This is a genomic window from Pseudomonas furukawaii, assembly GCF_002355475.1.
Classification (GTDB): domain Bacteria; phylum Pseudomonadota; class Gammaproteobacteria; order Pseudomonadales; family Pseudomonadaceae; genus Metapseudomonas; species Metapseudomonas furukawaii.
The window spans coordinates 2,378,154-2,435,824 of record NZ_AP014862.1 but is presented as its reverse complement, the minus strand read 5'-3'; the positions used below and the strand labels follow the sequence as shown (position 1 = coordinate 2,435,824).

Here is a 57,671-nt window from a genome sequence, read left to right as displayed (position 1 = left end):
GGACTCCGGCGACTTGTCCATCAGCGGCTGCATACGCACCCCACCGACGACGTTGACCACCACCTCGACGCCGTCGAAGGTAAGCGTACGGGGAATACGTCTTGCGCAGGTCAGCCCGGCAAGAGCCATCGCGAGCATGCCGAGTGGACGCCGCAGCGGCTGATCCGCCGGGCCGTGCAGACCGGCCCGAACACCGTCAGCCTTCTCGCCTAGCACCACAACAGCCGCCGTTTCGCGCACCGATGCCCGCGAAGCCAGCTCTACGCCATTTAAACAGGCCAGGAAGGAAGGTTCTGAGCTAACGGAGTGCATGGGGTCAGCGTCCTGCCTGTTTGCACTTCGTTAGCGCAGCGACCGGAGCATATTTCGGTAGTGGACACTTGCCTACCCTACAAGGGTGGGTCATTGGTCACATAGCGAGAATCTGTCTCCTGCCTCCCGCAGTGCGTGGTGCACGCCATGGCTGCAATTCTGCTGCTTGCCCACAACGCCTCCGGGCGTTTGTCGCCGGGTCAATAGAGCCTGCGCGCTGCGCTTGCTGGTGGCGCCTGTGAGATCGGTGGAATAACGGTCTTGCTGTTTCCTCTCACCCTATCACGGCGTTCTCGCCGTCAAGGGCTGCATGCGCTTCGCGCATTTGCAGCAAAGCCGGCTATCGCCCCCTGACTGCTGTGCTGCGCCGTGCTGAACCGGTTCCGGGCAATTCCGCCCGAGCAACTGGAGCACGATCATGTCGCAGTTTTCTCTCGCCTTTGACGCTTCCCTGATGATTCGCGACGAGCAAGGTCGCTACCTGCCGGCCACTGCCGAACAGATACTGGCCGCGGCGCGCAAAGTCATCGAGCAAAAGGTTCAACGAGGCGAAGCCTTCACGTCACCAGAGCTGGTCAAGGAGTACCTGATCGCCAAGCTGGCTGGATTCGAGCACGAGGTTTTCGCGACACTGTTTCTGGATGCCAAGCACCACCTGATCCAGTACGTCGAGATGTTCCGCGGCACCATCGACAGCGCCTCGGTCTACCCGCGCGAAGTGGTCAAGGAAGCACTGCGCATGAATGCCGCTGCAGTGATTTTCTCGCACAACCATCCGAGTGGGCCCCCGGAGCCGAGCCAGGCGGACAAGGTGATTACGCAGCGCCTGAAAGAAGCCTTGGCGCTCGTCGACGTGCGCTCGCTGGATCACATCATAGTGGCAGGCCAACGCACGGTGTCTTTTGCCGAGGGTGGGTTGCTCTGAACCGCGGGGGCTTCGACCCCCTTTTTGCTGCGCCCGAGAGCGCCCCTAGCTCTCCTGCCAGCTCATGCCAGGGCGACTGGAGCCACACCGCTTCACGCCCGCCGCAGCCCTTATACTGTGACATCATCCCGGATCGAGCGCAGCTGAGCGGCATCCAGGTTCATGCGGCAAATCACGTTGAACAGTTGCTTGAGCAGTTCATCGCCGATTCGCTCGGCAGCACGCATAACGGCTACAGCGGCGGCCTCGTTGTGAATTGCATCTAGATATCTATAGAGGCATCAAAGTACCAAGAGAAATAGCTATCCAGATCCCCTTCGCTCTGCTCCAGGCTGTACAGGGTGTCGGCGGCGAGCAGATCCAGCAGGACCAGGCCGTTGAGGCTGGAGTCCTCGTTGCAGGCCGCCTGCAGGCGCTTGGCCATGCCCTGATTGACCTTGCGCAGGTTGCGGTAGCCCTCGCGCAGGCCGTCCAGTTGCCAGTCCGCGACCAGGCCTTTCTGCGCCTTCAGGTGCTGCCCGAGCAGGTAGGTGCCAAGCACCCGGAACAGCGTCTCGTCGCTGCTGCTGAAGGGGAGATGGAACCAGGCCATGGCCTCCAGAAAACGGGTATGTGGACAGCCGCTGGTGGCGCCGAGCAGGCCGAGCAGCGAGCCCGCCGCGCGTTGCAAGGTGGTGCGCTGGCGCACCTCGCGCCCGCGGTGTTGCACCTGTACTTCGACCGCCTCGAACGACGCGTGCCCGGCCAGCAGGCGCACCGGTTGCTGCAGTGCCAGGGCGAAGGGACAGGCACGCTCTGCCTCGGCCTCGGCCTTAAGCGGGCAATGCGGACATTGCTGGAAGGCCAGACGCGCCCAATCGGGGACGTTCTGCGCCGGGGCGCACGCCTCTCCCAAGCGAACCCGCAGCTCCAGCGCCGCCTGCCCGGCGAAAGCCAGCCGATAGTCAATGATCTGTCGCTCAGAATCTAATGTCATGACCAGCCTCCGGTTGTATTCCAAGTTCGCTCAGGCTATTAAATCACCACGCGCTCTAGACAAAGGGCTTGCCACACGGCCGCCGTAACCATCTGGTCTCAACACCATAAAGAGCCGTTTCAAAGAGCAGGTTTTCGGTAGTCAATTATCGATAATCATTGAAAAAACAGGTAGCAACAGAGAGCTTTACGTGAACAAACACAAAGAAAAAATCATTATTCATATCGTCGACGATGACCACGGCGTACGCGCCGCCCTGAATCGTTTGCTTGTAAACGCAGGCTACGATGTAAAGCTTTACTCAAGCGGGGCAGATTTTATCGAAAAATATGATAACAGCCCCGGCTGCGTGATTCTCGATCTTGCAATGCCTGGCCTCAGCGGCGAGCAAGTTCTCCACAAAATAACCAAGACCCGACTTAACTTGGTCGTATTGATACTCACCGGCCATGCAACCATCGAAACCGCAATCAAACTGATCAAAGCCGGCGCGATAGACATTATAGAAAAGCCATTTTATAACGATCAGCTACTTGAAAAATTGAGAAACCTGCTGGAACCAGCTCAAGCTTTTTTCGCCAAAAACATGCTAATTTCCGACTACCAAAAGCGCGTATCATCCTTAACGCCAAGCGAACGATCCGTAATGGATCTTTTGCTAACGGGAATGACCAGCCGAGAGATTGCCAGTCACCTTCACAACAGTAAAAAAACCATTGACATACATCGCGCCCGCATAATGAAGAAGATGGATGCCACCTCTCTTCGCGACCTGCTGGAGGGCTGGATCAGACTAGGCGCATCAGCACCAGCGGATCACCACCAAAATCAAAAAACGTTTTAACACCGGAACTCTGGGCTCTACATAGGTACCTGTACCTATACCCAAGCCACGCGGACCATCAGTAGCCTTGCAGCAACTCGGCATGCAGTTGAAAATTGCTCCCAGACACAACGGCAACCTGACATCCAACTACCACCGTCAGAGACATGAACTCAAACATCCATCAACCAGACCCAATAGAGCCCATGCCTTACATAGATATTCTAGTTATCTGGGTGGAAACTCAGCATTCCTGAAAGATGCCGGACTCGAAGATTCCGAAAAGATAATCTGGCTGTCCGATTACGACCTGCCATGGAAGGGGCATGCCAACAGCATCATTCGAAAAGATCAAGACATCATTACGGAAAAATCAGCCAGATTAAGTCAACGATACTATTACCGAGGGCCGACAATGCCCTGCACCTCATCCATATACAGAAATACCCAATTACAACGAGTTGCGGGAGGATCACCGGCATTATCTGCGTTTACTACGGACCAAGCACAGCCTCTACTCAATAGCGGCGTCCTCGTCAAAACCTGATTTCCTCTCCTAGGCAATTGAACTGCTCGCTCACTTATGAATAACCTCAAAATATAACGAGGAACCTTCTATCCGCTGCATGGCTGCTCCTCTTATGAAAAGCGCTTCCAGTAACTCAAAGCCACAGCCGTAGCGCTTTTGCAAGCCCCTGCAGATAAGCGCCACTGAACGGTACGCCAGCCGTACCCCTCGGTGGCCGACGATAGTTGGACTGCTAGCGCCTCTATCTCATTGGGCTAGCCTTACGGCAGTGTCGACAGCGAGGCATGCCAAATCGCCATCACCCCAATGAATCCCGGCAATCGACGCCCCGATAATCTCAGCCAGGCTGGAGTCAACATGGACAACAATCCAAGAAGCCTTTTCCATGAGCTGGTCGAGCAGATCGAAATAGGCGTCATCATTCTGGACGATGAACTCCGCGTGATGACTTGGAATCGTTTTATCAGCGAGCGTAGTGGCAGGCCGCTGGAGCAAGCACGGGGAAAACCCTTCGTTGATGTCTTCCCCGAAGCCAACGGCGAGCACTTCGTGAAGGTCGTTAAACTAGCTCGCGAGCGCGCCAAGCACGTCTACAGTCACTGGCTGGACAATCTGCCGCTGGTCAAGCTCAGCAGCGACAGCGACGAACACGAGCGGCAGCTGCAGAGCACCTTGTTCTTTCCCTTCGAGGCGGCGAACGGCGAACGCTGCTTCGGTCTGCTGATGTACGACACCAACGCAGTCGCCAAGACGAGCGAGCACCTGGAGACGGCGCTGAAGGCGCTCAACCATAAACAGAGCGAGCAGGAACAACTGCTACGCAAGCTGGAAACCGCCAACAGCCAGCTGCTGCAGTCGGAGAAGCTGGCGGCCATTGGCCAGTTGGCCGCCGGGGTGGCGCACGAGATCAACAACCCCATCGGCTACGTATTTTCCAACCTCAAGTCCCTCGACGGCTACGTCCGCGCCCTGCTGAAGATCACCGATGCGGTGGATAGCGCCACCGATCTGGACGAGCTGCGCCAACTCAAGCGCGACCTGGAGTACGACTACATCCGCGGCGACGTGGAAGCACTGATCAACGAGTCGGAAGATGGCATCGACCGGGTCAAGCGCATCATCAGCGCGCTCAAGGACTTCTCCCATATCGAGGAGGAGGAATTCCGCCCCGCCGACCTGCACCGCGGCCTCGACACCACGCTCAACGTCGTCAACAACGAGCTCAAGTACAAGGCCGAAGTGGTCAAGGAATACGGCGTGCTGGCGGAGGTGGAGTGCATCCCCTCGCAGATCAACCAGGTGGTGATGAACCTGCTGGTCAATGCCGCCCACGCCATCGAGCAGTTCGGCCGCATCACCCTGCGCACTGGCAGCGACGGCGTCTGGGCCTGGATCGAAGTGGAGGACACCGGCAAGGGCATCGACGCCAAGACCCTGAACCGCATCTTCGAGCCCTTCTTTACCACCAAGCCGGTGGGCAAGGGCACCGGACTGGGTCTGGCGCTGTCTTACAGCATCGTGCAGAAACACAACGGCCGTATCGAGGTCGACAGCGCACCAGGACTCGGCACGCGCTTCCGGGTCTGGCTGCCCGTGCGGCAGCCAGACTCCGTGGCGCAACAGGACGCAACGACGGCATGACCAGCGCCACGCCCGCCTCGCTCGCCACCCTGCTGTTGGTGGACGACGAGGACAATATCCTCAACAGTCTGCGCCGCGTGCTGCGCAACGAGCCCTATCGACTGCTCACCGCCGGCAGCGGCGAGGCCGCGCTGGCCCTGCTCGAGCAGCAGTCGGCGGACCTGGTGATCTCCGACGCGCGCATGCCCGGCATGGACGGCGCCACGCTGCTGGCCGAGGTGCAACAACGGTGGCCGCAGTGCCTGCGCATCCTCCTCACCGGCTACGCGGACATCACCACCACGGTCAAGGCGATCAACGAGGGGCAAATCTACCGCTACATCAGCAAGCCCTGGGACGACGGCGAGCTGCGCCTGATCATCCGCCAGGCCCTGGCCTTCCAGCATTCCGAACGCGAGCGCCTGCGCCTGGAAGCCCTTACCCGCGAGCAGAACGAGCGCCTGCAGGAACTCAACGCCACCCTCGAACAACGCGTGCGCGACCGCACCGCCGAGCTGGAACAGACCGCCGACATGCTTGACCTGGCCTATGCCGAGATGCGCCGCAGCTACGTCACCGCCACCGAGGTGTTCGCCAACCTGGTGGGCCAGCGCCTGAGCAAGGAGCGCCAGACCAACACCCAGGTGATCGCCCTGGTCAAGGCCTTTGCCGAGCATCACCGGCTCGATGAGCGCAGCAGCAACGACCTGGCCATGGCCGCCGCACTGTACAACATCGGCAAGCTGACCTGGGACGACCACCTGCTCAGCCGCCCCTCCGACACCCTGTACAAGGAAGAACGCACGCGCTACCGCCAGTATCCGGCGCTCGGCGAGAGCTTGCTGATGACCCTGGAACCCGTGCAGGACGCCGGCCGTCTGATCCGCCACCACCAGGAGCGCTGGGACGGCAACGGCTTTCCCGACCGCCTGGAAGGCGTCGCCATTCCCTTCGGCTCGCGACTGCTCAAGCTGGCGGTGGACTTTATCGAGCTGCAACGCGGCCTGGTGCTGGAACGCCGACTCAACCGCGACGAAGCGCTGCTGCTGATCAAGAAGTACGCCGGGCGCCTCTACGATCCCGAGTTGTGCGACACCTTCATCGAACTGTGCACCAGCCTGGCGCCGGATCTGGTGCTGGCCGACGCCAGCATCCTCGCAGTGGACACCCGGCGGCTGGAGCCGGGCATGCTGCTCGCGCGCAACCTGCACGCCGAAAACGGCATGCTGCTGCTCAACGAGGGCAAGCCGCTGACTCGGGCGCTGATTGATAAGTTGATCGCCTTCGAGGCCTCCGAAGGGGGACGCTACACCCTGTTCGTGCGCAAGCCCGATGGGGCTCAACCGGGAGACGCATGATGATCAAGATCCAACTGGTGGACGACGAACAGCACATCCTCAGCGCGCTGCAGCGGGTGCTGCGTCCGCAACACTGGGAAGTGCATGCCTTCAGCGACGGCCAGCAGGCCCTGCAGGCTCTCACCGAGCACGAGTACGCGGTGATCGTGTCCGACTACAAGATGCCCAACCTGGACGGTATCACCTACCTGCAGTTCGCCAAGCAGCGCCAACCCAACGCCATGCGCATGCTGCTCAGCGCCCATGGCGACCGTCAGTCGATGATGCAGGCGATCAACCGAGCGGAAATCTACCGCTTCCTGTCCAAGCCCTGGGAAGACTACGAGATCGAGACGGCGCTGAAGGCGGCCATCGACCTCTACCTGCTGCGCGACGAGAACCAGCGTCTGCTGGCCCAGGTGCGCAGCCAGAAGAGCACCCTGCAGCGCCAGGAACAGGAGCTGCGTCGCCTCGAAGCCGAACACCCGGGCATCACCCGCGTGCGCCGCGACGAACAGGGCGCTGTGCTGCTCGACGGCGACGAGTCGGACCATGGCTGACTACCAGCCCCACGAGCGCAAGCTCAGCCTCAAGGTGGTCTATTACGGGCCGGCGCTGAGCGGCAAGACCACCAACCTGATGCAGCTGCACACCCTGCTGCGGCCGCAGCGCAAGGGCGAGCTGATGGTGCTGGAGACCCGCGACGACCGCACTCTGTTCTTCGACGTGCTGCCCATCGGCCTGCGCGGCGCCGCCGGCCTCGACCTGCGCCTGAAGCTCTACACCGTGCCCGGCCAGGTGCAGCACGACAGCACGCGCAAGGCCGTACTGTCGCGCGCCGACGGGGTGATCTTCGTCGCCGACTCGCAGCCGGCGCAGCAGGACAACAACGCCAACGCCTTCGACAACCTGGCCGACAACCTGCAGAAGCTGGGCATGGACATCGAACGGTTGCCGCTGGTGGTGCAGTTCAACAAACGCGACGTGGCCGACGCGGTGGCCGAGGCCGACCTGCAGGCGCGCTGGGCGCAGACGCCCTGGGCGCCGCTGAGCATGGCCTCGGCGCTCAACGGCCAGGGCGTGGTCGAAAGCTTCCGCCAACTGCTCGCCCGCCTCTACCCGCAGCTCGACCGCGAATACCGCCTGGCCGAGACCCAGGGCATCGACGCGGCCAGCTTCGTGCGCCTGCTCAGCGCGGCGCAGAGGGACAACGATGCGTAGCTTTGACGACGATCCGCGCCTGGCCGAACTGCTGCCGAGCGAGCGCCAGCAGCAGTTGCTGCAACTGCTGCAAGAGCTGAGCGGCCACGCCCTGCAACTGGACGAACAGCCCAGGTCGGGCGCCAAGGCGGTGGAGTTCAACCTGGAAACCCTCGGCTGGCTCAGCTGCCCGACACAGCCGCAACTGCAAGCGGCCGTCGCGCGTCTGCTGGAGTTCGTACTGTTCTACGTCGGCAAGTACCGCCTGGCCGCTAACCTGCACCACGACGCCAGCGAAGCCAGCTTCGCCGAACTGCAGCGCCAGCATGCCGCCCTGCAGGCTTCCGAGGCGCGCTACAAGGCGCTCTCCGCACAGCTGCAACGGCGCGTCGAGGAGCAGGTCAAGGTCATCGAACAGACCCAGCAACAGCTCTACGAAAGCGCCCGCCTGCGCGCCGTCGGCCAGCTCGCCGCCGGCGTCGCCCACGAGATCAACAACCCCATCGGCTTCATCGCCAGCAACCTGAGGGTGGCCGGCGACTACCTCGACGAACTCGGCGAAAAGCTCCCGGGCGACCACGCCACTGGGCTGATCCTCGAGGATTTCCGCGCCCTGCTGCAGGAGTCGGAAGTCGGCACCCAGCGCATCGCCGCCATCGTCGCCGACCTCAAGACCTTCGCCAATATCGATCAGGACGATTTCGTCCCCTGCGACCTCAACGCCCTGATCGCCAGCACCTGTCACCTGCTGCAAGCCGAGAGCAACCAGGTGCTCGACATCGAGCTGAAGCTTGCCGAGCTTCCAGAGCTGGCCGGCTACCCGGCGAAGATTTCCCAGGCGCTGTATAACGTGCTGGACAACGCCGCCAAGGCCATTGCCGAGCAGGGGCGCATCCGCGTCACCAGCCGCCTGGGCGAACAGGGCACGGCGGAGGTACTGGTGGAAGACAACGGCTGCGGTATTGCCGTTGACGACCAGGCGCGCCTGTTCGACCCCTTCTTCACCACGCGCCCGGTCGGCTCGGGCACCGGCCTGGGCCTTACCGTGGCGCGCGACATCATGGCCGCGCACCAGGGCGAGATTCTGGTACGTAGCAAGCCTGGCACCGGCACCCGGGTCACCTTGCGTTTTCTGAGTCGCTGAGGAGTCGCCGTGGGCAAACGCTATTCATCGCTGTTCGTCGGCCAGGAGCCGAGCGCTGCGCCGCTGGATCAGGCGCCGGCAGCGCCCTATCGGCTGCTGCTGGTGGACGACGAACCGGGCATCCTCGCCGCGTTGCGCCGCGTGTTCCAGCGCGAGAACTACGTGCTGCACTTCGCCCGCAACGGCGTCGAAGCCTTGAAAATCCTCGCCAATCAGCCGGTGCACCTGGTCATCAGCGACTTCATGATGCCGCGGATGAACGGCAGCGAGCTACTCGCCCAGGTGCGCGAGCGCTGGCCCGAGACCATCCGCATCATGCTCACCGGGCATGCCAACACCGAGGCGGTGATGGGCTCGATCAAAGGCGGCGCGGTGTACCGTTTCATCCTCAAGCCGTGGAACGACGACGACTTGCGCCTGAGCATCGCTCTGGCCCTGGAGCAGTACACCCTGCAGCAGCGCAACCGCAGCCTGGAGCAGGAGAACCAGAAGCAGCACCGCGACCTGGAGACCCTGGCCAAGCTCAGCGTCACCAACCGCAGCCAGCTGGCCATCCTCCTGCACAAGAAGGGCCTGCTCAACGCCCAGCAGATCCAGCAGCTGCACAAGGAGATGCAGACCCACAAGACCCCGGTGCTGCGCCAGCTCATGCAGCACGAGTGGCTGGACGGCGAGAAGGTCTACGAGCTGCTGCGCAAGGACCTGATGTTCGACGAAATCGACCTGCGCGAATTCCAGGTCGACGCCTCTCTGCTGGCCCTGGTGCCGCAGGCCATCTGCACCCGCCAGCTGGTACTCCCGCTGCGCGTGGCGGACAAGCGTCTGCGCCTGGCCATGGCCGACCCGCTGGACCAGGGGTTGATCGACGAACTGGGCTTCATGACCGGGCTGAGCATCCACCCGCTGCTGTGCCGCCTGGGCCAACTGCAGGACAAGCTGCACGAACTGTTCGGCGAACCCGGCAACCAGCTGGAAGACCTGACCACCGTGGTGGGCAGCAGCGACCCCTACGAAGGCATCGAGATCGTCCTCGACGACGACAGCGGCAGCGAGAGCCTCGAACAGTTGCTCGGCAGCTCGGAGGACCCGCCGGCCATTCGCCTGGTCAACGCGGTGATACTCGAAGCGCTGCGCCTGGGCGCCAGCGACATCCACATCCACCCGCGCACCAAGCACGTGGTGGTGCGCTACCGCATCGATGGCGTGCTGCAGGACAAGATCCAGATCCCCAGCGCGCTGCTGATGTCGCTAGTATCGCGGATCAAGGTCATGGCCGAGCTGGACATCACCGAACGGCGCCGCCCGCAGGACGGTCGCATCACGGTGAAGACGCCGATGCGCATCGTCGACCTGCGCATCTCCACCCTGCCAACCATCAACGGCGAGAAGGTGGTGATGCGCGTGCTCGAACGCCAGTCAGCGGCGCAGTCCCTGGAAGACCTCGGCTTGTCGCCGCACAATCTGCGGCGCCTGCTGCACGTGGTCAACAAGCCGCAGGGCATTATCCTCGCCACAGGCCCCACCGGCAGCGGCAAGACCACCACCCTGTTCGCCCTGCTGCAGCACGAGGCCTCGCCGGAGAAGAACTACGTCACCATCGAGGACCCGGTGGAATTCCACGTCGACCTGGCCGGCCAGGTGCCGGTGCGCGAGCGCATCGGCCTGAACTTCTCCAATGTGCTGCGCGCCATCCTGCGCCAGGACCCGGACGTGATCCTGCTCGGCGAAATCCGCGACAGCGACACCGCCGAGGTGGCCTTCCACGCCGCGCTGACCGGCCACTTGGTGTTCTCCACCCTGCACACCAACTCGGCGGCGGCGACCATCGCCCGCCTCTTCGATCTGGGCCTCAAACCCTATGTGCTGGCCTCGGCGCTGGAGGCGATCATCGCCCAGCGCCTAGTGCGGCGTATCTGCAGCCTGTGCCGCGAGCAGGTGCAGCCGCCGCACGAGCGCCTGCAGAGCCTCGGTCCGGAGTTTCTCGAAGGCGGCATGCGCTTCTTCCAGGGCAAGGGCTGCAACCAGTGCCACCAGGGCTACAAGGGCCGCGTCGGCATCCACGAGGTACTAACCATGAGCGACCGCCTGCGCGACGCCATCGCCCAGGGCGCCAGTGCTATGCAGCTGCAGGCGATGGCCCGCGAACAGGGCATGACCACCCTGCTCGACGACGCCCGCGAGAAGATCGCCCAGGGCCTGACTACCGTGGAAGAAGTATTACGCCTGCTCGGCCCCCAGACCCTACAGGAATAGGCATGAAGACCCGCTACCTGATCGCCGAAGCCTACCTGCACGTGCTGGCCTTCGCCCTGATAGGCATTGGCGTGGCTGGCTTGTTGGGGTTCAGCACTATCGAACAACCCACCCCACATAAGGTAGTGCTACTGCCAGATAGCGCCCTGATGGCAGTGCTGATGGGTGGCCTGTTGCTGGCAGCCACACATCAGGCCACACGACTATTGGGTCTGTTCGCCACACTCCTGGGAGGTGTCGTCCTTTACACCCTCGCACACAACCAATTGGCCGGCGGTGCCGACAACGGCCAATCCTGGCTCAGCGGCTTCCTGCGTATGCGCAGCGGCCTGGCTCTTATCTTGCTCGTAGCCATCCCGGCAATCTGCCTGTGCTTAGGTTCGACTCTGTCCAGAGGTGCCGCTCGGCTGAGCGGTATAGCGGGGATAATGTTTGCAGTCTGGCTGCAAAGCTCGGAAAGCCTAGATACCTGGCCGGCCCTCAGGCTTGGCTTCAAATACTCCTCCTCTCATCTCGCCAACCTCTTCATCCTGACATTGAGCATCGCCATATTGCTGCTGAGCAGGCTGCCAGCAGAGGAGCGTGGGCAGCTCGATCGGATCACCCTAGCTGCTGGTATGCTCGGTGCGCTGCTGACCAGTAGCGCCTGGTACCTCCTGAGTGTGCAGGCTATCGATAGCCTGGGTCGCGAAGCCGACCTGCTGCTCGCCAAAGCACAGGACGCGACTACCGGCGAACTTGAACATCACCTAGCCCTGATGCAGCGTCTGGCGGAACGCTGGCAGGTTCTCGGTCAGCTGCCATCGCCGCGCTTCTGGCAGCAGGAAACCAACAGCTATCTACGAGACTTCCCACAATTAGGGGTGGTGGCCGTACTTGACGAGCGTTTCCAGCCACGTTGGGTACATGCCCGCAAGGTAGAGCACTCCACATGGCTGGGACGATTCCTCCACAACCCTGAGCATCAAGGCTGGCTGCAACACGTGCTGGAGGATAATAGTCCCCACATGAGCAAGGCGGTGCGGTACGAACACGGGATTTTTGGCACACTGATCGCCAGCCCGTTGCACCTCCCCGGACAGCAGCCCTGGCTGGTAGTCGCCAGCGTCAATGTTACCGGCAGCCTGAAAACACTGATTGATAGCAAGCCAGGAGGACTGGCAGTCAGGTTATTCGAGGAACGATCACTGCTCTTCGACTCGAACCAAGGTCGAGCGACCTTATTCGACACCCCCATCAGCGAACGCCTGGTACAGCTGCACCACGGCCAGACCTGGGTACTGCACAGCTATGTTCCCAGTGCGGAAGCTCTGGGTGGCTCGCGCTTCCTGGCAACCGTGGTATTGCTGTTCGGCCTTACTCTGAGCTTCCTGCTGATGCTCAGTCAGCGCCTGGCCTAGCTGGCCAACGAGCGCTCGCAGCGCCTGGCGCGGCTCAACGACCAGTTGCAGTTCAGCCTGGCCGGGCAGATGCGCGCGCAGAAGCTCAACCAGCGCATCATGCAGTTCACCCTCGACGTGCTCTGCTCGGTCGACGGCCAAGGCCGCTTCCGCGAGATCAGCCCGTCCTGCGAGAAGCTGTTCGGCTACAAGCCCGAAGAGCTGATCGGCCGCCGCTACCTGGAACTGGTGCTGCCCGGGGATCAGCCGGCGACCGAGGCGGAGACCGCCGCCATCATGGCCGGGAACCCGACCCGCACCTTCCGCAACCGCTACCGCCACCGCGACGGCCACGTGCTACATGTGCTCTGGTCGGCCGACTGGTCGCCAGAGGAGCAGACCCTGTTCGCCGTGGCCCACGACATCACCGCGCTGGTGCAGAACGAGGCCTACGCGGAAAGCCAGCGCGACATCCTCAGCATGATTTCCACCGACCGCCCGTTGCGCGAAGTACTCGAGGCGATCTGCCAGATGGTCGAAATCCAGCAGCCCGAGGCGTTGTGCTCGGTGCTGCTGCTCGACGAGGACGGCCAGCACCTGCACACCGGTGCCGCCCCCAGCCTGCCGGAGGCTTACAATCGCGCCATCGACGGCGTCGCCATCGGACCAAACGCCGGCAGTTGCGGCACCGCCGCCTTCCGCCGGCAACTGGTGGTGGTCGAGGACATCGAGCGCGACCCGCTGTGGCGCGACTACCGCGAACTGGCCCGCACGCACGGGCTAAGGTCCTGCTGGTCATTCCCGCTCATTTCCCACCAGGGTCAGGTGCTCGGCACCTTCGCCATCTACCAGCGCCGCCCCAGCACTCCGAATGATGAGCAGATCCAGCAATTGGCCCATGCCGCGCAGCTGGCGGCCATCGCCATCACCCGCAGCCGCGACCGCCAGCGCCTGCAGGAGAGCGAGCAACGCTTTCGCTCGCTGTTCACCTTCAACCCGGACCCGGTGTTCTCCTTCGACCTGCAAGGCCGCTTCCTCAGCCTCAACGGCGCTGGCGTGCAACTGACCGGCATCGGCGAGGCGCTGATCGTCGGCGAGCACTTCGCCGGGATGATTGCCAAGGCCGATCGCGCGCGCACCGAGCAGCACTTCGCCGCCGCCTGCACCGGCATCCCGCAACGCTTCGAAACCCATATTCTCGGCCCGGACGGGCAACAGCTGGCACTGGACGTAACTAACCTGCCGATCATGGTCGACGGGCAGATCGTCGGCATCTTCGGCATCGCCAAGGACATCAGTGAACGCGAGCGCATGACCGCAGCCCTGCAGCAGGCCCTGGAGCGCGCCGAACGCAAGGCCGAGCAACTGCGCGGCCTGAGTGCGGCGGCCATCGCCACCGCCAAGCTCCTCGACCACCAGGCGCTGATCGACTACCTGGTGGAACAGGCGCGCCTGGTTGTCGGCGCGCACCAGGCGGTGATCAGCCTGACCCGCGGCGACGACTGGGCCCAGTCGATCAACGGCGTGTCGCTGTCGGACAAGTACGCCGCCTGGCGCAGCTACACGACGCGCCCGGACGGCAGCGGCATCTACACCCTGATCTGCCAGCACAACCAGCCGCTGTGCATGACCCAAGCTGAGCTGGAAGCTCATCCGCGCTGGCGCGGTTTCGGCGAGCATGCCGGGAAGCACCCGCCGATGCGCGGCTGGCTGGCCGTACCGCTGATCGACAAGGACGGGCGCAACCTCGGCCTGTTGCAGCTGTCGGACAGATACGAAGGGGAGTTCGAAGAGGACGACCAGGTGATTGCCCAGCAGTTCGCCCAGATGGCCGTGTCGGTGCTGGAAAACAGCCGCCTGTTCAATGAAGTGCTGGCCGGCGACCAGCGCTTGCAGCAGCAACTGGAGTTCACCTCGGCGATCACCGACAGCATGGCCGAGGGCCTGTTGGCGGTAGATGCACGGGGCTGCCTGAGCTTCCTCAACCCGGCGGCCCAGGCGCTGTTGCAGCAGGGCGAGCAGGACCTCAGCGGCCAGTCGCTGGCCCAGGTGCTACCGCTGCAGCCGAGCCAATGGCCACTGCCGACGGCGGACGACGAGGCCGTGCAGGGCGAACTCGTCCTGCATGGCGAACGCCCGCGCACCCTGCTCTACGACGCCCGGCCGCTGGCCGGTGGCGTGGACGAGGGCGGCTGGGTCATAGTGCTGCGCGACATAACCGCATTGCGCCAGGCCGGCCAGGCCCTGCGCGAGCGCGATCAGTTCTTCAACCTGTCCCTGGAAATGTTCTGCATGATCGGCCAGCAGGGCCAGTTCATCCAGGTCAACCCGGCCTTCGCCAACACCCTGCGGCATGAGGCAAACGCGCTGATCGGCCAGCCCTACCTGGAGCTGATCCACCCCGAGGATCGCCGCCTGGTGGAGAACGCCATCGAACAGCTGCAACGCGGAGCCGTGGTCAAGGACCTGGAGATCCGTGTGCACGATGCCAGGGGCCAGCAGCTCTGGCTGCAACTCAGCGCGGCGCTGGCCGATGACCAGGTGATCTACTGCGCCGCCCGCGACATCAGCCTGCAGCGTGCGGTGGCCGAGCAGGTGCGCCAGAGCAATCTGCTGCTGAGCTTGGCCGGCCACATCGCCAGGCTCGGAGGCTGGTCGATCGAGCTGCCCAGCCGCCAGATGGTCTGGTCGGAGGAGATGCACAGCCTGCTCGGCTTCCCGCCCGGCACCCTGCCCGACCTGAACGAAAGCCTGCAGCTCTACCTGCCGGCCTATCGCGAGCGGGTGACCGAGGCGGTCGAGGCCTGCATCGAGCAGGGTATCGGCTTCGACCTCGACGTGGAGATGCTCGACGCCCACGGCAAGCATCTGTACGTGCAGGTGGCCGGCCAGGCGGTGCGCGACGAGCACGGGCAGATCGTGCGCATCTCCGGCGCCCTGCAGGACATCAGCGAGCGCAAGCTGGCGCTGAAGCAGGCGCAACGCCTGGCCGAACGCCTGGCGACCACCCTGGAAAGCATCAACGACGCCTTCTACACCCTCGACAGCGACTGGCGTTTCACCTACATCAACGCCGAGGCCGAACGGCAGTTAAATATCAAGGCAACGGAAATCCTAGGCCAGAGAATTTGGACTGCCTTTCCCGGCGCCTACGACAGCGAGATAGGTCAGCGCTACCACCAGGCCCGACACGACAACCAGGCCTGCCACTTCGAGAGTTTCTACGAACCCTTGCAGAGCTGGTTCGAGGTGCATGCCTACCCCTCCGAGGAGGGCCTGGCGGTGTATTTTCAGGATGTCAGTGAACGCCGAGCTAACCAGGAACAATTGAAACGCACCCTGCTCGAACTGGCGCGCAGCAACCGCGAGCTGGAGGAGTTCGCCTTCGTCGCCTCGCACGACTTGCAGGAACCGTTGCGCAAGATCCAGGCCTTCTCCGAACGCCTGGTCAAGCGCAGCGACAACCTCGACGACGAAGGCCGCGACTACCTGCAGCGCATGACCTCGGCGGCGGCGCGCATGCAGGCGCTGATCATCGACCTGCTCGACTACTCGCGGGTCAACACCCGCGGCCAGCCGCTGCAGAAGCTCGAACTCGACGAGCTGCTCGACGAGGTGCTGCAGGACCTGGAGACCGCCCTGGAGCAGAGCGGCGCGCAGGTTAAGCGCGAGCCGCTGCCGCCGGTGCGCGGCGACGCCAGCCAGTTGCGCCGGGTGCTGCAGAACCTGTTGAGCAATGCCCTGAAGTTCCAGAAGGCCGGCGAGAAACCGCTGATCCGCATCCATGCCGAGCACCCTGCAGGCCAACACTGGGTGCTGTGCATCACCGACAACGGCATCGGCTTCGACGAAAAGTACCTGAACCGCATCTTCAAACCCTTCCAGCGCCTGCACGGCCGCGAAGCCTATGCCGGCACCGGCATCGGCCTGGCCATCGTCAAGAAGATCGTCGAGCGCCATGGCGCCAGCATCACAGCCAGCAGCGCCCCCGGCGTCGGCAGTACCTTTCGCATCACCTTCCCGCCAATGGACGGACCCACGCCATGAAAGCACAGCCCCCCGTACATATCCTGATCGCCGACGATGACCTGGACGACTGCCTGATGACGCGGGAGGCGTTCGAGGAGTGCCGCATCAGCAATCCACTGCACTTCGTGCATGACGGCGAAGCACTGCTCGACTACTTGTGGCGGCGCGCGCCCTACGACGACGAGGAACGCTACCCGCTGCCTGGCCTGATCCTGCTCGACCTCAACATGCCGCGCATGGACGGCCGCGAGGCGCTGCACGCGATCAAATCCGACGCGCTGCTGCGCGGCATCCCGGTGGTGGTGCTGACCACCTCGTCGGCCGAGGAAGACATCCTGCGCAGCTACGACATGGGGAGCAATTCGTTCATCACCAAACCCGTGACCTACACCGGCCTGATCGAGGTGGTGAAGACTCTCGGCCGCTACTGGCTGGAAATCGTCGAACTCCCCGTGGATGGCAAGCCCGTATGACCCGACCCGAAGACCACTGGCGCCTGCTGCTGATCGACGACGACGAAGACGACTTCGTCATCACCCGCGACTTGCTGCGCCAGGCGACGGATGCACCGCTGCAACTGGACTGGTGCGCCGATTACCAGCAGGGCCTGGCCCGCATCCTTGCCCAGGAGCACGACCTCTACCTGGTGGACTACCGACTCGGCGCCGAATCGGGCCTGGAGCTGATCGAGCAGGCGCACCAGGCCGGCGCCAGCCGACCGATCATCCTGCTCACCGGCCAGGGCGACGCGCGCCTGGACGCCAGCGCTATTGCCCTGGGGGCGGCGGACTACCTGGTCAAGGGCGACTTCGACAGCACTCAACTGCTGCGCAGCATTCGCTACGCCATTGACCGCGGCCAGGCCACCGCACGCCTGGCGGAAAGCGAGCAACGCTACCGCCTGTTGTTCGAGTCCAACCCCGAACCCATGTGGGTGTTCAACAAGCAAAACCTGCGCTTTCTCGCCGTCAACCTGGCCGCGACGCGCTTCTTCGGCTACTCGCAGGAGGAATTCCTGGCCATGAGCGTGCTGGATATCCGCAGCCGCGAAGAGCAGCAGCGCTTCCTCGCCTACTTCAACTCCAACCTGCGCAATGTGTCGATCGCCAACCCGCAGGCCGGGTTGTGGCGCTACCGGCACAAGGCCGGCCACGAGGTCATGGCCGAGGTGCTGGTGCATGATTTCGAGTTCGACGAGCAACCCTGCTGCCTGGTGCTGGGCATCGACGTCACCGAGAAACAGCGGGCGCGCGAGGAGGCCACGCGGCGCGAACAGTCGTTTCGCAAGTTGCTCGACGACACCCGCGACGCCCTGCTGGTGGTCGACGACGCAGGCGCCCTGCGCTACGCCAACCCAGCCGCCGAGCAGCTGTTCGACGCCAGCCACGCGCAACTGCTGCAACTGCGCTTCGACCTGCCGCACATCAGCGAAGACCTCTTCGAGTGGAGCCTGCAGACACCGGCCGGCGACGAGCTGGAGGTGGAAATCCAGCTCTCCGAGACCGACTGGGAAGGCCAGCAGGTGCGCCTGCTGTCGCTACGCGACATCGGCGAACGCAAGGAGTCGGAGAAGCAGCTGCGCCTGCTCAAGCGCAGCCTGGAAGCCAGCTACAACGGCGTGGTGATCGTCGACGCGCAGGAGTTCGACCAACCGATCATCTACGTCAATCCGGCCTTCGAGCGCATCACCGGCTACAGCGCGCACGAGATTATCGGCCACAACTGCCGCATTCTCCAGCGCGGCGAGCGCGACCAGACCGCGCTGGACGTCATCCGCCACGGCCTGGCGCAATCCAGCGAAGCCCATGTGGTACTGCGCAACTATCGCAAGGACGGCAGCCCGTTCTGGAACGACCTGTACATCTCACCGGTGCTCAACGAGCGCGGCGAGCTGACTCACTTCGTCGGCGTGCAGAACGACATCAGCGAGGAGATTCGCTACCAGGATGAGCTGAGCTTCAACGCCAGCCACGACGTGCTCACCGGCCTGCCCAACCGCACCCTGCTGGAAGACCGCCTGCGCCAGGGCTGCCAGATTTCCCAGCGCTACCAGCGCAGCCTGGCGGTGATGTTCATCGACCTGGACGGTTTCAAGCCGATCAACGACTCCATGGGCCACCATTTCGGTGACCAGATTCTTCTCGAGGTAGCACGGCGTATGAGCGCCCAGGTGCGCCCCGGCGACACCGTGGCACGCATGGGCGGCGACGAGTTCATCGTGCTGCTGCCGGACCTGGCGCGTGAGGAAGACGTGCTGCAGGTGGCCGAACGCCTGCTGGCCGACATCGCCCGGCCCTACCGCGTCGAGGGCATCGACCTGCACGTCACCGCGAGCATCGGCATCACCCTCAGCGACGGCCTGCTGGAACAGCCCATGCAATTGATCCAGCAGGCCGACCTGGCCATGTACAAGGCCAAGCAGGAGGGGCGCAACAACTACCAGTGGTTCACCAACGATCTCAACCAGCGCGTTGGCGAGCGCGTGGTACTGCGCAACGAATTGCAAAAAGCCATCGAGAACCAGGATTTCACCCTCTACTACCAACCCCAGGTCGACGGCCGCAGCGGCCGCGTGGTCGGTCTAGAGGCCCTGCTGCGCTGGGAACACCCGAGCAGGGGCTTCATCTCGCCGGCGCTGTTCGTGCCCATCGCCGAAGACACCGGGCAGATCATACCCCTCAGCCAGTGGGTGCTGGACACCGCCTGCCGGCAGATCAAGGAACTGTGCGAACAGGGCATGACCGGGCCGAGCGTGGCGGTGAACATCTCGCCGGTGCACTTCCAGCGCAGCAACTTCGTCGCCGGCATCAGCGCCATGCTCAGCAAACATGGCCTGGATGCCGAACTGCTGGAGCTGGAAATCACCGAAACCGTGCTGCTGAACAATGCCGAGCGGGCCATCGACACCCTGCACCAGCTCAAGCGCCTGGGCGTTAAAATCGCCATCGACGATTTCGGCACCGGCTTCTCCAGCCTCAACTACCTCAAGCGCCTGCCCATCGACAAGGTCAAGATCGACCGCACCTTCGTCCAGGAAATCATCAGCGACCTCCACGACGCGGCGATCACCCAGGGCATCATATCCATGGCCCACCACCTGCGCCTGAAGGTGATCGCTGAAGGGGTGGAAACCGAGCCACAGTTCGCCTTCCTGAAGAAGAGCCACTGCGACGAGTTCCAGGGCTACTACTTCGCCAAGCCGATGCCCTTCGCCGAGCTGCAGGACTTCCTGCGCGCACGCATGCTGACCCTGGAGCCGGGCCAGCCGGCCGGCAAGGAACAGGAGCAGGCACAGACCCTGCTGCTGCTCGACGATGAGGAGAACATCCTGCGAGCCCTCGCCCGCCTGCTGCGCCGCGACGGCTACAAAATCCTCATGGCCACCCGCGCCCAGGACGCCTTCGAGCTGCTGGCCAAGCACGATGTGCAGGTGATCCTCTCCGACCAGCGCATGCCGGAGATGAGCGGCACCGAGTTCCTCAGTCGGGTCAAGGATCTATACCCGAACACCATCCGCATCGTGCTGTCGGGCTACACCGACCTCAAATCGGTTACCGATGCGATCAACCAGGGCGCTATCTACAAGTTCCTCACCAAGCCCTGGGACGACGAACAGCTGCGCCAGAACATCCACCAGGCCTTTCGCGAATACCATGCGGCTCATAAAAGTAACTGAAGATTATCTGGCGTAGCTCGAGACGGCCCAAGCACCTGATAATGGAGATCGCTCACTATGGAGGCTTTGTCTGCATATTCAGACGTACATGAGGTGAGTTCACGATACTCTGTAACTGAACGCAGAAAGGCACTAATCAAGCACGCTCGCCAAGGAGAGAAGCTGGAACGGATGTCCCGGGCGACATACTCAATCCTGGTCTGAATATTCAGGCGGCCAAAGGCCGAGAGCCACTCCGCCAGCCCAGCAGACTATGGCCGCACAACGCCAGAAGAATGATGGTGCCGCCCAGCAGAACCTGACCGCTTGGGGCCTCGTCGAGCAGCCACCAAACCCACAAGGGTCCCAGTACTACTTCCAGAAGCAGTAACAGGCCCACTTCAGTGGCACTGATCCAACGCGGCCCCAGCTGTATCAGCATAAACGCCAGCGGCAGCAGCACGCCGGCCATCACTACCAGCACCAACCACTGCTGCACGGCAAAGTCCGGAGTACCGCCAAAAACGAAACCGAGTAGCGACACCAGCAGCGCTCCGGGGATCAATGCAGGGCTCATGTCCACCGCCGGCTGGCTGCGTGCCAGAGTGAAATTGCCAGCCAGCAAAGTGGCTGCCACCAAGGCCAGAAGATTTCCGCTCAGGCTGCTGCCCGGTGACTCATCCACGACGATCAACAGCACGCCACCCAGGCACACCATAATAGCCATCAGAGTGCGCAAGGCCAGGCGCTCGCCCAGCCAAACCCAGGCCAAGGCGGCAGCAATCAGAGGCGACAGACTGAAGATCAGCAACGTACTGGCCGCCCCGGCCAATCCCATAGCATGCACAAAACACAGGGTACTGAAGCAGTAACAGAGCGCACAGCCAAGGCCGGTCCAGCCACACCGGTGAAACGCCACAGGCAGCTCAGTACGATAGCGCCAGGTCAACAGCAAGCTGAGCCCGAGCGCCATCAGCAGACCGCGCCAGGCCAGGATCTGCATGGCATCACCGGCCAACCAGCGCAGCACCAAGGCATCTGGAGAGATTACCAACATGCCCAGGGTAGTGAGCAGCAACCCCTTCTGTCTATCACGCATCCCGATATTCCTTCAAGGCCATCGAATGAGCGGCTACAAACTCCCCTCTCAGCGCGGCCCCCAGCTGTCTACCAGCAAGCTGCCAAAGCCCGGCGGTCGGTGTACGCAGCCCGCCAGTTGCAGGGTGTGCCAGAACAGCGCTTGGTTACTTGAGATGACCGGCAAACCGAGACGCTTTTCCAGTGCATCAAGCAGGCTCAAGGTACGTAGGTTGGTGCAGGCGAGAAACAGCGCATCGACTCGTTGACCGGCGAGCAGCTCCAGTGCCGCCGCCTCGATTGCAGCAGCCGGGATTCGCGGAATCTCGGCGTCATCCAGCACGGAGAAGGTGCCGAAGGCCACCACCTCGTGACCGGCCTGCTGCAAGCCCTGGTGAAGTGGGTAGTTCACTTCACCGATATAGGGTGTCAGCACGGCAATGCGCCGTGCATCGAGGCCGCGTAAGGCGGCTTTGACCGCGCTCCAGGGATTGCTTACTGGTACCCCGGGATGAGCCTGACTGAGCAGGCGAGTCACCTGCTGCTCGCCGATCAGCATACTGCCGGAGGTACAGCCGAACGCCAGCACATCCAGCGCCAGCCCTGGAACCAACAGGGAGCTGGACTGGGCAAGATTCTGCGCCAAACCGCGCAGCCCTTCGGTGGTCACGGTAGGGCTGCAGGGAGTGCGCGTACTGTACAACTCGACCCGCTCGCCGAGCAGTTGACGCCATTCGTTCTCCAGGGTGAAGTCGCTGGCCAGTTGCACCAGGCCGATGCGCACATGTCCATCATCCGTTGTGCGCTGGAAGGGGAAGATCCGTTGCAGACTCTGGAAGTCGGCGAAAGAGGGGCTCATTTCAGACTCCCTCGAGTAGACGCGCAGCATAGTTGGCGATGGCGGTATCCTGCACACCCGTACCTGTCAGGTCGCACACACTGATCTGTTCGGCACTGCTGCGCAGGGAGCGGCCCGCGGCAATCAGGCTGCCCAGTTCGAACACCTCACGCTGCAGTGCCGGGACGTGACGCAGCTCGCCAAGGGCCTGCGACTGGCTGAGGCGGTCGACCACCACTAGGTCGGCACTGGCCAGGATGGTGGGATCCAGCTCGTTCTTGTGCGGGTTGTCCGACCCCATGGCGGTGACGTGGATACCCCTTGGCAGGTCGCTCCAGCGCAGCACCGGTTCGCGTGCCGGGGTAGTGGTGACCACGATGTCGGCCTCGGCGCAGGCGCTGGCGGCACTGGTGTGCACGGTCACCGGCAGGCCGTGATGGGCACGCATATGAGTGGCATAGGCCTCGGCCTTGGTGTGGTCGCGGGCGTATACATGTACCTCGTGAATATCCCGAACCAAGCGCAGGGCCGCGACCTGCAGCTCGGCCTGCAAACCGGCGCCAATCACCGCGACGCTGTGCGCATCGGCGCGGGCCAGGTGCTTGGCGGCGATGGCGCCGGCCAAGGCGGTGCGGATGTCGGTCAGGTAGCCCTCGTCGAACAACACCGCCTCGACCAGCCCGGTCTTGGCCGAGAACAGCAGCATCAGGCCATTGAGGCTGGGCAAGCCCAGCTTGGGGTTGTCGAAGAATCCAGGGCTGATCTTGATGGCGAAACGCGGCCAGCCACGGATATGTGCGGTCTTTACATCGACCTCACCGTTGCTCTCGGCGATGTTCATGCTGAGGATCGGCGGCATCTCCACCTCGCCACGACCAAGGGCAGCGAAGCCGGCCTCGACCGCCTCCAGGGCAGTCGCATCGAGCTTGACCCGCTCTGCGATCTGCTTGCGCTTATAGATATGCATAGGGACGCTCTCCAGCCAGGCGGCAGGCCTCGGCAAAGGTTTCATTCGACAGGTTCCGGCCGCTGACCACAAAAGCCACACGCCGCCCCGACAGCTCCAGGCGATGCTGTTCGACGGCGGCGACACCTACGGCAGCTGCCCCCTCCACCAGCATCTTTTCTTCATGTAGGAAATGCAGCATGGCGCGGGCAATCTGTACCTCGTCGACCTTGTAACCGCGATCCATGTAGCGCTGGGTCATCGCGAAGGTCCAGGCGTTGTCCAATCCGATACCGCCTCCCAGGCTATCGGCCAGCGAGTGCACCTCCGGCACCTGCAGAGGATGGCCGGCGGCGAGACTGGCGAGCATCGCCGCCCCCTCGCGCATGCTCACGCCAACCACCTCGGCGGCAGGATTGACGCTTTTGACCGCCAGGCCGAGGCCGGCGATCAGGCCGCCGCCTGAGAGACCAGCGAACAGCAGGTCGATGTCCGGCTGCTCTTCCATGATTTCCAGGCCACAGGTGCCCTGACCTGCGATCACCAGCGGATCGTCGAAAGGCGGAACATAGGCCAGCCCCTGTTCATCACGCAGGCGGCGTGCCTCGCGATCGGCGTCATCCTGGCAGTCGCCATGGATTACCAGTTCGGCGCCGCTTTGTCGCAGCGCCTCGACCTTGTTGTTTGGCACCAGGCGCGAAATGCATACCGTGACCGGGATGCCCAGGTGCTGCCCAGCATAGGCCAGGGCGCGGCCGAAATTGCCGGTGGACATGGTCACCACGCCACGTTCCCGCTGCATGGGCTCAAGACCGAGCAGTGCATTGAGCGCGCCACGCAGCTTGAAAGAGCCGGTAGGCTGCAGGCTGTCCAGCTTTAGCCAGACTTCGCAGTCCCAGCGCCGCGACAAGGCTTCGGAGCGCACCAAGGGTGTACGCAGGGCCAGCCCGGCGATACGCCGGCGGGCCCGGTAGATATCCTGCAGGGTCAGTTGTTGTTGCATGCCAATCCCCAGAGAAGCGCTTTGAACCAAAGCGGCGGGAGACTCCCGTGAATCCCCGCCACGTTAACTGGTTGCCTTATTTGGCCTGCCAGGCGCCGCTACTGATCAGCTTGTCGGTGACCTTGTTCACCGCACGCTCGGCACGGGCAACGATGTCGTCCACCTCGCCACGGGTGACCACCAGCGGCGGAGCGAAGCCGAGGATGTCACCGTGCGGCATGGCACGAGCGATCAGTCCCTCTTCCAGGCAGGCTGCGGAAACCATCGGACCGACCTTGAGGTTGGGATCGAAATGTTGGCGCTTGCTACGATCGCTGGAGAACTCCAGAGCGGCAAGCAAGCCGATGCCACGAACCTCGCCGACCAGCGGGTGCTCGGCGAAAGTCTGCTGCATGCGCTGCTGCAGGTAGGCACCGGTATCCCGGGCATTGCCAGTGAGGTTCTCGCGCTCGATGATATCCAGGTTGGCGATGGCCGCGGCAATGCCCATGGGGTGCCCGGAATAGGTGTAGCCGTGGCCAATGGCACCGTAGGTATCGGTGCCCTGCTCCAGTACTTGCCAGACGCGCTCACCGACTATCACCCCGGACAGCGGCTGGTAGGCCGAGGTCAGCCCCTTGGCAACGGTGATCAGGTCCGGCTTCATCTCGTAGTATTGCGAACCGAAGTCGACACCCAGGCGGCCAAAGCCACAGACCACCTCGTCGGCGATCAGTAGGATGTCGTACTTGTCCAGCACCTTGCGGATCTCTGCCCAGTAACCCTGCGGAGGCGGCACGATGCCGCCAGTACCGAGCACCGGTTCGCCGATCATCGCCGCGACCGTATCCGGGCCTTCGGCGAGGATCATCTCCTCGAGTTTCTGCGCACAGTAGCGGGAGAATTCCAGTTCGCTCATGGCGTCGTCGGGACGACGATAGTAGACCGGCGCCACGGTGTGCTTGATGCGCTCGAGCGGCAGGTCGAAGTGAGCGTGGAACACCGGCAGGCCGGTCATGGAACCGGAGGCGATACTCGAACCGTGATAGCCACGGTCGCGGGAGATGACCTTCTTCTTTTCCTTACGGCCTAGGATGTTGTTGTAGTACCAGACCAGCTTGAGCTGGGTTTCGTTGGCGTCCGAACCGGACATGCCGTAGTAGACCTTGCTCATGCCCTGGCCGGCGAGCGTGACGATGCGCTCGGACAGGGTGGCCATGCCCTCGGTGGTGTGGCCGACGTAGGTGTGGTAGTAGGCCAGCTGCTTGGCCTGCTCATAGATCGCCTCGGCCATCTCGTTGCGGCCATAGCCGATGTTCACGCAGTACAGGCCAGCGAAGCCGTCGATGAACTGGTTGCCCAACGAATCCTGGATACGGATGCCCTGGGCGCCGGTGATGATCCGCGCCGGGCTCTCTCCATGGGCATGTTGCTTGAGATGGGTGGAGGCGTGAAACACGTTCTGGCGGTCGATCTCGATGATCTTCTGGGTGTCGATGGTCATGGCAGTGCCCTCATGGAATTCGTTTGTGGTTGGTGCCGTTGCGGTTTTCCGGCGAAGACCGCGTATTCAGTAGTTTTCAGTTATTGGAAACGTAGCGAGTGCTGGCCAGGTGGTGCATCGCGCATGACGCCCGCCGCAGATCTCAACTGCCGCTTGCACTGGGCAGACCACCCAGGCAGTAGTACTTGATCTGGCTGTACTCATCGAGGCCATGGCGTGAGCCCTCACGGCCGAGGCCGGACTGCTTGACGCCACCAAACGGCACGGGCGGGCCGGTCATCTTCACCGAGTTGACGCTGACCATGCCGAACTCGAGACCGCGCAACAGCCGCCAGACCGGTCGCATGTCGTGACCGTAGACATAAGCAGCCAGACCGTATTCGGTGTCGTTGGCCTGGGCGATCAGTTGCTCCAGGTCATCCCAGGCCATCACGCCGGCTACAGGGGCGAAGTTTTCTTCCCGATACACACGCATATCCGCGGTCACATCGGCCAGCAGGGTCGGCATGAAAAAGTTGCGGCCAGGCGCCTGGCTCTGGTCGCCGACTAGCAGGCGCGCGCCCTTGGTCACTGCGTCGTCTACTAGTTCCTGGGCCTTGGCCACCGCCTTGGCGTTGATCAGCGGCCCCTGATTGACCCCGCGGACCAGACCGTTGCCCACTGTCAGCTCGCCCATGCGCCGGGCGAAGGCCGCCAGAAACGGCTCATACAGTGAGCGATGAACGAAGATGCGATTGGCCGCAAGGCAGTCCTGGCCAGTGGTCTGGAACTTGGCGTCGATCGCCGCCTGGGCAGCCTGCTCCACATCCATGTCTGGAAGGACGATGAAGGGCGCGTTGCCGCCCAGCTCCATCGAGCACTTCTTCACCGTGGCCGCAGCCTGCTGCAGCAACAGGCGACCGACCCGGGTCGAGCCGGTAAAGGACAGTGCCTTGACCTTGTCGCTGGCACAGAGCACCTGGGAGACCATCTCCGGCTCGCCAGTAATGACGTTGAAAACTCCGGCGGGGAAGCCGGCACGCTCCGCGAGCTCGGCCAGGGCCAAAGCGGAGAACGGCGTCTCGCCAGCCGGTTTGACCAGCACAGTGCAGCCCACAGCAAGGGCCGCGGCGGCCTTGCGGGTAATCATCGCGCAGGGAAAGTTCCACGGCGTGATCAGCGCGGCAACACCGATCGGCTCGCGTACGCTGCCCAGTTGGGCGTCGCGAATGTGGCTGGGGATGGTCTCGCCGTAAGCACGCCGCGCCTCCTCGGCGAACCAGCGAATGAAGGACGCGGCGTAGTCGATCTCGCCACGGGCCTCATCCAGCGGCTTGCCCTGCTCGAGGGTCATCAGCCTGGCCAGGTCTTCTTTGTTCTCCAACAGCAGATCGTGCCATCTACCGAGTATCACGCCACGTGCGTCCACCGACAGCACGCGCCAGGCCGGCAAGGCGGCTTGCGCCGAATCGATGGCGTGCTCTATCTGGCTCGCGTCCAGCTGGGTGCAGCGCCCGATTGTTTCTTCGCTGGCTGGATCGATGACCGCTTCATCGCGCCCCTCATGACCGGCAATCCATTTACCGTTGACGTAGGCCAACTGGCGAACCAGGCGTGGATCTTTAAGCATGTGCATGAACGGTATCCCCTCTACTTGCTTTGCGCAGCGGGTTCGCGGCGCAAGGCGTGGTGCGTGTTTACGGCTTCCACTTTAGGGTTTGCCAGTCAGCGATTTTTTCTCTTCAAAGGGTGCGGGTGGGCTGTTTTTTTTCTTTGCCGGTGGCGTGCTGATGTTTTTTTCTGCACCACCGGCTAGGGACAAAACGGCAGCATCAAGGAGGACAGGTTGGCTTACAGAAATTCCGGCTAGGCTTCTTCACCGTCTAGCATCAGCGGAGGTTCACTGTGTTTGATGGTCTTGGTCACGATGTAAGTGAAGTAACGCTCGATGCCCAAATCGGTCATCAGCCAGCGGTCGATAAGGCGCTGGTACTGGTCGATGTCGCGCGCCATGACCTTGACGATATAGTCGATGCCACCACCAGTGGCGTAGCACTCGGTGACTTCAGGACATTCCTGCATGGCATTTTCAAAACGCTGGAAGGCTTCACGGTTGTGCTGTTTAAGGCTGATCTCGACCATCACCGAGGCACATTTGAGCAGAATCTCGGTATTCAGCTGGGCACCGTAGCCGCGAATGATTCCGGCCTCCTCCAGACGTTTGACCCGCTCCCAGCAGGGGCTGATAGATAGGTTGATGGCTTCGGCCAAGCTGGACTTGGTGATCCGCCCATTGCACTGCAGGATGCGCAGAATCTTCAGGTCATAGCTGTCCAGACGCATAAACGGCTCCACGGCGAAAAAGGCCGCACCCCGCCACAGGGGCGAGGTTGCTCGGCATAAGTGTTGCTGGGATCGATCTGCAGCATGACTCTCGTTGCGCCTAACCCATCCTGCATGCCTGCCCAGAACGTTGGCCCGCCCCGAACAGAGCAACACTGCAAAAATCCGGCGGAGTGGCCCGCCGGCAACAGGGGTTACTGCTTTTCCAGCTCCATGATTTCCTGCTCCAAGGCCTTGAGCACAGAGCCAGCTTCGGGGCCGGCCAGTTGCACCAGCTTCTCGCGCATAGGTTGACTGGCTTTGCGGAAAGCCGCCTGCTCGTCTTCGGTCAAACGCACCAGTTGGATACCCGGTTTGGCCTGTTTGATCTTTTCCAGGCGCTCATCGTTGTACTTGGCCTGGGTCTCGAAGATGTAAGGCGCCAACTCCTCCACAGTCTCGTCGATAAGTGCACGCTGCTCCGCAGGCAGCCCCTGGTACCAGGACTCGCTGGACAGGACGGCAACCGTGAACTGTTGGTGTCCCGACCAGGTCATGACATCGTTGACCTCATAGAACTTCATTTCCTCGATGGCGAAAACCGGGTTCTCCTGGCCATCGATCATCTTCAGCTGCAGAGCACCATAAACCTCGGAATAAGGCAGCGGAGTGGGGACAGCACCGAACGACTTATAGGTCTCCACCAGCATCGGTGAGGCCATAACCCGCATCTTCACGTTGGCGAAATCGGCCGGTTTGCGCACCACCTTGTTGGTGGTCCAGACCATATCGCCTTCCGGGTACATGCTCAGCAAACGCAGGTTGCGGGTCTTCAGCTTGTCGGCAACAGGCCCGTAGATTGTTGGGCTCTCGGTCAGCAGCTTGAGGTTCACCGCATTGTCCTGGGATAACAGGTAGGGCACCGAGAACACCTGCATACCTGGAGCGGTGGAGCCAAGAATGCCGGTCGAGCCATGGGTGAACTGCAGGACACCGTTAGCCACAAGTTCGGTGAGATCTTCCGACTCGCCCAGCGCACCGTATGGATAGACAGTAACGCTGATCTTGCCACCGCTCTTTTCCTCGATCAGTTGCTTGAATTTCTGGGCGTACGCGTCCTGCACGCTGCCGCTGACTTCCTCAAGGGCAAATTTCCATTCCTCTGCAGCCGCCAGGCTCGCGTGGCCAATCAGGGTCAGCCCCATCGCTGCGGTCAGGACCATTTTCTTCAGTGTGCTTAGGGTGCTCATGGTGAGGTCTCCGCTTGCTGTTATTGTCATTTGGTTGCGACCGGACCTGCCGGCTTCTAGCTTTCGACGATGTCGGCGATTACTGCCAGGGTGTCGCCGATGTCCACCAGTGCAGGAAAACGCCGGGCAACCAGGAGCCCATCCCGTTCCGCACGATATTCCACAGCCGGCGTGCCGGTGCGCTCGAACGCATGTACCCGCGCAACGAGGTCGCCTCGCTTGAGGCGATCGCCCAGGCTACGGGTGAGTTCGAGAATGCCGCGATGGGTGCTCTGCACGTAGCAACTGGCATCGGGCATATCCAGTTGCAGCCGCGGCTCGTCGGCAAGCTCCAACTCGCCAGCGAGAATCCCGGCAAACTTTAGGAAGTTGCGCACACCACGATCGGCCAGGGCCATGGTTTCGGGGGTACTGGTGCCGCCGCCACGCAGTTCGGTGGTGACGAACACCTTGCCCTGGGACTCCACCGCCGTGTCGTACAACGAAGCTGCATCCAGCTCGAAGAGGATCATGCTGGCGGCGGTACCGAACAGGCGTGCACCCTCGATGCACTTGGCCTCCTGCTGTGCGTCCGGTAGTCGGTGGGCTGCGGCGAACGGCAGGATGTCCAGGGTCTTGCCACCGGAATGTATATCCAAGGCATAGTCACACAACGGAATCAGGTGCCGCTGAAAGTAATCGGCGATACGCTCGGTCATGCTCCCTGTAGGGTTGCCGGGGAAAGAGCGGTTCATGTTGCCTTTGTCGATCGGCGAAGTACGGCTGCCGTTCTGCACGGCGGGGTAGTTCATCGCCGGGACGATGATCACCCGCCCCTGGACGTCCTCTGCCCGCAGCTCTCCAGCCAGCTTGAGCAACGCGGTGATGCCCTCGTATTCGTCGCCGTGGTTGCCGCCGGTGAGCAGCGCGGTAGGACCCACGCCGTTCTTCACCACGCTGATAGGGATCATGATGCAGCCCCAGGCCGACTGGTCATGGGAGTACGGCAGCTTGAGGAAGCCGTGCTGCACACCGTCTCGCTCGAAATCGACCGTGGCACTGAGGGTGGTGGCATGACCCTCGGCAACACTCGACCGCGTGTCTGCCTGCAGTTCCGCTTCGGATGAAATATTCATGGTTGCGCTACTCATCTCAGGCCTTCACGAATAACTGTCGCGGGAAGTCGCAAAGGGTTTCCACCCCGCTCTCGGTAATCAGGATGCTCTCGGTGGTCTCCAGGCCCCAATCATCCAGCCAAAGGCCCGGCATAAAGTGGAAGGTCATGCCAGGTTGCAGCACCGTGGTGTCGCTCTCACGCAGGCTCATGGTGCGCTCGCCCCAATCCGGCGGATAACTGAGACCGATTGGATATCCGCAACGGTTATCTCCGCGATCGTAACCGTAACGACGCAGGGTGCTGTTCAGCTCTCTGGCGATGTCACCGCAGGTATTGCCCGGTTTGGCGACCGCCAGACCCGCCTCCAGGCCAGCGTTGATCGCCTCCTCGGCCTTGCGAAAAGCGGCTGACGGTTCGCCCAAGTAAAGAGTGCGCGACAGCGGGCAGTGGTAGCGTTTGTGGCAGCCGGCAATCTCGAAGAAGGTACCTTCCCCCTTCTTGAACGGGCGATCATCCCAGGTCAGGTGCGGCGCCGAAGCGTCCTTGCCCGAGGGCAACATGGGCACGATAGCTGGGTAGTCGCCGAACTTACCCTCGTGACCGACACAGGCAACCCGATAGATTTCACCTACCAGCACGTTCTTCGGCAGACCCGGTTCGACCATTTCGATGATCGCCCGATGCATGTTCTCGACGATGCGCGCGGCCACACGCATGTACTCGATTTCCAGCGGCGACTTGACCGCTCGACACCAGTTGACCAAGCCAGTGGCATCGACCAACTGTGCCTGCGGCAGACCACGCTGCAGCGCCTGGTGCGAAGTAGCGCTGTAGTAGTAGTTGTCCATCTCCACGCCAATCGTGCCGCTGGTCCAGCCTCGTGCCGACAGTATTTCCTGGCACAGGTAGTCGAGGGCGTGATGCGGTGGGTTCATCACGTAGCGGTCGCTGTAGGAGGCGATATCCTCCTCCGGCATGTAGACGGTGCGACGCGCGCCATTGGCATCGATGCCACGGCCGTACCATAACGGGTTGCCGTGCTGGCCAATCACCACGCATTGCGGAGTGTAGAAAGACCAGCCGTCATAACCGGTAAGCCAGGCCATGTTGGATGGATCATGCACGATCAGTGTCGTGACCCCCCGCTCAGCCATGGCGGCACGCACCTTGGTCAAACGCTGGGCATACTCTTCACGGCTGAAATTCAAAGCGATTTCACTCATGACAGCATCTCGAAAATGAACGCGATGGCGTTCAGGTCTCTATCCAACCGCCCGCACCAGCCGGGCGGTTATGCAATGTACTGAAACCTGCTAGAGTGACCACATCAAATGCAGGTCAATCTGCATGGATCACATATTTATTATCAGTACACTTTTCGTCAAGGACTTTATTGAACTATGACAATAGACCTGAAGCCCTTCATCCGCTCTGGCCAGCCCAAATACCTGGCTATCGGCAACGCCCTCAGTGAAGCGATAAATGCTGGCGCATTGCAGCCCGGCAGCAAGCTGCCGACCCACCGAGAGCTGGCCGAGGTCCTGGGGGTTAGCGTGCAGACGGTAAGCAATGCCTACGCACATGCCGAAAAGCAGGGCGTCGTCTACGCCCAGGTGGGCAGCGGCACCTTCGTGCGCAGCCGCCACGTCAGCCACGAATCGGACTACCTGTCCACCGACGAACACGATGACCCCAGCCGGGGCATCGACCTGTCCACCGCCCATCCGGTATGCACGGCCCGCCATGTCAAGCTCTACCGCGAGGGCCTCGAACGCCTGTCCCGCGAGGGCCGCGATGATTTCATAACGTCCTTCCACCCGACCCAAGGCCTGACCCTGCACCGTGACGTGGTCTGCACCTGGCTGGCCCAGCAGAGAATGCCGGCCAACCCCGATCACATGTTGTTCTGCAATGGCACCGCGCACGCCCTGACTATTGCCATGACGACGATACTCAAGCCAGGTGACACGGTACTCTGCGAACACGAGACGGGCATGCTGCTACTGGCCTTGGCGCAAACCCTGCACTTCAATCTCAAAGGCCTGGCCACAGACGACCAAGGCATTCTGCCCGAAGCGCTGGAAACCGCCTGCCGACAGGGGAGCGCGCGGGTGCTGTTCTGCACCCCGACCATGAACAACCCCAACAACAACACCATGAGCCTGGAACGACGTCAGGCGATCGCCGAGCTGGCCCGGCGCTACGACTTGACGGTGGTGGAGGACGACGTTTACGGCGCACTGCAACCGGACCGCAGCCCGCCACTGTCGGCGCTTATTCCGGAGCGCAGCTTCTACGCCACCAGCCTGACCAAGGTGACCTTGCCTGGCATGCGCGCCGGCTATCTGATCACCCCGCCACACCTAGTGCAGCAAGCCATAGGCCGACTTCGCAGTACTACTTGGATGGCCACCCTGATGCCCTTCGAGATCGCCGGCTGGTGGATGCAGGATGGCACCCTCGACCGCATGATTACCTTTCAGCAGCAGGAGTTTGCGGCACGCCAGCAGATGGCCTGCGGACTGCTCACCGCCTGTCGCTACAAGGCCCATCCTAACGGCATGCATATATGGGCCGAACTGCCGGCGCATTGGCAACCGGAAAAGTTCGTCCGCCGGGCACGCCAGGAAGGCGTGATGATCTTTCCGGCGGAGCCGTTCCTGGCCACCGCCGATCGCAACAACCCATTCGTGCGCATCAGCCTGGGGGCCGAACAGAGCCGCTCGCGCGTGCAGGCTGGACTGGCCACGCTGAATGGTCTGATGGAGGAGATACCCCCCCCCATGCACTTCGTGTTCTGAAATGACGCACAAAGCAGTTCACGCCACATGAAATAGCACATATGTACTGATTCAAATATTGAATTGACATGGTTTTTTCACAGATGTACTGTCTGGCCTCCACAACAAAAAAAATGCCTGTCGCCATGGCAGCAGGCTGGAGGTGGCAATGGCTTGGCTACATAAACTGGACTGGCTGCTGGAAAAGCTCGAGGCGTTTATCCTCGCCAGCGCGATCTTGCTGATGGCGCTGAACTCGGTCGGCAATGTATTTGGCCGTTACTTGTTCAACCAGAGCCTGTACTTCTCCGAGGAACTCAATCAGTTCCTGATCATCTTCGTCACCTTCACCGGTTGCAGCTATGCCGCGCGGCACAACCGCCACATCAGCATGAGCGCCTTCGTCGAGCAGTTGACTGGCAAGCCAGCCGCCGCCAGCCTCCTGCTGATCAATCTGCTTACCGCCGCCCTGCTGATGTGGCTGACCTGGGCATCCATTGGCTACGTGCAATCAGCCGCGCGCGTTGGCCGCGCCTCATCGGCGTTACAGTTGCCACTGCATTACATCTACCTGGTCATTCCACTGGGCTTGGGTATGAGTGGCCTGCAGTTCCTGCGCCACGCCTTCATTCAGTTGCTGGTACTGCTCGGCTGCCGCGAAGCACCGCCGCGGCATGTCGACGCCCCCCTCCCCCCGCAAGCCTGAGTACGCACAGCATGGATATGACTACTGCTCTTCTGCTGATCATGCTGGTCCTGCTGCTGGCGGGCTTCCCCATGATGACAACCCTGTTGGCGGCCGCAGCGGCCGGCTTCCTGTTTTTCTTCAACATGGGGCCGGAGTTCCTAATCCAGCAGATGATCGCCGGCATCCGTCCGTCAGCCCTGGTGGCAGTACCGATGTTCATCCTTGCCGCCGACATCATTACTCGCGGGGCCACGGCCAATAGACTGCTGGATGTCGCCATGGCTTTCGTCGGCCACGTGCGGGGCGGCATGGCAGTCACTACCGCTCTGAGCTGCGCGATGTTCGGTGCCTTGTCCGGCTCGACCCAGGCGACCGTGGTCGGGGTGGGCAGCATCATGCGGCCGAAGATGCTGCAACAGGGGTACAAGGACAGCTTCGCCATGGCACTAATCATCAACGCCTCGGATATCGCCCTGCTGATTCCGCCGAGCATCGGCATGATCATCTACGGCGTGGTCTCGGGCACATCGGTGGCCGAACTGTTCATCGCCGGTATTGGCCCTGGCTTACTGCTGATGGTGCTGCTGGCTGGTTACTGCTACTTCTACGCGCGGCTGGCAGGCATTCCCCGCAGCGAGAAATTTAGCTGGCATGAGCGGCTGCGCACATGCCGTCGTGCCTTCCTGCCACTGCTGCTGCCAGTGATGACCATCGGTGGCATCTACACCGGGGTCTTCAGCCCTACCGAGGCAGCTGCGGTGTCAGTGCTCTACGCGCTGATTCTGGAGGTGTTGATTTTTCGCCGGGTCAAGCTCAGTGATCTGTCGAGCATTGCAATGTCCACCGGGCTGATCACCGCCGTGGTGTTTATCCTGGTGGCCGCCGGCTCGGCCTTCTCTTGGGTGATATCCTTCGCTCAGATCCCCCAGCAGATCCTCAGCGGTATTGGTTTGATGCAGGCTTCGCCGACCGAACTGCTGATCATCATTTCGATCGCCTTCTTTATCGGTTGCATGTTCGTCGACCCGATTGTGGTAATGCTGATCCTCGTGCCGATCTTCGCCCCGGCGGTGCGCATGTCCGGCCTTGATCCGGTGCTGGTTGGCACCATCATCACCTTGCAGGCGGCCATCGGCTCGGCCACACCGCCTTTCGGCTGCGACATCTTCACCGCTATAGCGATATTTCGACGGCCCTACTTCGACGTAATCCGTGGCAGCTTGCCGTTCTTCCTCATCTTGCTGCTGATGTCGGTACTACTCATCATGTTCCCTCCAATCACCTTGTTCCTGCGCGATCTGGCCTTTCGTTAGCAGCCTGTTGAAATTGGCCCGCGCCCTGTCTGGTTCTGCTGCGTGAGGTTTACGATACCGGCTCCAATCTGTCTGGACCCTCGATTTCCATGCGTGGAGCCGATATCACTCAGGAATCCCTGTTCACCATCGCCAAGCTCGATGACTTCGTGCCGGCGAACCATCCCCTGCGCGCCATCCGCAAGCTGGCAGACACCGCTCTGCTGCGGATGAGCGCCCTGTTCGACACCGTGTATGCCGACACCGGTCGCGCCTCGATTGCCCCGGAGAAGTTGATGCGGGCGCAGTTGCTGCAGCTGTTCTGCTCGCTGCGCAGTGAACGGATGCTCATGGAGCAACTGGGTTACAACCTGCTGTTCCGCTGGTTCGTTGGCCTGGCCATCGACGACCCGGTGTGGGATCACTCGGTGTTCTCGAAGAACCGTGACCGCCTCAATGCCCAGGCCGTGACCGCCGAGTTTCTGAGCGAAGTGGTGCGCCTGGCCGAGAAGCAGGGACTGATGTCGGATGAGCGCTTCTCGGTCGATGGCACCCTGCTGCAGGCTTGGGCCTAACAGAAGAGTTTCCGCCCCAAGGACGGCCCTCCGGATGACCAGGGGCCCGGACCGCGCAATGCCCAGCCTGACTTCAAAGGGCAGAAGCGCAGCAACGACACCCACGCCTCAACCAGCGATCCGGATGCCCGGCTATATCGCAAGAGCCACAACACCGGCGCGCAGCTGAGCTACATGGGTCATGTGCTGATGGAGCACCGCAGCGGACTGGTACGCAGTGCCCATGTCAGCCTGGCCGGTGGTCGCGGCGAGCGCGAAGCCGCACTGCTGATGCTGGGTAAACTCGCTGGCCGCCGTCGGCGCACCTTAGCGGCGGACAAGGCCTACGACACGGCGGACTTCGTCGCCGCCAGTCGCGCCCTCGGCGTCCCACCCCATGTGGCGCAGAACACCAGCGACCGACGTAGCGCCATCGACGGCCGCACCACGCGTCATGCTAGCTACGGCCTGAGCCTGAAGATCCGCGCCTGGATCGAAACCCACTTCGGCTGGCTCAAGATGGCGGCAGGCCTACGTCAGATGAAGCAACGAGGGCTTGAGCGTGTCGACGCGCTGTTCCAGCAGGCCATGGCGGCAAGCAACCTGGTGCGCCTGCCGAAGTTGATGGCTGCAGGCTCAGTCGCATGAACATATTGACGGGGAAGGTGCGCCCGGCGTCTGCCAAATCTGGCTATTTAATCTGTCCGGCGCTCGGAATAGGGCTTACCCGCCCCACGACCACTGCTACCAAGAGCAGTGATCGCAGTGGTGGCGGCGAATTTCAACAGCCTGCTAGCGTCGCCCCGACCCTATTGGCACTGCTTTGCCCATTGATGATGCTGGTGTGCATGCGTGGTATGCATAAGAAGGCCACTGGCACCGCCCCGCAGACGGTGAAGTCGATCAAGCAGTTGCCGGTGGATGCCCGATGAGCGCTGAGATCGGTCCGGTGTCCGCTGCCCCTTACGAAATTTCATGCCCCTCTGTAATTGTGCCTGCCAGTACCCACCGCTAGACTCCAGCGCATGACAGCCTACCTGCGACTCTGCCTCATCCTGCTGATTAGCCTGGCGCTTCCCTTGAACGGGATGGCGGGGGGCGGGGCGTTGGTGGAGCCCTGCCCGATGCAGACCGCTGGCATGGCCATGATGGCAGACATGGACCAGGACTGCTGCCATGACATCGAGAAGGCCGCTGAGCATGGCAAGCCCTGCAAGCCTGGCCAGGAATGCAAGAGCAGCAGCATCCTGCAGGTCCCGATCCTCAAGTCTGCCACTCACCTGTCCAGCCCGCTGGTGGTTTCCCTCACCAGCGACTTCCTGCCGCCCAAAACCCCAGCTGGGGTGTGGCGACCTCCCTGCGTCTGATTCCTGATTGACACTGATGCCCTTTCCGCTTCGGCAGAGAGGCATATCTGCATGCGCGCTCGCGCGGCGCACAGCAACTGATCACAGGAACCCAGAACATGATCCCCGACCGCTATTGCACCGGGTGGCCGACCGTGGTTGCCCTGGTGGCAACCGTGCTGGCCTCCCCCGGTCACGCCGAGCCATTGAGCTTCGAGGCTGCCCTGCGGCTGGCCGAAGACAACGCCCCCTCCCTGGCCGCTGAGAACGCCAAGCTGCAAGCGGCCAGCAGCGCCGCGATTCCCGCCGGCGAGTTGCCGGACCCGAAACTGCTGCTCGGCGTGCAGAACTATCCCGTCGGCGGCCCGGACCGTTGGACCATCGACCAGGACTTCATGACCATGCAGATGGTCGGCGTCATGCAGGAAGTACCGAATCGCGAAAAGCGCCGCGCCCGTGTCGAAGTGGCCCAGGCCAGCGTCGAGCGCGCCGAGGCCGAGCGGCGTGTCCAACGCCTGAAAGTTCGACAATTCGCCGCGCAGGCCTGGATCAGCTGCTACTCAGTCGAGCGCAAGCAGGCGCTGTTCCGGGATTTTTTCAGCGAGAACCGCGTATTGGCCGAAGCCGTGCGTGCGCAGATTGCCGGAGGCCGCGCCGAGGCGGCTGATGCCGTGACCGTCAAGCAGGAAGCCGCCGATCTGGCTGAGCGCCAGGATGAGTTGGCCAGCCAGCAAAGCCAGTCCCGCGCCCAGCTCAGGCGCTGGATCGGTCTCGCGGCTGATGAGCCGCTCGCAGGAGAACTGCCGGTTTGGCCGATCACCGCCGCGAACTACTTCCAGAAGCTGCCGGAGCATCCTGAACTGGCGGCCTATGTGCCGATTACCCGCGAGGCCGAGGCCAAGGTGCGCGAGGCCGAGGCGGAGAAGAGGTCCGACTGGAGCTGGGAGGTCGACTACCAGCGCCGTGGCCGCGAGTTCGGCGACATGGTGAGTGTGCAGTTCACCTTCGACCTGCCGCTGTTCCCCGACTCCCGGCAGAACCCGAAGATTGCCGCCCGGCACGCCGAACTGAATCAGTTGGAGGCCGAGCGCGAGGCCCTGACCCGTGAACAGGCCGAGCAGTTGGAAAGCGATCTGGCGGAGTACCAGCGCCTGGATCGCGCCGTCCGCCGCAGCCAGGACAGCCTGCTGCCTCTGGCCCGCGAAAAGGTCGACCTGACCCTGGCCAGCTACCGCGCCGGCACCGGCGAGCTGGCGGCGGTCATCGCGGCCCGCCGCGAACTGATCGAGGCGCGCCTCAGGCAAGTCGACGTCGAAGGCAGGCGCGCCCTGACCAGCGCCAGGCTTTATTTCACCTACGGGGAGAATCTCCCATGACCGCACCACTCTGGAAAGGAGCCCTGCTGAGCGGTCTGTCGATCGCCCTGGGCCTGGCGGGCGGCTACTGGTACGCGCAGCAGCGAATGGATGGAATGCCCCGGGCCTCCGTCGAACCTGGCCCCACGCCGGCGGAGCGCGAGGCGCTGTATTGGTACGACCCGATGTACCCACAGCAAAAGTTCGACAAGCCGGGCAGGTCACCCTTCATGGACATGGAGTTGGTGCCCCGCTACGCGGACGAGGGCTCGGATACCGACACGGCCACCATCAGCATCGACTCCGGGCTGAGCCAGAACCTCGGCCTGCGTCTGGCGCCGGTTACGCGCGGGCGGCTGGACAGCAGCCTGGAGGTAACCGGTGTGCTCGCCTTCAACGAGCGGGATGTGGCCGTGGTGCAAGCGCGTAGCGCCGGCTTCGTCGAGCGGGTTTACGCACGTGCGCCGGGGGATGTGCTGCCCGCTGATGCGGCGCTGGCCGACCTGCTGATACCGGAGTGGGCGGCGGCCCAGGAGGAGTTCCTTGCCCTCAAGCGCACGGGCGACGAAGTGCTGCTGGCAGCGGCGCGCCAACGCCTGCGCCTGGCCGGAATGCCACAGGCGCTGATCCGCCGGGTGGAGCGAAGTGGCAAGCCACAGGCGGTGCTGACCCTGACCAGCCCCATCGGCGGGGTGCTGCAGGAACTGGACGTACGCACCGGCATGACGGTCGCGGCTGGCGACACCCTGGCCCGTATCAATGGCCTGGGCAGCGTCTGGCTGACGTTGGCGGTGCCCGAGGCGGAGGCCGGGGCCACTGCCCCGGGCCAGGCGGTCGAAGCACGGCTGCCCGCCCTCCCTGCCGAGGTGCTGACCGGGAGCGTCGACACCATCCTGCCCGAGGTTGATCGGGAAAGCCGCACGCTGCGGGTCCGGGTCGAACTCCCCAATCCCGACGGACGCCTGCGGCCCGGCATGACCGCCCATGTCCGCCTCAGCGGCGCGACGCAGGAGAGCGCCTTGTGGGTGCCCAGCGAAGCGATCATCCGCACCGGTCGGCGAGCCTTGGTCATGCTGGCCGAGAACGGTGGTCGCTATCGCCCGGTGGAGGTACGCCTGGGCGCAGAGAACGCCGGCCGCACCGTAATTCGACAGGGGCTGGAGGAAGGTCAACAGGTGGTTGCATCCGGACAGTTCCTGCTCGACTCCGAAGCCAGCCTCAAGGGCATCGGCACGGCGGCTGCGGAAGCGCTGGTGAAGCAGGCACCGGTTGAGCTGCACGAGGCCGAAGGCCAGGTCATGGCCATCAACAACGCCGGCGTGAGCCTGGCCCACGGCCCCTTCAAGACCCTGGGCATGCCGGGCATGACCATGACCTTCCCCTTGGCCGATCCGGCGCTGATGGTCGGCGTCAAGGTCGGTGACAGGGTGCGCGTCGCGGTGCGCCAGTCCGATGCCGGGCTGGTCATCGAGCGCTTGGAAAAACTGGGAGGTCAGCCATGATCGCCGGTCTGATTCGCTGGTCGGTGGCCAACCGCTTCCTGGTCCTGCTGGTCACCCTGTTCCTCACCGCCTGGGGTACCTGGTCGGTACAGAGCACGCCAGTCGACGCCTTGCCGGACCTCTCCGACGTACAGGTGATCATCCGCACGCCCTATCCGGGGCAGGCACCGCAGATCGTCGAGAACCAGGTCACCTATCCCTTGGCCACCACCATGCTGTCCGTGCCGGGAGCGAAGACCGTGCGCGGCTTCTCCTTCTTCGGCGACAGCTTCGTCTACGTCATCTTCGAGGACGGTACCGACCTGTATTGGGCGCGTTCGCGGGTGCTGGAGTACCTCAGCCAGCTCCAGGGGCGGCTACCGACTACCGCCAGACCTGCCCTCGGACCGGATGCCACCGGGGTGGGCTGGATCTTTCAGTACGCCCTGGTGGACCGCAGCGGCGGGCATGACCTGGCGCAACTGCGCGCCCTGCAGGACTGGTTCCTCAAGTTCGAGCTGAAGACGCTGCCGAACGTCGCCGAGGTAGCCACTGTGGGCGGCATGGTCAAGCAGTACCAGGTGGTGCTGGACCCGATTCGACTGGCCAGCCTGGGCATTACCCAGGAGGAAGTGATCGCGGCCATCGGCCGGGCCAATCAGGAAACCGGCGGCGCCGTGCTGACCCTGGCCGAGGCCGAGTTCATGGTGCGCGCCTCCGGTTATCTGAAGACCCTCGACGATTTCCGTGACATCCCGCTCAAGCTCGGCGCCGGCGGGATACCCGTGACCCTCGGCGACGTGGCGACCATCCAGTTGGGACCGGAGATGCGGCGCGGCATCAGCGAGCTCGACGGCGAGGGCGAAGCCGTCGGCGGCGTGGTGATCCTTCGCAGTGGCAAGAACGCTCGCGAGACCATCGCCGCGGTAAAAACCAGGCTCGACGAACTGCGCCGGAGCCTGCCGGCAGGCGTCGAGATCGTCACCACCTACGACCGCAGCCAACTGATCGACCGCGCCGTGGAGAACCTCAGCCACAAGCTGCTGGAAGAATTCCTCGTGGTGGCGCTGGTCTGTGCCGTGTTCCTCTGGCACCTGCGCTCCTCGCTGGTGGCGATCATTTCCTTGCCGATTGGCGTGCTGATCGCCTTCATCGTCATGCGCCACCAGGGGATCAACGCCAACATCATGTCCCTCGGCGGGATCGCCATCGCCGTCGGCGCCATGGTGGACGCGGCGGTGGTGATGATCGAGAACGCCCACAAGAAGATCGAGGCCTGGCACCGGGCGCACCCCGGCGAAGCGCTCAGCGGCGATCACCGTTGGCAGGTGATGACCGAGGCCGCCGCCGAAGTGGGGCCGGCGCTGTTTTTCTGCCTGCTGATCATCACCCTGTCGTTCATCCCGGTGTTCACCCTGGAAGCCCAGGAGGGGCGGCTGTTCGGCCCGCTGGCCTTTACCAAGACCTACGCCATGGCGGCGGCGGCCGGCCTCTCGGTGACCCTGGTGCCGGTGCTGATGGGCTACTGGATTCGCGGGCGGATTCCCCCTGAGGAAAAGAACCCGCTGAACCGCTGGCTGATCCGCCTCTACCAGCCCGCCCTGGACTGCGTGTTGCGGCATCCCAAGGTCACTCTGGCGGCCGCGCTGCTGCTGTTCCTCAGCACGCTCTGGCCGGTATCCCGGCTCGGCGGCGAATTCCTGCCACCGCTGGACGAGGGCGACCTGCTCTTCATGCCCTCGGCATTGCCCGGGCTATCGGCACAGAAGGCCAGCCAGTTGCTGCAGTTGACTGACCGCATGATCAGGACGGTGCCGGAGGTGAAGCATGTGTTCGGCAAGGCTGGACGTGCGGAAACCGCCACCGACCCGGCGCCGCTGGAGATGTTCGAGACCACCATCCAGTTCAAGCCCCGCGACCAGTGGCGGCCCGGCATGACGCCGGAGAAGCTGGTGGAGGAACTGGATCGGGTGGTGAAGGTGCCCGGGCTGACCAACATCTGGATCCCGCCCATCCGCAACCGCATCGACATGCTCGCCACCGGGATCAAGAGCCCGATAGGGGTCAAGGTGGCCGGTACCAACCTGGCCGACATCGATGCCGTCACCCAGGCGGTGGAGCGCGTGGCCGCGACGGTGCCCGGCGTCAGTTCCGCCCTGGCAGAGCGCTTGACCGGTGGGCGCTACATCGATGTGGACATCAACCGCCAGACCGCCGCGCGCTACGGCTTGAACATCGCCGATGTCCAGTCGATCGTGGCCAGCGCCATCGGCGGCGAGAACGTTGGCGAAACCCTCGAGGGCCTGGCGCGCTTCCCCATCAACGTGCGCTACCCACGGGAATGGCGCGACTCGATCGGCGCCCTGGAGCAGCTGCCGATCCTCACCCCGCAAGGCAGCCAGATCACCCTGGGCACTGTGGCCAGCATCCGCGTCAGTGATGGCCCACCCATGCTGAAGAGCGAGAATGCGCGGCCGTCCGGCTGGGTCTACATCGACGTGCATGGCCGTGACATCGCCTCGGTGGTGGCCGACCTGCGCCAGGCCGTCAGCGAGCAGGTCAAACTGCAACCGGGGATGAGCCTGGCCTACTCGGGACAATTCGAGTTCCTGGAGCGGGCCAATGCACGCCTCAAGCTCGTGGTGCCGGCGACCCTGCTGATCATCTTCGTGCTGCTCTACCTGACCTTCGCCCGCTTCGACGAAGCCGTCCTGATCATGGCCACGTTGCCCTTCGCCCTGACCGGCGGGGTCTGGTTCCTTTACCTGCTCGGCTACAACCTTTCAGTGGCCACCGGCGTCGGCTTCATCGCGCTCGCCGGGGTGGCGGCCGAGTTCGGTGTGATCATGGTGCTTTACCTGAAGAACGCATGGGCCGAACACGAAGACGCCGGCAACGCCAGCGAACGCGGGCTGATCGAGGCGATCCGCGAGGGTGCCGTGCATCGCGTACGGCCCAAGGCGATGACAGTGGCGGTCATCATCGCTGGCCTCTTGCCGATCCTCTGGGGCGGCGGGACCGGCAGCGAGATCATGAGCCGGATTGCCGCGCCCATGGTCGGCGGCATGGTCACCGCCCCCCTGCTGTCGATGTTCGTCATACCGGCCGCCTATCGCCTGATGCGCCGTCGCCACCTGCCTGCCGAGTCCACCAACCATCCAGGAGAAGTTGTAGGAAGAACGCCCTGATGGCCGTTACCAGCGCCTGAGCTGTCCTGTCCCTGGCCGCCCAGGCGAGGCCATGCCTGCTCCCGATCAAGCTCCTGACCTAATCGGTGCAGTGCAGGCATCGCTGGATGCCTGTGCCGAAGCGGCCGGCTCTGACCATTATCGTCCGGTAAACATCCACGCTCGAAGCACGTGGATTTGCTTCTGGCCTCCTATTGAATGAGGGAATCTCCCTCCGTCTAGCAAACTGGCGAATCGTCGCCCAGATTAATGAAAAGTCAGGGCGGCGAAATTGCACACTTATCGCCAGTTGCCCGCCACCCGACACAGGCCTTCGCATTCATTTACTGCCTGCTCACATGCAGCCGACCAATACGCGCCTATAGCCCGGGGGCTTCGCACGGCCCGGTGCGGAAGTTCGGTACCATTACGAGCGAATCGGCAGTAATGCGCCAAACACGACGAAGAAGCCTCCACACACCTTATTGAACCGTCGGCCCGTTCGTGCCAACCAGGGCCTGACGCGGTGCGCGGCACTGGCCACTGCGTACTCCACCCCAAACTCGACGACGGCATAGGTCAGCGCCATGACGGCAGTCTGGAGCAAGAGATTCTGTTGCGGCTCGATGAAGGGCGTGATGAACGCGGTAAACAGCAGCAAGGCCTTGGGGTTGGAGATGGCAGAAAACAGTCCCTGACGAATCAGCGACCAGCTATTCGACTGCGTCAGGTCACCCAGCGAGACCGTCACAGGCGCAGCCCGCCATAGAGCGATGCCCAGCCAGATCAGATAGAGCCCACCCCCGACCTTCAGCACAGTCAGCCACAGGATGGACGTCTGGAGCAGTGCCCCCAGGCCGAGCACACACAGCGCAATCATCGCGATGAAACCGAGGACGCCCCCGGAGATGGTGAACAGTGTTTTCTGGTTGCCATGAAGCGCGCCATGAGTCAGGACGAGCAATGCATTTGGCCCAGGTACCACAGCTATGCCGCAGCAGGTCAGCAGGTACAGCAGCCAGGTTTCGAGTTGCATGAGGTCACCGAGATGAGCGTGGCTAGAGGGACTACACGCGATATTGGAGATGGCCTGGCCTGACAAGAAGCGCATAATCTGGCACTCATGTATTCGTTTATCGAATGGAAGAGTGAGTGCCATGGTACCTCGGGATTTGCAGATCGATTGGCTCAAATGCTTTGTCGCGGCCGTTGATACGGGCTCCTTGTCGAGCGCGGCCATTGAGGTAAACCGATCGCAATCGGCGGTCAGCATGCAACTCAAGAAGCTTGAGGCAGCGCTTGGCCGCCAGGTACTCAACCGTAGCTCACGGCATCTTCAGTTGACGGATGATGGCCAGGTGCTGCTCGGGTATGCCCGGCGTCTGCTCGCGCTGCACGCGGAAACCCAGGCCGCGTTCTGGGGCGAAGCGCTGACTGGCCGAATTCGGCTCGGGGTGGCCGAAGACTACGCCGCCCCTTACCTCACACCAGTCCTCAAGCGCTTCGCTCCGCGTCATGGCGGGGTTGATATCGAGCTGACCTGCGAACAGTCGACGGCGCTCATCCCGCGCGTGACCAGTGGTGACCTGGACTTGGCGCTGGTGTCGCGCGATCACCCCCGGCGCGGCACCTTGCTGTTCCAGGAACAGATGGTGTGGGTGGGGTCACCTAACTTTGAACTCTGGCGGCGAGATCCGCTGCCGATTGCCGTCTATGAGACGGCCAGCCTCGAGCCTCTCTGCCAGCGGTACGCAGCGAACCGGTTGATCGAACAGGATTTACCAGAATGACCCAAGAGTTATCTGCTCGAGGATATGAATCGCAGACAGACGTCCCAGACCTCAAATGACATTCTGACTTATGCGCGAGAAGTTGAGCCATGCACGCAACTTTCTCGGCCAATGGAACGGCAAGCTGGTCTGCGACGACTTCGCCGGCTACAAGGCCGGCTTCGAGCAAGGCACTACCGAGATCGGCTGCATGGCCCACGCCCCGGCGCAAGTTCTTCGACCTGCACGCGGCGAACAAAAGCCAATTGGCCGAACAGGCCCTGCACTCGATCGCCGGCCTGTACGAAATCGAACGGCAACCCGACCTGGAAATGCTCAGGGATCAATGGCAGACCGAAGCCAATGCTGTGCTAAGACAGTCAGAGGAAGACTGGCGCCGACGCGCAGGACTACTGCCCAAAGGCCCGAAACCGTAAGTCCTGACTGGTCTGCCGCCGTACAATGTGCGGGCAGCCCTATTAGCGCCAATGGCCCGAAGATTGGCATGAACTGGCGGGGTGAACACTTGTACCGCTGGTCACCTGCAAACATGCACGTATACATACAATCTACGCTTATACTGTCCTTGCTGAGGATGATTGACATCGCCCACCGAGCAGGATGCTTTGGCGACGCGATGGCCTTACCCCCTAAGCGATTGCTTTCCGCCATGACGTCAGTGCTCGCACGTCATGGCGGACTCTTTTTCCAGCCCCCTCAGTTTCAAGTCGGCCACGGCTCTTAGCCAAACGGGCGACTTCACCAAACCAACGGCAAGCCTGATTGTCGCCGGCCGCTCTACCCTTTCCCGTAGTCAGTCCCGAGCAAATGGGAGGAGCGGGTATGGCCTGGCAACAATGCCCCGTCTGTGATGGCCGCTGCGCCATTCACCTCAACGGCCGCACGGTCGAGTGCCGCTACTGCCGAGGTTTGGGGCAGGTGTACCAAACTCCTCCCAAACCGGTTACGGGCGGCCGCTGACACCTTGAGGAAAATGGATGCATGACAGAGCAGCGAGCACTTCACGGGTTGCGGGTCCACATCCAGCTATTGCTGAAACACGGTTGGCAGATCGTTTCGCGTGAGCCACTGCTGCTCAGGCGCGGCGGCGCGCACCTGCGCTATCACAACGGCATGCTAGTCAGCGATTGAACCCCGTCGGCCACCGCCCCCCACGCGTTGCCGCGAGCCCGTGGACAAGCACTTCGAATCGCCCTCGCTTAACTGGTTACGCAATTGACGTAAACGCGTGGCGATCCCGCCTTGCGTGACTGCGCCGGTTGCCGCCGGTGCGGCAGCAACTCAGCGCTTGCACTGGTCGTGTGCGTCGGCACACGTGTCGACATTGCCGAACCACCAGCACAAAATCTGGGATCTCATTCACTCGCAGGTGCTTATGTCGTCATGAGTATGTAATGACGGCGGCCTTAGGTTCTATCGAACGTAACTCCACCACCGGATTTTGTACCGATGCTGGCAAACCTGCACCACGTACGACGAGACCACCTACTTGAACGCTTTGAGGAAGCGCGGCTCACCGCTGCTCAAGAACCTCGATTAAGGTTGACTGACTTCCTCAGAGCGTGAAGCGGACCTTCATGCGGGTAGCTAGATTGTCGCGACAGCCAGCAGCTTTGTTTGATGTGGATCAAGTGCCTCGAAGCTGCAGGCGTTAGTGTCGAGCAGACTTTTGCGACGGGCTGAGCAGATGATCTGGTTACGGAACCATCAACGCGCGTTGCTCCACGTGGCCTTGGTGCTGTGGGCGTTGGCGTTCGGGGTCGCGGTAAGCCATGGCTGCCTGTCCTACCCAGCGCATGCCCCCGCGCTCACCTATGCAAACGTCTCGGCCAACCTGCATGATCCCGTGCACCAGGTTCATGCCAGCGGCTGCCTGCAATTCTGTAACGACAGCGCATCGGCGCTCTATCTGGCACCGGGCCATTTTCCGCTCGACCAAGTCTTCTGGAGTCTGCTGCTTCTTCCCGACAGCCGTCGTTCCCATCTTCGGCGCGCTCACCGTGCACCTGCCTGCGCCGCTACGGCCGCTGGCACGCCTGAGCTTCGTCCGTCAACGATTGACCCTCCTTTCGTGCGCCCGGACCTCCGGACGCACTGTCTTGCTGCGCCTGCACGAGCAGGTGTAGCCCGTTGCATCTCACCCTTTGAAACAGCCGGAGATCGCCATGCACATGCCCATCAAATCGCTCGTCGCCGCACTGCTGATCAGCGGTCCGTTGCTTGCCGCGGCCATTGAGGAACATCACCCCGACCAGGCCCCGGCGAAAGCCGAGAGCCAGTCGGCACCCGCCCTGGGACAGGAAAAGGCCATGGCCGAGCAGATGAAAAAGATGCAGGCCATTCACGACAGGATCGCTGCTGCCAAGACCCCTGAGGAGCGCCAGGCGGCCATGCGCGAAGGCATGCAGGCGATGAAGGAAGGTCTCGGCATGATGCAGAACGGCTGCTCCGGCAAGGATATGGGTCAGCACATGAAGATGATGGACTCGAAGATGATGGAGATGATGATGCAGATGATGGACCAGCAGGCCGGCATGATGGGACCGCAGTCGGGCATGCAGGGCATGCCAATGCAAAAAACCTTGGAGAAACCGGCCCAGAAGCCTGCCCAATAATCGCGTGGCGCGGCCCGGTGTGGCCTGGTGGGCAGCCCCCCACAGGCCAACACCAGGGCACCCCAATCTCCGCCCCTGGAAAGTGGTCATGAACGCTTCGCATCCGTCCCATTAGCCGCCGCCGTCCTTCTGGCATAGCAAACCCGGTATAGCCCTGGGCATGTTGCTGGTCATTGCCCTGTTCTATCTGGCTCGCGAGCACTACGGCCATATCTCGCAGCTGTTGCCCTACGCAATTCTGTTGCTGTGCCCCCTGATGCACCTGTTTGGCCATCACCACGGTGGCCACAGCCATCACGGTGAAACAGCCGACACTCCCAAGGAAGGTAAAAGAGGCTGACTCATACACAGTCACGAACACGCGCCCCCACGCCCATTACTCTGGAACGAAACCTCGGCCGTCGAAGCGCAAGATCCGGTATGCGGAATGACGGTCAATGCAGACAGCCCTACCAACTGCAGTCCGCCGGGAAGACCTACCTGTTTTGCAGCGAATAGTGCCAGTCGAAGTTCAATGCGGCACCGGAACGCTCTGTTGAAGCCGCACGAACGAACCCTGCCAGCCCACCGCTGGTTGTGAGTGATACCTGGTACACCTGCCCGATGTACCCGGAAGTGTGGCAGCCGGGGCCTGGGAACTGTCCGAAGTGCGGCATGACCCTGGAGCCCGTGCTGCCGGAGTTGGAGCATGCGGAGCCCCCCGAGCTCAGGGACTTTTCCCGGCGTTTCTGGTGGACTCTGCCGCTGACCGTCATCGTCACGCTGCTGGCCATGGGCGGACATGCCTTGAACCTGTTCCACGGCGCTACGCAAAACTGGGTCTAGTTGGTGATCGCCAGCCCGGTCGTGCTTTGGGCAGGATGGCCGTTCTACGTTCGCGGGGTGCGCTCGGTGATCCAGCTCAGTCCCAACATGTGGACGCTGATCGGTCTCGGGACTTCCGCCGCCTATCTCTACAGCGTCGTCGTCACCCTGGCGCCGGCGGTCTTCCCGACGAACTTCATGATGGATGGCCGCATCGGTGTCTACTTCGAGGCCGCGACCGCAATCATTTCACTCTCCCTGCTGGGCCAGATGCTCGAACTCAAGGCGTGCTCACAGACCTCCACGGCCATCAAGTCCCTGCTCGGCCTAGTAGCCAGGACAGCACGACAGATCAACGTCGACGGTAGCGAAGAGGACAGCTCCGGCGTGGTGGTGTTGATAGGCCCGTTCCTGGAGGCCTTCCTGGCGTTGATCGTCTGGCGCTGTTTACCGGGGCATTGGTCAATCGCTCGGCTGCGGTCAGGGGTTGGGCTGACGTTTGGACCAGGCTACCGGTACCGGCGGTGGCGGCGGTGCTGATCGCCGTGGTTGGCTCGCAGATTGCGCCCGTGGTCAGCGAGATCGATCGGCTCACCCCGGTGCTGCCGGTGTACATTGCCTTCGCGTTCCTCGCGCCCATGATTAGTGCCCTGGTTGCGATGGCGTTCAAGCTGCCGATGGGGGCCTCCAGGGCAGTGACCTTCAGCGCTTCCGCGTGCAACTCCCTGGTGGTGGTGCTATCCCTCGATCAAGTCGGACTGGAAGTGGCACGCGACTTATATCGAGAGATCGGCACTCAGCACCTCCAGATCTATCTCAATGAGCAGATGCAGGGCATCCAGCAGTAGCCTCGCCTGAATGCCCAAACGCCGATGTGTGAGTCCTCCGTAGCAAGGATTACCTCTCGCCCTCGGTCAATCTTGTACCCAAGAGCAGTAACATGCTGGAGGCGGTGTCGACGACTCGCGCAAACCTATGCGCATTTGTTGTTTGCAGGGGGATGAGGTCGTAACGACTCAACCCAGGCCCGGCGCTCCGAGTTCGCGAAAACTCTCAGCGCAAAATAGAACCGGCCTGTTGGTGGAGCAAGGCGTCAGTGGTGGGCAGAAGTGAGTATGCGTCGCTGCCGGAATGAGCCAGCACATGATCAATGCAGTAAGGGCGTTGACCGCTTTGGCTTGATCGATGCGCCCAGAAATTAACTCTTCTGCAATGGCTCTGGCGGCGCCAAGAAGGCCCATACAGCGGACGTGCAGTTGATCCGGCGGCAAGTGGGAAAACGGCGTTAGGGCATTTTGGCAAATCGCGGCATAGGCTTCGGTCTGTCGATGCAGGACTGCTGACATTTCTTCATTGCCCTTCAGGGCTGCCTGCAGTGCCTGCCACTCGACCCCAGCCGCTATCGCACCACTCATGTACGCGTCGCTGACTGCATTGGCAACTTGCTTCAGCTGCGGCGCAGCTAGCTTGAGTTGGCTCAGCAACACCTCGATTTGATACGCATCCACCCGTTCATACAAGGCAATCAACAGCCCCGTGCGTGTCTCGAAATGACGATAGACCACGGTATGCGTGATGCCGACACGCTGCGCGAGCGAGCAAAGGGTTAACTCTTCCGTCCCTTGCTCACGGAGCATCACCAGCGCAGCACCCAGCAATTGGTCCCGACGCTGAAACTTGGGTAAGCGCTTCACAGGATGCACGTTCATACGAGTACCTCAGCGTCGTTCCTACCAAAGCATGCACAGCCTGTTCGAGCATCAGCGCTGGAAATACAGGCCGCACGCGCATTGGGGCGCCATCATTCACAATGATGGACTATTACGTGGGAATTGTTCCCACACACTGAGGCTAGTATGGTTGCGCTTACTGTCAATGCTCGACCGTTTGCTTCCTGAGCGGTGGCAGCACCATAGGGTGGACCGTCTCAGTAGCGTGAATCTGCGGGCTGTCTAGAACCAGCGCTTCGGCACCGATTGCCGAGGACTGCGTTCCGGTGCAGGTCAGGACATATTCGCTTGGCGCAGAAGACTCTCGCCCCACCATTGCGACCCTACGTCTGACTCGCCCGGGCTGGTCAAGCAACTGGACTTGGTGGACAGCCAAACGCAACTACAACCTGCTAGTACGAGTAACTGCCAAGAATAGAGAATTCAATATGTCGCCCGGCTAACAATGGAAGCCGCAGAAGCAATATAAAAAATCCCCCCAATATAAGTATTCACCGGCTTTTGAGAATTGCAACCAATGCAACTAGAAATGGAAGAAATCGAACATGCAGTAACAAGCTCGCCAGCGACTGATCGCACTGCATTTATTCGGGTGATATTTAAGTGGAGCAGAGCACACTCGACAAAAGATCTTGCCCAATATTATTAATCTGCAGGACAAACCCCTCAATCCGAAAGTAGTTCGACCTTGCCATAATCTGCCACGCAGAATTGGTGGAGATCTTCGCCTCTGTCCATATGCTACGCCAGCTAGAACGACTGCTCTGTCGCTGGCGATCTCGCATAAATCTTAAGCACCTTCATCACCTACATCAGTGTATTTATATCTTCACGCCTACACTCAGGATACCCCCAGAGACAGGAGGGACTTCCATTGGCCATCACATGCCCTCCACCGAGAACATTAAAGTGTTCCTGCCTGTGATGGCCTTCTTTTTTGTAGTAACAATAACGAACATGAGTTGATGAAAACTCATCTCAAATGTTAATCAAATGCTTTCACTTGTACGGTTTTGTTTCCGACGAAATGCACTTGCCAAAGACCTGACAGGGGTTGAGCGTTACAAGTTCGCAGACGAAGGGTTCGCTCTGTATTTATCCCAAGGAATGGGCGCTTTCAACTTGACCTGCATTGACAGCCAAATAGTTTGATGCGCCTGGGTTTACCGAACTTCGATTTGAGCTTCAGCTCAGGAGGGTTCGACGATGAAGCACCAAATAATTCAATTCATTACTTTTGCAATATTTGCAGCGACCACAACTTCCACATTGGCGGCCGGGCTCCCGGCTGATCCACCACCCGGACGGCTATTAGCCTCGCAGTGCTTTCAATGTCACGGTACTAACGGCCGGTCACAGAGCAGCATAGACAGCATCAACGATATGAGGGCTGACGAACTGCTCAAGGAATTGAGAGAAATGAAAGCCTCCACCAAGGTCACGCTGATGAATCAGCAGGCCAAGGTTTACACCGATGCCGAATTGCGGCTGATCGCCAATTTCCTGGGGCGCCGCTAACTGAACCGCCACCCACAGAGTGGAGGATTAACTATGAATGGTTTGAATCGTCGTCAGTTCATCCAGATTTTTGGCGGTAGCCTCGTTCTGGCTTCGCTGCCGTTGTCGGCGCTCAAGGCTGCCACGGGTGCACGTATCGTCGTTGTCGGCGGTGGATTTGGTGGCGCAACAGCTGCTAAATACCTGCGCCTGCTTGGCGGCGATCTCAGCGTGACCTTGGTCGATCCCCTGGCCGCGCACGTTTCTTGTGTGGGCAGCAATCTGGTACTCACTGGCGAAACCGCACTTTCGACCCTCACCAAACCGCTGGCAGCCTTGCGCGACCGCTATGGTGTCCAGTTGGTGAGCGACCGGGCCGTCAGGATCGACCCGTTCACTCATCAGGTACGCCTCGCCAGCGGCGGCACGCTGCCCTATGAACATGTAATTGTGGCACCGGGCATCGATTTCGAGACAGTGCCGGGGCACAACTTCAACGTCATGCCGCATGCGTGGATTGCCGGTGCGCAAACGACCCTGCTGAAGAACCAGCTACTGGCCATGCCGAACGGCGGAAGGTTCATCATCACCATTCCGAAGACACCGTTCCGGGCACACTCGGCTCCCTATGAGCGCGCCACGGTGGTCGCGGACTTCTTCCTGCGCAACAAACCAGCGTCCAGGATCATGATCCTGGACGCTAACCCGGACATCGCCGCCATGCGGCGGACCTTCAATGCGGCGTTTACTGGCATCTACCGCAACATTGTGCAGTATGTGCCGAACGTCACCGTGAATTCCGCAGATGCAACAAACCGCAGCCTCAACATCACCCGCAACGGGGTAACCTCGATCGTCACGGGCAATGTGGTTAATGTCATCCCCGCGCAGCGCGCCGGAAGACTGCTCTTTGACAGCGGATTGGTGCCAAGCGGCAGCAGATTCGCCCCGGTGAATCCGCTGAATTACGAGACAACTCAGTTCCCCGCCTCCAACGTGCACATTCTGGGCGACTCGCAAGCGACGGGACAGGCAAAGTCAGGCCATATGGCCAATTCCCAAGCCAAGATCTGCGTGGATGCGATCATTCGGGCACTGGTCGGCTTGCCACCAGACAGCGCACCAAAGACCACCGCTGCAGCATTCCCCCCGATCACACGCGATACGGCGAGCTGGAGTACCACGACCTTCGAGTTTGACCCGGCCACGGGGACCATGCGGGCGGTCGCGGGCACACCCGCCGAAGCAGCAGCGCCAACGAAGGAAACTCGCGAGGACATGTCGGGCTGGGTGACAAACCTCCTCAGTGACAGCTTCACCTAGGTTTGCTTTTAAGACCACGGGCCCGGCGAAGCCGGGCCCTCGTGTTTCAGGCGCGAGCGTAGCGTCGATCCAAGCGAGGCAACATCGCTTGGTCGCTCCCTCGCGATACGAAGAGTCCATCGCGCTCAACAACCTGCGCATTTACTCCATGCCAGATCCGCACGTCCCCGCAAGCCCTAACGCTGGCTGCGCTCGTCGATTCGCTGCGATGCGCACGAGAGGCATGACTGCTTGCACGGCACGGTTCGGAGGGCGTCAGCGACCCTGGCAGTGCGAACGTGCCATAGCGCGTGCGGCCAATGGTTCAGCCCTGTAAGTCCTGACAATCGGTCGTTTACACCCCAGCTGACAGCACTAGCCTCCGAGTGTGTGAAAAATTCCCACGCGACGATGCTGACTGGTTCGGAAGGATGGTGCGGAACCGCAGTTGCTGTTCATGCTGCAGATATTGGCCGTGCTGGTTGAGCGGCCGCTTCAACGGGCGGCCGAACATTTACTGGTTAGCGATTTCCTGCGTGCATGAGGACCACATCATGAACAGCCAATCGGTTTTGCCCTCCCCTGAGATCCCCTTCGCTGCCAAGAGGCCCGCGCCGATGAGCATTGAGCTCACTGCCCTTGTGACGTTATCGTTCGGCCTGCTGAGTGAGCAGGCCGCAGCCGCAAAGGCTGCGGGCTGCGAAGGGGGCGGCTTCTCCGTCGTACTCCCAGGTGGGACAGTCAGCGGCGTGCCAGAAACGGTGGTGCCCGCCAGTTCGGTGGGAGCCAGCTTCCTGGTTCAGGGCAAGTTCGTGGTATTTGAGGTTGACGCCCCCACACTGGGCATTCGTAACTACACCCTGACCGGCGCGCCGAACCCACAAGACATGACCGGTGGGGTGCCAACCACCATCTTCGCCAGCAAGGCCCCGAACCACAGAGGACTGGTATTGAACGGGAATCTGACGGCCACGCTTGATGGTCCGGACATCCTCATTGAGCGAAGCGGCCCCGGCTTGGACATGAAAATCCAGGCCAAGAACTGCCCTCAGGGTGGGATCTTCCAGATGGAGCCGTCACGCGCTGACGGCTCCACCCCGATATCACCCATGTCTTGGCGTCTGGGGTGTTCTATTTCGACAACCCCAACTTCAGAAACTTCCCCGCTCTGCCGCTGTGCACAGCACCGAACTTCACTCCGGCCTGCTACCCCGTGCCGGTCACGCCACGGAACAATTTCGCCAACGATCAATCGGCCAAGTTCGTCGGCAGTGATAGCCCGCAGGTCGCCTCCCGCATCAGCCAATTCGGCGGTCTGTCGGTATGGCGTGTAGCTAGCGGTGGACGAATGGGCGGGGTGCTCGGCGAAGACTCCGTGGAGGTTGCTCCACCGTCCACGAATTGCGTCAAGAACTGCCAGGCGCAGAACCGCGTGCGTGGGAAGTTTCCGGTGCTAGGCTTCCCCTTCCCGGTTCCCGACGCGAGCCGGCTGACGCCGCGCCTTCCGTGATGTGACAAGCCCGGTTTGAGTCCAGAGACCACCTCGCCGGCAGGAAGGTTGCGGTGAGGTGGTTCGCTTCTGTAAAAGGCGGCGCGAGACGAAATGCGTCGAGGACATCCGCGTGCGGCCTAGGGTTTAAGTGACTCGATGAGCGGCAAGCCCGGATAGTCGGTCGTTGACACTCGAACGGGAACTACTAATTTCAAGGCGTGGGAAATTTTCCCACAATTAAACGCTAACTAGTTCTGAAGGATCGTGCGAAAACCGCAGTTATCCCCTCTGCTGCAGATTGATGACCGCGCTGGTTGGCTGGCCGCCCCGATGGGCGAATGGGATTCAAGGGTTATTGCGTTCAGTTCGGACGTAATTATGCAACGCCAAGCGGAGGTTCATCATGCTACTCAAAAAATGTTTACTGGCGCTGGCAATTGGCGGTGTCCTCTCGGCATCGACGGTCCTGGTACCCGATTACGTCGGTAGTTTCTCCAGCGCGTACGCCAAAGAAGGTGGCGATGGTGGTGGCGGTCACGGCGGAGGTGGTCACGGTGGCGGTGGTAGTGGCGGCGGAGGTGGCAGTGGTGGTGGCCACGGCGGAAGCGGCAGTGGTGGCAGTGGCGGCAGTGGTGGCGGCGGCGGTCATCACGGCGGTCATGACGGCGATGGGGGTGGTCGTGGCGGACCCGGCCACAGCGGCGACGGGGGTGGCCACGGCAGCAACAGTGGTCCCGGCAGCGCGAACAGCGGTCGTGGTCATGACAACGATGCGGATCACGAGGGTGGTGGCCCCCATGGTGTAGGCCATGGGGCGGACGATGGCGCTGATCACGACGCTGGTGGACCGCACGGTGTCGGTCATAGTGCCGACGATGGTGCCGATCATGACGTCGGCGAAGCCCACGGTGTTGGAAAGGGTGCCGATGACAGTGCTGACCATGATGTCGGCGGCGATCGTGGCGCGCACCCGGGCGGCGAGCCAGGTGACGACCGCTCGGGGGCTTGAACTCTTGACCCAGTTGTTCACAAACCTGGAGTTTCTCCAGGTTTGTGATGTTGGGCCGTTAACGTAGGTGGCTGCAGTGCCCCAGGCGGAGACGGCGGAAAGCGGAAAGTTTCGAGCGCGGTGTTGAGCTGAACGCCCGGAAGAGCTTTACCGCTCATCCCGTCCCTAAGGAATGCCTTGTATGCAATTGCCCAATTTGCCTCCCTCTCTTTTGCCGGCGCTGCAATATGTCATGCGTCCGTTGGTGAGGTTGATGCTGAGGAAAGGGGTCACCTACAACTGCTTTCCCGAACTGCTCAAATAGATCTTCGTCGACGTAGCCGAGCGCGAATTCCGCCTTGACGGCAAGCCGTCGACCGACAGCCGGCTCAACCTGCTAACCGGTGTACATCGCAAGGATGTCAAACGTCTTCGCACCAAGGCGGTCGGGGAAGCGAACGATTTGCCGGAGAATATTTCGTTCGGCGCGCACCTGGTCAGTGTCTGGCTGAACAGCGCACGGTTCTGCACCGAGTCCGGCCGACCGTTGCCCCTGCCTCGTCTGGCCAGCAACGGCGGTGAATGCTCGTTCGATGGGCTGGTGGCGCACGTCAGCAAGGACATTCGCGCCCGCGTTGTGCTGGACGAGTGCCTGCGCCTGGGCATTGTGCGGATAGACGACCAGGATTGCGTGCACCTAGAGGCGATGGCCTTCATTCCACAGCGTGGGTTTGACGAGAAGGCGGCCTATTTCCGGCACAACCTTCACGACCATGCCTGTGCTGCCGCGCACAACCTGACCGAATCCGGGGAACCCTTCTTCGAGCGCAGCGTTCACTACGACGGCCTGTCTTCATCCAGCGTTGAGCAATTGCGTGACGCCGTCCGGACGGAAGGCATGCAGGTCCTGATCGCGTTCAACCAACTGGCCGCGGAGCTCGAAGGTCAGGACGTTCCCGAGCCCGATGCCCGGCAGCGCATCACCATCGGCTTGTATTTCTACACTGAGCCCAGCCCTCCTGACACGCCTCCCTCGACCAAGGCTAGCTCGTCGTGAACGCTGTCTCGCGTTACCTGTGCGCCTGCGCTTTCTTGTGCGGCTCGTTCCTGCTGGTGTCGCCGACACTGCACGCTGCACCTGTTTGCCTTGAACCGGGTGGCATAGGGGGCACCGGCGCCGTTGCCACGGGGGCATTGGCAGGACTGGTGCGCCGGCCGATAACGGCGGAATCGGCGGCACTGGGGTGCGAGCTGATCATGGCGGAATAGGTGGTACCGGAGCACCCGCCGAGGACAGTGGTATTGGCGGCACCGGCATCATGGGGACCATCACCGGATTCGGTTCCATCTGTGTCAACGGCGTGGAAGTCCACTTCGACAACCAGGTAGCGCTCAGCGAGAACGGCGTGCCTGCCAGCATCAAGCAGTTGGCCATTGGGCAGGTCGTTGCCGTGGAGGCCCGTAAATCTCCACGCGGCTTGGCGGCACGCAGCATTGCGATCCTCCATGCCTATGTATGGACTCGCCTTTTACTGTCAACCGGCTTTGAACAGAGAAACCCGGTTGCATCTATGTATCAGGCCTCAGCAAGGGAGCCGCAAAGGGGCTCCGGGCCAACATTGTCTGAGCTCGCGCCGTGCCAATTACGAAGAGGCTTAGGGGCCAGTAGGATGGCAGGCATCATCGCGCGACGGTCTGACCTGGGGTCAATGTTCTCAGCAGCGGTTGAGGCGCTCAGCGCCTCGGTGGCGGGATCTCGTGGGATCTATTCGGCTATCGTTGCTCCCGGTTGGACAGAGGGATTACGGCAGTAGCGGGCGTCCGACTGCAGCAGCACCCAGACGATACGCAAGTTGCGGTTGGCCAGACGTATGGCCGCACCCTTGCGTCCGTGCCGCTGCATCCAGCGGTTCAGCCGACGGTCGTCCACTTCCTCGGAGTCAGCCTTGAGCGTGCGGAGCACCGCATGGGCGCCCTCGACCATCAGGCTGCGCAGATAACCATCACCGCGTTTGCTCATCTTGCCGAGCCGAACCTTCTGGCCGCTGCTGTGCTGATCGGGTACCAGGCCAAAGTAGGCCGCGAACTGGCGTGCATTCGGGAAGCGCGCGGGCTCGACCTGCTTGGCGACCAGGGCAGTGGCGATGATCGGCCCAACCCCGCGCACGCTCATCAGTCGCGAGGCGGTCTTGTCCGCGCGTGCACATTGTTCCAGCCGTTTGGTCAGCAGCAGGAGACGGCCTTCCAGAGCCAGCCATTCCGCCTGCATATCGGCGATCAGCTCACGCAGCAGGTCTGGCAGCGGCAACGTGGCATCCTCCAGAATCCGGCTCACGCGGTCGCTGAGCGCTGCAGCGCCTTGCGGGATCGCCAGGCCATGCTCGAGCAGCAGCCCCCGGATTTGATTACCCAGCGTCGTCCGGCGCCGTATGTAGCCCTGTCTGACCCGATGCGCCGCCTGCATGGCCAGGGCCTCCACGGTTTTCACCGGTACGGCATGGATGGTGGTATCGCGTCCGGCGCGCAAGATCGCCTGTGCATCGTTGCGATCGTTCTTGGCACCACTGCGGTGCTCGGCGACTCGCTGTGCGGGTAACAAGCGCACCTGACAACC

43 protein-coding genes and 5 pseudogenes (2 of these 48 cut by a window edge) are annotated in these 57,671 nt (G+C 62.1%); 32 read left to right on the top strand and 16 right to left on the bottom strand.

Annotation, left to right across the window (positions count from 1 at the left end):
* Positions 1 to 129, bottom strand: partial view of an SDR family NAD(P)-dependent oxidoreductase gene (locus KF707C_RS11375; RefSeq protein WP_269148421.1) — the start only. 534 nt of this gene lie to the left of the window's left edge; the window shows 129 of its 663 coding nt (coding positions 1–129); the start codon lies at positions 127 to 129; its stop codon lies beyond the left edge, outside the window.
* A gap of 601 nt (positions 130 to 730) precedes the next feature.
* Between KF707C_RS11375 and radC the strand changes: the two genes are divergently transcribed.
* On the top strand, positions 731 to 1,237 hold the full coding sequence (gene radC / locus KF707C_RS11370; RefSeq protein WP_003449866.1) for a RadC family protein: 507 nt from the start codon (positions 731 to 733) through the stop codon (positions 1,235 to 1,237).
* Positions 1,238 to 1,499: 262 nt separating this feature from the next.
* On the opposite strand, the gene KF707C_RS11365 is transcribed toward radC, so the two are convergent.
* Positions 1,500 to 2,213 (bottom strand): DUF6901 family protein, encoded by a 714-nt coding sequence (locus KF707C_RS11365; protein WP_003449868.1) that lies wholly within the window; start codon positions 2,211 to 2,213, stop codon positions 1,500 to 1,502.
* A 190-nt stretch (positions 2,214 to 2,403) separates the two neighbouring features.
* Here KF707C_RS11365 and KF707C_RS11360 point away from each other — a divergent pair, with 190 nt between their 5' ends.
* The 11 genes from KF707C_RS11360 (at position 2,404) to KF707C_RS11310 (ending at position 20,203) form a co-directional block, all read left to right on the top strand.
* A complete protein-coding gene (locus KF707C_RS11360) occupies positions 2,404 to 3,057 on the top strand; it encodes a response regulator transcription factor (protein ID WP_051050702.1) in 654 nt (217 codons plus the stop codon).
* 865 nt (positions 3,058 to 3,922) lie between these two features.
* Positions 3,923 to 5,206 carry an ATP-binding protein gene (locus KF707C_RS11355; protein WP_003449869.1) on the top strand — a complete coding sequence of 428 codons (1,284 nt, stop codon included), beginning with the start codon at positions 3,923 to 3,925 and terminating at the stop codon, positions 5,204 to 5,206.
* Complete coding sequence (locus tag KF707C_RS11350; RefSeq protein WP_003449871.1) at positions 5,203 to 6,543, top strand: HD domain-containing phosphohydrolase; 1,341 nt, start codon at positions 5,203 to 5,205, stop codon at positions 6,541 to 6,543. Before KF707C_RS11355 ends, KF707C_RS11350 begins: the two co-directional genes overlap by 4 nt.
* The gene (locus KF707C_RS11345) at positions 6,543 to 7,082 is read left to right on the top strand and encodes a response regulator (protein WP_036992018.1); all 540 of its coding nucleotides are present in this window, start codon (positions 6,543 to 6,545) and stop codon (positions 7,080 to 7,082) included. The genes KF707C_RS11350 and KF707C_RS11345 overlap by 1 nt, the downstream gene beginning before the upstream one ends.
* Complete coding sequence (locus KF707C_RS11340; RefSeq protein ID WP_003449876.1) at positions 7,075 to 7,743, top strand: GTP-binding protein; 669 nt, start codon at positions 7,075 to 7,077, stop codon at positions 7,741 to 7,743. Before KF707C_RS11345 ends, KF707C_RS11340 begins: the two co-directional genes overlap by 8 nt.
* Positions 7,736 to 8,866 (top strand): sensor histidine kinase, encoded by a 1,131-nt coding sequence (locus tag KF707C_RS11335; protein ID WP_003449878.1) that lies wholly within the window; start codon positions 7,736 to 7,738, stop codon positions 8,864 to 8,866. Before KF707C_RS11340 ends, KF707C_RS11335 begins: the two co-directional genes overlap by 8 nt.
* A gap of 9 nt (positions 8,867 to 8,875) precedes the next feature.
* On the top strand, positions 8,876 to 11,119 hold the full coding sequence (locus KF707C_RS11330; protein WP_003449881.1) for an ATPase, T2SS/T4P/T4SS family: 2,244 nt from the start codon (positions 8,876 to 8,878) through the stop codon (positions 11,117 to 11,119).
* 2 nt (positions 11,120 to 11,121) lie between these two features.
* Entirely contained in the window at positions 11,122 to 12,519 is a 1,398-nt protein-coding gene (locus tag KF707C_RS29590) for a hypothetical protein (RefSeq protein WP_003449884.1), read from the top strand.
* A gap of 45 nt (positions 12,520 to 12,564) precedes the next feature.
* Positions 12,565 to 16,545 carry a PAS domain S-box protein gene (locus tag KF707C_RS11320; RefSeq protein WP_003449886.1) on the top strand — a complete coding sequence of 1,327 codons (3,981 nt, stop codon included), beginning with the start codon at positions 12,565 to 12,567 and terminating at the stop codon, positions 16,543 to 16,545.
* Positions 16,542 to 17,000: a response regulator gene (locus KF707C_RS11315; RefSeq protein WP_003449888.1), complete on the top strand. Its 459-nt coding sequence runs from the start codon at positions 16,542 to 16,544 to the stop codon at positions 16,998 to 17,000. The genes KF707C_RS11320 and KF707C_RS11315 overlap by 4 nt, the downstream gene beginning before the upstream one ends.
* Positions 16,997 to 20,203 carry an EAL domain-containing protein gene (locus tag KF707C_RS11310; RefSeq protein ID WP_003449890.1) on the top strand — a complete coding sequence of 1,069 codons (3,207 nt, stop codon included), beginning with the start codon at positions 16,997 to 16,999 and terminating at the stop codon, positions 20,201 to 20,203. Before KF707C_RS11315 ends, KF707C_RS11310 begins: the two co-directional genes overlap by 4 nt.
* A 208-nt stretch (positions 20,204 to 20,411) precedes the next feature.
* On the opposite strand, the gene KF707C_RS11305 is transcribed toward KF707C_RS11310, so the two are convergent.
* From KF707C_RS11305 to doeA, 10 genes are all read right to left on the bottom strand, one after another.
* The gene (locus tag KF707C_RS11305) at positions 20,412 to 21,281 is read right to left on the bottom strand and encodes a DMT family transporter (protein ID WP_051050703.1); all 870 of its coding nucleotides are present in this window, start codon (positions 21,279 to 21,281) and stop codon (positions 20,412 to 20,414) included.
* 48 nt (positions 21,282 to 21,329) lie between these two features.
* Positions 21,330 to 22,118 carry a maleate cis-trans isomerase family protein gene (locus tag KF707C_RS11300; RefSeq protein ID WP_003449897.1) on the bottom strand — a complete coding sequence of 263 codons (789 nt, stop codon included), beginning with the start codon at positions 22,116 to 22,118 and terminating at the stop codon, positions 21,330 to 21,332.
* 1 nt (position 22,119) lies between these two features.
* Entirely contained in the window at positions 22,120 to 23,064 is a 945-nt protein-coding gene (locus tag KF707C_RS11295) for a cyclodeaminase (protein ID WP_003449899.1), read from the bottom strand.
* The gene (gene eutB / locus KF707C_RS11290; protein ID WP_003449901.1) at positions 23,051 to 24,046 is read right to left on the bottom strand and encodes a hydroxyectoine utilization dehydratase EutB; all 996 of its coding nucleotides are present in this window, start codon (positions 24,044 to 24,046) and stop codon (positions 23,051 to 23,053) included. The genes KF707C_RS11295 and eutB overlap by 14 nt, the downstream gene beginning before the upstream one ends.
* 76 nt (positions 24,047 to 24,122) lie before the next feature.
* Positions 24,123 to 25,529 (bottom strand): aspartate aminotransferase family protein, encoded by a 1,407-nt coding sequence (locus KF707C_RS11285; RefSeq protein ID WP_003449903.1) that lies wholly within the window; start codon positions 25,527 to 25,529, stop codon positions 24,123 to 24,125.
* 142 nt (positions 25,530 to 25,671) lie between these two features.
* Positions 25,672 to 27,144 carry an NAD-dependent succinate-semialdehyde dehydrogenase gene (locus tag KF707C_RS11280; protein ID WP_003449905.1) on the bottom strand — a complete coding sequence of 491 codons (1,473 nt, stop codon included), beginning with the start codon at positions 27,142 to 27,144 and terminating at the stop codon, positions 25,672 to 25,674.
* 230 nt (positions 27,145 to 27,374) lie between these two features.
* Positions 27,375 to 27,851: an Lrp/AsnC family transcriptional regulator gene (locus KF707C_RS11275; RefSeq protein WP_003449907.1), complete on the bottom strand. Its 477-nt coding sequence runs from the start codon at positions 27,849 to 27,851 to the stop codon at positions 27,375 to 27,377.
* 194 nt (positions 27,852 to 28,045) lie between these two features.
* The gene (locus KF707C_RS11270; protein ID WP_051050704.1) at positions 28,046 to 29,080 is read right to left on the bottom strand and encodes a TRAP transporter substrate-binding protein; all 1,035 of its coding nucleotides are present in this window, start codon (positions 29,078 to 29,080) and stop codon (positions 28,046 to 28,048) included.
* Positions 29,081 to 29,136: 56 nt separating this feature from the next.
* Entirely contained in the window at positions 29,137 to 30,195 is a 1,059-nt protein-coding gene (gene doeB, locus KF707C_RS11265; protein ID WP_003449911.1) for a N(2)-acetyl-L-2,4-diaminobutanoate deacetylase DoeB, read from the bottom strand.
* A 16-nt stretch (positions 30,196 to 30,211) separates the two neighbouring features.
* Positions 30,212 to 31,399, bottom strand: coding sequence for an ectoine hydrolase DoeA (doeA, locus tag KF707C_RS11260; RefSeq protein ID WP_003449912.1), 1,188 nt, complete (start codon positions 31,397 to 31,399; stop codon positions 30,212 to 30,214).
* A gap of 177 nt (positions 31,400 to 31,576) precedes the next feature.
* Here doeA and ehuR point away from each other — a divergent pair, with 177 nt between their 5' ends.
* From ehuR to KF707C_RS11215, 9 genes and pseudogenes are all read left to right on the top strand, one after another.
* Positions 31,577 to 32,977: a MocR-like ectoine utilization transcription factor EhuR gene (ehuR, locus tag KF707C_RS11255; protein ID WP_003449913.1), complete on the top strand. Its 1,401-nt coding sequence runs from the start codon at positions 31,577 to 31,579 to the stop codon at positions 32,975 to 32,977.
* A 148-nt stretch (positions 32,978 to 33,125) separates the two neighbouring features.
* Positions 33,126 to 33,662, top strand: coding sequence for a TRAP transporter small permease (locus tag KF707C_RS11250; RefSeq protein WP_003449915.1), 537 nt, complete (start codon positions 33,126 to 33,128; stop codon positions 33,660 to 33,662).
* Positions 33,663 to 33,679: 17 nt separating this feature from the next.
* Positions 33,680 to 34,957, top strand: coding sequence for a TRAP transporter large permease (locus KF707C_RS11245; protein WP_036992045.1), 1,278 nt, complete (start codon positions 33,680 to 33,682; stop codon positions 34,955 to 34,957).
* Between the two features lie 89 nt (positions 34,958 to 35,046).
* Positions 35,047 to 36,138: pseudogene (locus KF707C_RS11240) on the top strand (IS5 family transposase).
* Complete coding sequence (locus tag KF707C_RS11235) at positions 36,135 to 36,422, top strand: DUF2933 domain-containing protein (protein WP_096368015.1); 288 nt, start codon at positions 36,135 to 36,137, stop codon at positions 36,420 to 36,422. Before KF707C_RS11240 ends, KF707C_RS11235 begins: the two are co-directional and overlap by 4 nt.
* A 93-nt stretch (positions 36,423 to 36,515) precedes the next feature.
* On the top strand, positions 36,516 to 36,857 hold the full coding sequence (locus tag KF707C_RS11230) for a hypothetical protein (RefSeq protein ID WP_036992022.1): 342 nt from the start codon (positions 36,516 to 36,518) through the stop codon (positions 36,855 to 36,857).
* Positions 36,858 to 36,955: 98 nt separating this feature from the next.
* A complete protein-coding gene (locus KF707C_RS11225) occupies positions 36,956 to 38,212 on the top strand; it encodes a TolC family protein (protein ID WP_003449921.1) in 1,257 nt (418 codons plus the stop codon).
* On the top strand, positions 38,209 to 39,693 hold the full coding sequence (locus KF707C_RS11220; RefSeq protein ID WP_003449922.1) for an efflux RND transporter periplasmic adaptor subunit: 1,485 nt from the start codon (positions 38,209 to 38,211) through the stop codon (positions 39,691 to 39,693). Before KF707C_RS11225 ends, KF707C_RS11220 begins: the two co-directional genes overlap by 4 nt.
* Positions 39,690 to 42,860 (top strand): efflux RND transporter permease subunit, encoded by a 3,171-nt coding sequence (locus KF707C_RS11215; RefSeq protein WP_003449923.1) that lies wholly within the window; start codon positions 39,690 to 39,692, stop codon positions 42,858 to 42,860. The genes KF707C_RS11220 and KF707C_RS11215 overlap by 4 nt, the downstream gene beginning before the upstream one ends.
* Positions 42,861 to 43,266: 406 nt before the next feature.
* Here the strand turns inward: KF707C_RS11215 and KF707C_RS11210 are convergent, their stop codons facing one another.
* Positions 43,267 to 43,875: a LysE family translocator gene (locus tag KF707C_RS11210; protein ID WP_036992048.1), complete on the bottom strand. Its 609-nt coding sequence runs from the start codon at positions 43,873 to 43,875 to the stop codon at positions 43,267 to 43,269.
* Positions 43,876 to 43,996: 121 nt separating this feature from the next.
* Here KF707C_RS11210 and KF707C_RS11205 point away from each other — a divergent pair.
* From KF707C_RS11205 to KF707C_RS29425, 7 genes and pseudogenes are all read left to right on the top strand, one after another.
* Positions 43,997 to 44,614, top strand: a pseudogene (locus KF707C_RS11205) (LysR family transcriptional regulator); the annotation flags it as partial.
* A 103-nt stretch (positions 44,615 to 44,717) separates the two neighbouring features.
* A pseudogene (locus tag KF707C_RS11200) lies at positions 44,718 to 44,961 on the top strand (IS66 family transposase); the annotation flags it as partial.
* A gap of 649 nt (positions 44,962 to 45,610) precedes the next feature.
* Positions 45,611 to 45,760 (top strand): hypothetical protein, encoded by a 150-nt coding sequence (locus KF707C_RS29450; RefSeq protein ID WP_003449930.1) that lies wholly within the window; start codon positions 45,611 to 45,613, stop codon positions 45,758 to 45,760.
* A 1,034-nt stretch (positions 45,761 to 46,794) separates the two neighbouring features.
* Complete coding sequence (locus KF707C_RS11190) at positions 46,795 to 47,244, top strand: hypothetical protein (protein WP_003449932.1); 450 nt, start codon at positions 46,795 to 46,797, stop codon at positions 47,242 to 47,244.
* A gap of 160 nt (positions 47,245 to 47,404) precedes the next feature.
* Entirely contained in the window at positions 47,405 to 47,584 is a 180-nt protein-coding gene (locus KF707C_RS11185) for a DUF2933 domain-containing protein (RefSeq protein ID WP_003449933.1), read from the top strand.
* An 87-nt stretch (positions 47,585 to 47,671) separates the two neighbouring features.
* Positions 47,672 to 48,426: pseudogene (locus KF707C_RS11180) on the top strand (heavy metal-binding domain-containing protein); the annotation flags it as partial.
* A 155-nt stretch (positions 48,427 to 48,581) separates the two neighbouring features.
* A complete protein-coding gene (locus KF707C_RS29425; protein ID WP_003449940.1) occupies positions 48,582 to 48,896 on the top strand; it encodes a hypothetical protein in 315 nt (104 codons plus the stop codon).
* A gap of 168 nt (positions 48,897 to 49,064) precedes the next feature.
* On the opposite strand, the gene KF707C_RS11170 is transcribed toward KF707C_RS29425, so the two are convergent.
* A complete protein-coding gene (locus KF707C_RS11170; protein WP_051050707.1) occupies positions 49,065 to 49,757 on the bottom strand; it encodes a TetR/AcrR family transcriptional regulator in 693 nt (230 codons plus the stop codon).
* Between the two features lie 1,572 nt (positions 49,758 to 51,329).
* Here KF707C_RS11170 and KF707C_RS11165 point away from each other — a divergent pair.
* Positions 51,330 to 52,598: an FAD-dependent oxidoreductase gene (locus tag KF707C_RS11165; protein ID WP_003449943.1), complete on the top strand. Its 1,269-nt coding sequence runs from the start codon at positions 51,330 to 51,332 to the stop codon at positions 52,596 to 52,598.
* Between the two features lie 1,105 nt (positions 52,599 to 53,703).
* Positions 53,704 to 54,087: a hypothetical protein gene (locus KF707C_RS29735; protein ID WP_231992313.1), complete on the top strand. Its 384-nt coding sequence runs from the start codon at positions 53,704 to 53,706 to the stop codon at positions 54,085 to 54,087.
* A 403-nt stretch (positions 54,088 to 54,490) separates the two neighbouring features.
* On the opposite strand, the gene KF707C_RS30030 is transcribed toward KF707C_RS29735, so the two are convergent.
* Complete coding sequence (locus KF707C_RS30030; protein WP_003449953.1) at positions 54,491 to 55,099, bottom strand: hypothetical protein; 609 nt, start codon at positions 55,097 to 55,099, stop codon at positions 54,491 to 54,493.
* A 283-nt stretch (positions 55,100 to 55,382) separates the two neighbouring features.
* On the opposite strand from KF707C_RS30030, the gene KF707C_RS11145 reads away from it, so the two are divergent.
* Both KF707C_RS11145 and KF707C_RS30230 read left to right on the top strand, forming a co-directional pair.
* A complete protein-coding gene (locus tag KF707C_RS11145) occupies positions 55,383 to 56,114 on the top strand; it encodes a DUF6502 family protein (RefSeq protein ID WP_231992334.1) in 732 nt (243 codons plus the stop codon).
* A gap of 35 nt (positions 56,115 to 56,149) precedes the next feature.
* Positions 56,150 to 56,571: pseudogene (locus tag KF707C_RS30230) on the top strand (DUF5666 domain-containing protein); the annotation flags it as partial.
* A 251-nt stretch (positions 56,572 to 56,822) separates the two neighbouring features.
* On the opposite strand, the gene KF707C_RS11135 reads toward KF707C_RS30230, so the two are convergent.
* Positions 56,823 to 57,671, bottom strand: partial view of an IS110 family RNA-guided transposase gene (locus KF707C_RS11135; protein WP_096368014.1) — the 3' portion only. It continues 255 nt past the right edge of the window; only the last 849 of its 1,104 coding nucleotides appear in the window; its start codon lies beyond the right edge, outside the window; the stop codon is at positions 56,823 to 56,825.

Coding starts and splice junctions, on each gene's coding strand:
- radC (WP_003449866.1), top strand. CDS start 731: ATGTCGCAGTTTTCTCTCGCCTTTGACGCTTCCCTGATGATTCGCGAC.
- KF707C_RS11365 (WP_003449868.1), bottom strand. CDS start 2,213: ATGACATTAGATTCTGAGCGACAGATCATTGACTATCGGCTGGCTTTC.
- KF707C_RS11355 (WP_003449869.1), top strand. CDS start 3,923: ATGGACAACAATCCAAGAAGCCTTTTCCATGAGCTGGTCGAGCAGATC.
- KF707C_RS11350 (WP_003449871.1), top strand. CDS start 5,203: ATGACCAGCGCCACGCCCGCCTCGCTCGCCACCCTGCTGTTGGTGGAC.
- KF707C_RS11345 (WP_036992018.1), top strand. CDS start 6,543: ATGATCAAGATCCAACTGGTGGACGACGAACAGCACATCCTCAGCGCG.
- KF707C_RS11340 (WP_003449876.1), top strand. CDS start 7,075: ATGGCTGACTACCAGCCCCACGAGCGCAAGCTCAGCCTCAAGGTGGTC.
- KF707C_RS11335 (WP_003449878.1), top strand. CDS start 7,736: ATGCGTAGCTTTGACGACGATCCGCGCCTGGCCGAACTGCTGCCGAGC.
- KF707C_RS29590 (WP_003449884.1), top strand. CDS start 11,122: ATGAAGACCCGCTACCTGATCGCCGAAGCCTACCTGCACGTGCTGGCC.
- KF707C_RS11315 (WP_003449888.1), top strand. CDS start 16,542: ATGAAAGCACAGCCCCCCGTACATATCCTGATCGCCGACGATGACCTG.
- KF707C_RS11310 (WP_003449890.1), top strand. CDS start 16,997: ATGACCCGACCCGAAGACCACTGGCGCCTGCTGCTGATCGACGACGAC.
- KF707C_RS11305 (WP_051050703.1), bottom strand. CDS start 21,281: ATGCGTGATAGACAGAAGGGGTTGCTGCTCACTACCCTGGGCATGTTG.
- KF707C_RS11300 (WP_003449897.1), bottom strand. CDS start 22,118: ATGAGCCCCTCTTTCGCCGACTTCCAGAGTCTGCAACGGATCTTCCCC.
- KF707C_RS11295 (WP_003449899.1), bottom strand. CDS start 23,064: ATGCATATCTATAAGCGCAAGCAGATCGCAGAGCGGGTCAAGCTCGAT.
- eutB (WP_003449901.1), bottom strand. CDS start 24,046: ATGCAACAACAACTGACCCTGCAGGATATCTACCGGGCCCGCCGGCGT.
- KF707C_RS11285 (WP_003449903.1), bottom strand. CDS start 25,529: ATGACCATCGACACCCAGAAGATCATCGAGATCGACCGCCAGAACGTG.
- KF707C_RS11280 (WP_003449905.1), bottom strand. CDS start 27,144: ATGCACATGCTTAAAGATCCACGCCTGGTTCGCCAGTTGGCCTACGTC.
- KF707C_RS11275 (WP_003449907.1), bottom strand. CDS start 27,851: ATGCGTCTGGACAGCTATGACCTGAAGATTCTGCGCATCCTGCAGTGC.
- KF707C_RS11270 (WP_051050704.1), bottom strand. CDS start 29,080: ATGAGCACCCTAAGCACACTGAAGAAAATGGTCCTGACCGCAGCGATG.
- doeB (WP_003449911.1), bottom strand. CDS start 30,195: ATGAATATTTCATCCGAAGCGGAACTGCAGGCAGACACGCGGTCGAGT.
- doeA (WP_003449912.1), bottom strand. CDS start 31,399: ATGAGTGAAATCGCTTTGAATTTCAGCCGTGAAGAGTATGCCCAGCGT.
- ehuR (WP_003449913.1), top strand. CDS start 31,577: ATGACAATAGACCTGAAGCCCTTCATCCGCTCTGGCCAGCCCAAATAC.
- KF707C_RS11250 (WP_003449915.1), top strand. CDS start 33,126: ATGGCTTGGCTACATAAACTGGACTGGCTGCTGGAAAAGCTCGAGGCG.
- KF707C_RS11245 (WP_036992045.1), top strand. CDS start 33,680: ATGACTACTGCTCTTCTGCTGATCATGCTGGTCCTGCTGCTGGCGGGC.
- KF707C_RS11235 (WP_096368015.1), top strand. CDS start 36,135: ATGAACATATTGACGGGGAAGGTGCGCCCGGCGTCTGCCAAATCTGGC.
- KF707C_RS11230 (WP_036992022.1), top strand. CDS start 36,516: ATGACAGCCTACCTGCGACTCTGCCTCATCCTGCTGATTAGCCTGGCG.
- KF707C_RS11225 (WP_003449921.1), top strand. CDS start 36,956: ATGATCCCCGACCGCTATTGCACCGGGTGGCCGACCGTGGTTGCCCTG.
- KF707C_RS11220 (WP_003449922.1), top strand. CDS start 38,209: ATGACCGCACCACTCTGGAAAGGAGCCCTGCTGAGCGGTCTGTCGATC.
- KF707C_RS11215 (WP_003449923.1), top strand. CDS start 39,690: ATGATCGCCGGTCTGATTCGCTGGTCGGTGGCCAACCGCTTCCTGGTC.
- KF707C_RS11210 (WP_036992048.1), bottom strand. CDS start 43,875: ATGCAACTCGAAACCTGGCTGCTGTACCTGCTGACCTGCTGCGGCATA.
- KF707C_RS29450 (WP_003449930.1), top strand. CDS start 45,611: ATGACAGAGCAGCGAGCACTTCACGGGTTGCGGGTCCACATCCAGCTA.
- KF707C_RS11190 (WP_003449932.1), top strand. CDS start 46,795: ATGCACATGCCCATCAAATCGCTCGTCGCCGCACTGCTGATCAGCGGT.
- KF707C_RS11185 (WP_003449933.1), top strand. CDS start 47,405: ATGTTGCTGGTCATTGCCCTGTTCTATCTGGCTCGCGAGCACTACGGC.
- KF707C_RS11170 (WP_051050707.1), bottom strand. CDS start 49,757: ATGAACGTGCATCCTGTGAAGCGCTTACCCAAGTTTCAGCGTCGGGAC.
- KF707C_RS11165 (WP_003449943.1), top strand. CDS start 51,330: ATGAATGGTTTGAATCGTCGTCAGTTCATCCAGATTTTTGGCGGTAGC.